Genomic DNA, 47,023 nt, shown 5'->3' on the forward strand with positions numbered 1-47,023 from the left:
ACGGCGCGCTGCCTGGCATCCGCAACACGCAGCCTTCCAGCGCTGAGCTTCGTAAGCAAAGGCTATCCGGCCCGGGCGAAACGGCCCCGCCTGTTCCCGCGCATGAAAAAGCTACTGTCGTTTCTTTCCCTGCTAACGGCCGGCTGCGGCTCGTGCGAGCAAGTCAGCCTCACCCCCGATGAGCGGGCCTGGTTTCCGACGCAGCCGGAAGGCGCCACCATCACCTTTCGCAGCAACCGGGGCAATGCCAATACCATGACCTTGCAAAAGCAGCGCGAGTGGTACGAAAATACCGATTGCAATAAGCTGGAATCGGGCTCGTACCAGCCCATCAACGTGCAGCGGGGCTTGAAGTCGGCCACACAATACGACCCAAAGCTGCCTTATTTCAGCGTTAGCATCAACAAAACCCGGCCCGACCGGCCCGGCCGGCTCGTGTTCAGCATTTCCGGTCTGGAATATCCGCTGCCGTCCGGGCAGAAAATCGGTCCCACCGACGTGCTGGTACAGGAGCCCTGCAAGCTGACTACTGGCAAATCGTACCCGGCCGCCTATGTTTTTCGCGACGGCCAAAATGCCAGGAATTACGGCACCGGCCGCTTGCGGGCCTTTCACTGGGACAAGCAGGACGGCCTGATTCGCTACGAGCTGGCCGACGGCGAAGTGTTTGAGCGGGTGGGGAATTAGGGCGGTTCCGGTCCGACGGCGCTGCCGTCCGCCCGGTTGTTGTAAGAACGTGCTGCCCTGGCTGTCCAAACAGCGCGCGGCTACTTCTCGAATCGGGCCCATAACGGCTGGTCGGATGGTTGCGACTTCGGACGGTGCAAAATCCCTCTATCGGCGGTACTTTTAATCTTGTTCTACCGCTGAAACTTATGCCTGCCCGCTATTTCCCACGCCTCGCGGCCCTCGCCACCGATGCCACGGCCACACCCGCCGACCAGCTCCCGCGTCTGCGCAAGCTGCTCGAAGCCGTGCTGCGCGACGAATACAAGCGCCGGGGCGTGAGCTTCGGCAACCTCAGCCAAGCCATCGGCTTCGTAGCCTACGAGCACGAGCTCACGGGCCGCCTGCGCCACCAGTTGCAAGCCCTGCGCCTGAGCGCCAACCTGGTACTGCACGAAAGCTACCCCGGTACCGTGGCCGAAGTCGCGTCCGGTTTCAGCGCCGTGGTCGAGTTGATTGAGCAGCTGACCGGCGTGCTCTACGACGGCCCCGCACTGCAATTACCGCCCGATGCGGGCCTGGAAGAAAACGAGCAACAGGCTTTCGAAGCGGCGCTGGCTGCTGCGGCTCCGCTGCCGCCCGCTACCCCGCTGGAAGCCTGGCGCGTGCACGTACTGGCCACCAACCTGGCCACCGGCGAGCTGACCGTGGAAATGGACAAGCCTGCCGATGGCCGCCCCGCTGGCCCGTTTGAACTGCTGCTGCCCGAAGCCTACGCCAGTCTGCTGCCCACGGCGGCCGTGCTGCACCCCACACTGCACCTCATCGGCCCGGTATTGCTGTCCGACGGCCGCGTAAAACCGCGCCGCGTGGTGCTGGAGCCCGATTACCTTATCAACGTCACCACCGTGGCCGAGTGTGCCCAGAAGGACGGCACCATCCCCGAATGGGCCCTCATCAGCGCCTTCCTCCCCGATGAAGCCTCGCGCCCCCTGGTGCTCGGAAACCTGGTAAACATGCTGCTGGATGAGGAAGTGAGTCACGCGGCCCGAAATGAAGAACTACGAGCTAGGAGCGATGACTCGAAAATGAAGGAGCGCATGGCCTCCCTGGCAAACCTCCTGGAAGGCAGCCGTCCCAGCCAGGGCTTTGCCAAAAGTGCAGTAGATGCCGCAAGCAATTCGTTTGACTCTCCCTCGCCTTGGGAAAGGGGGGGCGGGGGCGAGGTTTCGTTGAACAGTACTGCCGGCACCACGGACTTCGACCTTGAGCACTTCCTGCACAAGCGCCTGTTCCGCCTCGCGCCGCTTTCCCTCAGTACCCTGCCCGAGTTCCAGACGCGCACCGGGGTGCCCGAGCTGTTCAACGACTTGCGCCGCCACCACCGTACCCTGCGCGACACGCAGCTGCGCGGTTTCGTGGCCGATAGCCGCACGGGCTACCAGCAGCAGCGCCTGCGCGTGGCCGACTGCTTCCTCGAACCCACCTTCCTCTCGGCCACCTACGGCCTGCAGGGCCGCCTCGACCTGCTGCACGAAAGTAATACCGGTTACGACCTTATCGAGCTGAAAAGCTCCAAGTCGGTGCCCGGCGGCCCGCCCTGGACCAACCACACCGCGCAGGCTCAGCTCTATCGTTTGCTGCTCGAATCTGTATTCGGGGCCGACGGGGAAACCGCCGGCCGGGGCCGCACCAGCATCCTATACTCCAACGCCACCGACGGCCAGAGCGCCGTGCGCCGCGTCGACCAAGACCAGGCCCTGATTGACCGCCTGCTCAATGCGCGCAACCAGCTGGTTGGCGTGGAGCTGCAGCTGGCCCGCGCCACTGGCCCCCGCCAGACGCGGCAGCTGCTCGCGCCCGTCATCAAGCCGGATTTAGCGGGCCTGCCCAGCTTCGGCCGCGACAAAGCCCAGCACGTTGCTAACGCCTGGGCCGCCGCCGACCTTGTGGAGCGGGCTTACTGCCTGGAGTTGATTCGCTTTTCGGCCCGCGAAATGCGCCTCACCCTGCTCGGCGACGAAGCCCGGCCCGGCGATGCCGGCGGCCAGGCAGGCCTCTGGCTGCTGCCTCAGGCCCGCAAGCACCAGAATTTCAGTCTGCTCGATGAATTGGAGTTGATTGAAGACCAGAGCAATGCCGACGATGACGCCCGCGATGGCCTCGGTCCGCACCTGGTGTTTCAGCGCCCGGCCGGTGGGCGCGAAGTAAACTTCCGGGCTGGCGATACGCTGATTTTATATCCGCGCCGCAAGATTGGGACACCAGTACTTGCTGCAGCCTCGGAAAGCAGAAACCCAAGCCCCGAAGTATCCAAGACCCTGAGTCCCCTCGATAGCCAAGTGGTGAAGGTGGTGCTGGCCGAAGACCTGAGCACGGATGGCCGCGTGGTGCTGTCTATTCGCAACCGGCGGCTGGCCCCGCGCTACCTGCACGGCCACTCGCACTGGGCCCTAGAGCCCGATACCTACGATACCTTCCGCCGCGAATGGGCCAGCATTTCGGCCTTCCTGAGTCTGGCGCCGGAGCGCCGCCAGCGCCTGCTGGCCCGCACCGGCCCGCGCCAGCCCGAGCCAGAGTTCTGGACGCCGGCCTCGCCGCCCGCTACCACGGCGCCCGATGTGGTGACCCGTGCCCTGGCCGCGCCCGACTGGTTTGTGCTCTGCGGCCCGCCTGGCACCGGCAAGACCCGCGCCGTGCTGCGCGAGCTGGCCGAGCGGCTGTATAAGCAAGACAAGCACACACTGCTGGCCGCCTATACCAACCGGGCCGTGGATGAAATCTGCGAGCAACTGGTGGCGGCCGGACTGCCGTTTATTCGGGTGGGCTCACGCTTGGGCACGGCGCCGCACTACCGGCCGTACCTGCTGGATAACATGCTGCGCGACTGCCCCACACGGCAGGCCGTGCGCGACCGGCTCAAGAACTGCCCGTTCTACGTGGGCACCGTGGCCAGCCTGCTGGGCAAGCCGGAGCTGTTCACCCTCAAGCAGTTCGACCTGGCCGTAGTAGACGAGGCCAGCCAAGTGCTGGAAGCCCCCATGCTGAGCCTGCTTTCCAAAGTCAACAAGTTCATCCTCATCGGCGACCACCGCCAGCTGCCCGCCGTGGTCACGCAGGAACCCGAAGCCAGCGCCATCGCTGAAGAAGTAGCTGAATTGCTGCAGCAGGAACTGGGCCTGAGTAATATGCGCAATTCCTACTTTGAGCGCCTGTTCAAAAAGGCCGAAGCGCACTGGCCCCACGCCCACGGCACCCTCGCCGACCACTACCGCATGCACACCGAGCTGGTGGCGCTGGTCAACGACGACTTTTATAATGGCCTGCTGCGCTGCCCGTTGCCCTGGCAGCACGAGGCGCTGAACCGCGCCGCCTGGCCCGCACCCACCGATGCCCTCACGCAACAGCTGCACGACCGGCGCCTGATTTTCGTGCCCACGCGCCGCCAGCCCGAGGACCTTTCCATGAAAGAATCGGCCCAGGAAGCCGACCTTGCAGCCCGCACGGCCGCCTATGTGCTGCAAGGCTACGGCCCCGCTTTCAACCCCGAAACCACGCTGGGCATCATTGCCAGCTACCGCAACCAAGCGGCGCTTATCCGGGCGCGGCTGGCGGCGCTGGCCGAAGAGCTGGCCCTGCCGGCCCTCACCCAGGTCAGCGTCGATACTGTGGAGCGCTACCAGGGTTCGCAGCGCGATGTCATCGTGGTGAGTTTCTGCTGCCACCACGAGCACCAGCTGGAACTGATGGTGTCGCCCAACGAGGACGGGACCGTAGACCGCAAGCTCAATGTGGCCCTCACGCGGGCTCGGCAGCAGTTGGTGCTATTGGGCAACGAGGAGATTTTGCGCCGGGCTCCGCATCACGCTGCCTTGCTGGCGCGGGTGAGCGCGGCGGAGTAGCAGCGCAAAAAGCTGCGGGTGGGCGCTGCTTGTCAAGCAGCGCCCACCCGCGGCGGTTAGTCGCATGATGTGCCGTGCTACATCCTTACTGTATTTCCGTTACTTCTAATTTGAAGCGGATTACCGAGTTTGCCGGGATGTCCCCCGATGCATTCGGGCCATAACCGAGTGCGGAGGGAATTATCAGCATGCCTTTGTCACCTTTGTGCATGAGCGGCAGACCTTCGTCCCAACCCCGAATTACGTTGCCGCTGCCAACCACGAACGTGAATGGCACATTGCCGTGCTTTGAGGAGGCATCGAAGACCGTGCCGTCCATGAGCTGACCGGTATAAAGCACGGAGGTCCGTTTGCCCTTGGTGGCCCGGACGTTGTTCGGATTCGTGACGATGGGCACGTAGTAGAGGCCCGAGGGCTGCTTTTGCGCAGTGGTGATGGCGCTATCGGCTAGGAATTTCTGGATAATTGCCTCGTCTTCTGCCGAATAATCCTTGAGCACGACTGGGTCTGGGTCTTTTGTGCAGGCCATGGGCAGCACGTTGGCCGAGGTCAGCAGCCCCAGAAGAACAAACCGAAATGCTGCAGCGGAAAAAGGGATTTTCATTCGTCTTTTTTTGATGAAACTAGTGCCAGATTCGTTACTTTTTGCTCCGACATCCTGCAGCGCTGGTTGGTTCCGCTAAGTGAGGACGGTGTTGCAGGCTATCAAGCTGAGCTTTGTCACCCGCCCGCAGCTGCAGCAGGAGCTTATACGACCGAAAAAGGGGAGGTTTTGTGCCTGTCACTGCGCTATCGGCACGAAATGGGGTAGCACAACTCAGCGGCGCAGTTATCTGACATCCACTACTTCTACTTCGAACCGCAATACCGTATTAGGCGCGATTCGGCCAGAAGTTCCCTGCGGCCCGTAGGCCAATGCCGAAGGAAGGAATAGCTCGGCCCGGTCGCCCTTGTGCATTAAGGCGATGCCTTCCTCGAAGCCCGGAATCAGCTGACCACGACCTGCGGTGAAGGTTATCGGGGTGTTGTTGTTCAGGGACGAGGCATCGAACACCGTGCCGGCCGCATCGAGAAAATGGCCGGTGTAGAGCACCGCTACCGTAGCCCCGGGAGTGACCGGAACAGCATTGGGGTTGGTGGCCACGGGCAGAAAATAGAGTCCGGAAGGCTGCTTTTGGGCCGTATTAATGTTTTTGCTGGTCAAATAACTTGTAATCAAGTTGTCATCTACTACTGCAAAGTCCACCACCTCTACCTCAAAGCGCACTACCGAGTTAGCCGGGATAACGCCACCGCCGGTTGATGCCCCATATGCCAGCCCCGAAGGGATTAGCAGCTCGGCTTTGTCGCCAATGTGCATAAGGGCAATGCCTTCCTCGAAGCCCGGAATCAGCTGGCCTGCACCCACGGTAAAGGTTATGGGGACGTTGTTGTGGCGGGACGAGGCATCGAACACTGTGCCGGCTGCGTCCAGCAAATGGGCCGTGTAGAGCACTGATACCATCATACCCGCTGTTACCTGCCGGGCATTCGGATTGGTGGTAACGGGCAGAAAATGGAGCCCGGAAGGCTGTTTCTGAGCTGTGGTAATGTTTTTACTGGTCAGGTACTGCGTAATAATGCCTTGGTCGGCAGCACTGTAGTCCTGCACCTGGGGGTCATCCTTTTTACAGGCCGTGGACAGGAGGCCCGTGGTCCCGAGCAAAATCACAAAAAGTGCCCGAAACAGACTGGTAGGAATAATAGCTTTCATAGGTTTTTTAGTGAAAGTAAACTGTTGCGCCCGTACATGCAGGCACTAGCGCAAAACGGCTCTAGGTGCTTACAAAAGTAACCGCAGCGATGCAGGATGGTCATCCTGTGCTCAGCTTAGCACCACAATCCCTGGTTGCTATCCCATGGCTATTTAGGCTCACTTGTGACGGATACACCACAAGTGAGTCGTCTGGGTTTCGAGGACTTTCGACTTAACCCAATAAAGCGTCAATTGTCTTTTTCAGACTGGCCTGTGCCCGCCACACCCGCAGGCGTTCCTGCACGGAAGCGGGCACGGCTTGCCGGGTGCGCGCCATGAGGTCGGCGTAGGGTTCGAGCAGCTTGCGAAGGTTGCGTAGTGGTTCAAAGGGTAACTGGGGCAGTAGCGCCGCCAATAGCTGGCGCAAGGCATCGTCGGTGGCCGCATCGATGGCGCGGGTTTGGGCGAGGGCATCGGCCAGGCGCTGCACGGGCGCAAAGCCGGAGGCCAACAACCGGCCCATGGCCTCGCCCAGTGCCGCCGGTACCAAGCGGCCCGCCGCAATGGCGTTGAGCAACACTTCCAGGGCCAATGCCCTGCAAGTAGGAGCGCTGTGCGTGAGGCTCACGGCTAGTAATAGAGAAGTACTTTCTTCAAAGCGTGGACCGGGTACCAGCAGGGAGCGCAGGAAAATCAGCAACAGGTCGCGCGCTTCAGAGCCCATGTTATCGGTGCGGCAGGCGGTACGGACCAGGTGCCAGTGCAGCGGGGCGGGGTTATTAGGCAGGACTGTGAGTAAGAACGGTAAATCGGCAACCAGCGACCAGAGGTAATAATTGGTGCTTTGCGACAACCGGGCGTGCAGCGAGTAGAGCAGCAGCGGCGACGGCGGCACCTGGCCCTGATGGGTGGTGGCCACGCTCAGTTCCTGCCACACATTCGTGACCTCGGGCTTTTCCTTGTTCCAGCTTTGCTTGTAGGTATGCGACTTTTCCTCAAAATGCCAGCTCGGCTGCCAGGGTTCAGCCACGCCCGGGTAGTCGGAGAGCGGCCGCAGATTCTCCAAAACTGCTTCCGGATAGCGGGTGCGCGCCACCACGGCCCGCAGCCAGGGCAAGGACTCCTCCAATGGAATAGTGGCGTTTGCCGGCTGTTGGTGCTTGTAGGAAATAATTCGCCCGAAGCTTGTGACGATGGATTTCATCATCGACTTACTGGGTGCATTTACCGCCGCAACGGGAGCAGCGCCCTCCGTCGCTTCCGGCGCCAGCAGCTGCCGGAGCAGCTCCCGAACGCCGTCGTGCTGAAGCTGGGGTAGCATTGCCAGCGCCTGAGCCATGTCCTCCTCAGCCCCAATGGCGGTGCGGGCCAGCGCCAGGGTTAGGTCGGCAGTGTCGGGGAATTGGCCGGCGGCCTGGTAGGTCAGCAGCTTCTGCACCAGCGTCGTAGGGGCTACCCAATGCGGGGCGTGGCTGGGCGTGCTCAGCAACGGCAGCGGAGCTGCGGGCGCAAGCAGCGCCTGTTCGGCGGCCACAAGGCGACGCTGCTCCACGCGCAGCAAGGGGTCGGGATTGCTGTACTGCTGGTCGGTGAGGACGATTTCCGGTACTTTGGGCTGCGCAAAACGGGTGTACCAGCTTATCAATAGGGCGAGAATTAGCTGGCGGTGGCCATTGCGGCTGTTTCCAAACTGATAGTTTGCCAGAATGAGCGCAATTTGATTTGCGGGCTTGTCTTGCAGCTCCCACTGAAACGCCTGTTTCAGGTAAGGCATCAGCAGTTCCGGGTAGTCGGCCGGAAACTGGCTGCGCAGGCGCAGCAGGCCATCGAGCCAGCGCTCGAAGGCGGCCGGATTATCGTTTTGCAATACCTGTCCGGTCAGAAACAGCAGTTCGTGCCAGTCCTGCACCGGCGCAATGGCCGTGGCAGGCGACACTTCCGGTCTGAACTCGGCTAGGGGCGCGTAGCCTGCCGGGGCGTTTTCCAACTGGTCCGCTATAGCAGTGCTGGCAGCCAGAAAGGGCGTTAGCACCGTGCGCGCCGCTGAGGCCAGCAGGTCGGCATAGAGGCCAATGGTATCAGTGGTTTCGGCGGCTTCTTCGGCCGTGAGCAGAGGTTTCTTGGCGTTCAACAAGCTGGCCAGCAGCTTGGCGGCGCGCTCCTGCACGGCGGCATCGGCATTAGCTAGGGCAGAGCCTGCCAGGCGGGCTACGGTGGGTGCTAGCTCGGGTGCCCGCTTCAGCAGCTTCTCGAAAGCGCTGAGCAGGTTGCGCAGCCCCGTCTTAAGGTCCTGGCGCGTGGTCAGGCTTTCGGCATAAAGCAGCAGCGGTGCGGGTGCAAAATCGGCTTCGGCCCACAAATCCTTGAACTGGTCGAGGGCGAAATTAATCACCAGCGGCAGGGGATGAGCCAGCAGCTCGACCAGCTCGGCCTGCCGGGCTAGGCGCTCGGCCACGGTGGGCTTCAGCTCCAGAAACAGGTTCTTAAACCACGTCAGCAGCGGGCGGCGAAAGTCGCGGCGCAGGGCCAGCAGGCAGCGGGTGAGGATGTCGGCGCGGTCGAGGTGGCCGGACGCCACAAGCTCCCGCAGCAGCGCAATCCAGGCAATGGTATTGTTCGTCTTGCTCTGGTAGATGGCCGCCGAATCGGCCGCCGTATCGAAGTCGAACAACAGCGGAACATCCCGTTCCAGCATCACCGTATCGGCCCGCAGCTGCCGCAGAATATGCGCTTCGAAGTCCTTGCTGTGGCCTTCGTGGTTGCGGTTGTAGCGGTTCAGGCGGTGCGCCAGCGACTGGGCAAACAGCCAGGGGTCGTACTCGACCAGGTCGGCGGCGGCCAGCTCCCGCAACTGGGCGTAGTCAATCACCTCCCACGAGTTGCCGCGCGTCACGCGTTGCAGCCAGCTCGTGAACCACGCAGGCCGGCTGTGCAGCAGCACCTGCGTGAATAATTCCTTATGCCCCCGCTGGTCTTTGCCGTTGTCGTAGTTGAAATTCCAGGGAAAATTGAAGTTGCGCCCCAGTGCTTCCTGCTTGGAAAACGTGGCCAGACCCGCCAGAAACAGCTGCGGCTCCCTTTCGCGGGGGAATTGCTGCGCCCTGTCCATGCGCCAGTCGTTCATTTCCCGGTACAGCTGCTTGGTTCTGAGGCGCACGGGCACCACATCGGCCTTCGGCAACTGTAACAGGAAATTTACTAGCTCCAGCAGCCCTTGCTGGCGGACAATCTGCTCAAACGTTTCGACGGAAGTAAGCATAGGATTTGGAAAGGATTCAAAAGAAAAAGGAAACAGCTATGCCAGTAGCCTATTTGCCGTTTTAAGGCTGCTGACTGATTTCCAGATACTGAAGCGGGCGTTCACTTCGGCCGGTATGGCGCGCCGGGTGCGGTCCCGCAGGCTGGCGTATAGCTCCAGCAGCTTGCGCGTGTTGCGCGGCGGGGTGGCGGGCAGCTCGGGGAGCAGGGCTTCGAGCAGTTGGCAAAGGGCATCGTCCGCCAGCGCATCCACGGCAACCAGCGTGGTGAGCACGGTAGATAGGCGCGGCACCGGGGCGTAGCCAACGGCCAGCTGCTGGCCGATGATGCCGCCCAGCCCGCCCGGTTGCAGGCGGCCATTGGCCACGGCGCGCAGCAACACTTCCTGCGCCAGGCTCCGACACAAGGCGGTGTTGTGAATGAGGCCGCTGGCCAGCAGTGCCGTTTCATTTTCGCCGAAAGCCGGCCCGGGGCTCAGCAAGGCCCGCAGTGCCAGGGCAATGAGGTCACGCTCGGATGATTCCAGGTTGTCGGCCCAGGCTGCGCTGCGCAAAATCTGCTCATACAGCGGAGCCGTGTAGTTGGGCGTTAAAGCCAGCAGAAAGGGAAAATCGTGGGTCAGCATCCAATTCCCCTCCCACGACCCGTACTTGCTTTTGCCAAAAGTCGGCGCGTAAAGCAGCAGCGCCGACGGAGCCGCCCGCTTAGTCCCGTTGCTCCACGAAAGCTCCACAAAGCGGTAGGTTTTAGTTTGACCTGGCTGGTCTGGGTCCGGGTAGTTGTTTTCTCGGTGCACTACTTCAAACGTAGTGTGCACCGGCTGCGACACACCCGCGTAGTCATAGCCCAGTACGGCCGGCAGGGTAGGAAATACGCCGGCCGGGGCTTTCGTCCGGGTGGCCACGGCCCACAGCTCCGGCAGCGCCTCGGCCAGGTTCGAGTGGACAGTAGCCGCGAGCCGGGCAGCCGGGGCCACCGGCAGCTCCGGCAGCGCCAGGTGGGCTGGCCCCAGAAACCACGCCAGCAGCTGGCGTAGCCCCGCGTCGGCCAGGGTTGGCAGTTGGCGCAGGGCCTCGGCCGCCTCGGTGGGGTGCGTGTGGGCGGTGCGGGCCAGCGCCAGCGCCAGGTCGGCCGGCTCGGGCGGGGTACCAGCGGCCTGGTAAGCCAGCAGCCGGGTGATTAAGGTGCCCGGTGCTACCCAACTAGGCTGGTGGGTGGGCGTGCTGAGCAGGGGCAGGGCCTGCCGGCCCGCCAGCAGTGCTTCGGCCAGCAGGTAGCGTTGTTTCTCCAGGCCCAGCAGCGGGTTAAGGACCGAGTGCGGTTTCTTTACGTCCACGCTTTCTACCCGGCGCGTCGCAAAATCGGTGGCCCAGGTCAGCAACATAGCCTGCACCAGGCCTTCGTGGCTGTATAAGTCCACCGGCTCACGCAGGATGGCCGCTTCGGCCGCTGATGCTTTCTTAATCTGAGGAAATAGCTGGGCCAGATACGGCCGCAGTTGCCCGGCATACCCAGTGGGCAGCTGCCCATTTAGGCGCAACAAGCCATCGAGCCAGCGCTCCGTAGCCGCCGGGTCGTTGTGCTGCAATACCTGACCAGTCAGAAACAGCAGCTCGTGCCAATCGGCTACCGGTGTAATGGCCGTGGCCGCCGAAAGCTCCGGGACAAACGCCTCCGCAGGAGCATAGGCCGCGATTTCAATAGCCGTTTCGGCCGCTGCAACCGGAGCCAGCCAGTTGGCCAGGGCCGTCCGGGCCGCAGGTCCCAACAACTCGGCGTGGTAGCTGATGGCCGCTTCGGCTGCCGCCGTTTCCGCGGGGCTGAGCAATGGCTGGGGAGCGGCCAAGATGCCGGCCAGGCCTTTGGCGGCGCGCTCCTGCACCAGGCCATCGGGGTGGGGCAGGGCGGTCGTCAGCAGGCGCGTCACGGCCGGGGCATGCGTTGCGTTCTGCCTGGGGAGCTTTAGCAGGCTTGCTAGCAGGGCGCGGATGCCGGTTTTTAGGTCGGGGCGGGTCAGCAGGTTGTCGGCGTAGAGGAGCAGCGGCTTCAGGGAGAATCCGGCTTCCGGCAGCAGGCCCTGCAGCTGGTCGATAGCGAAATTGGCCACCAGCGGCAGCGGATGCACCAGCAACTCCCCAAGCGCCGCCTGATTGGCCAGCCGCTCGTCCAACGTGGGCTTCAGGGCCTGGAATAATTCCTTGAACCACACCAGCAGCAGGCGGCGGAAGTCGCGGCGCAGCGCCAGCAGGCAGCGCGTAATAACATCGGCGCGGTCGAGGTGACCTGAATCAACCAACCGCAGGAACACGTCCTGCCACGTCACAAACTGCGCCGGATGCTGCTGATTCCAGACCTGCCAGGGGTACATATATTCGCCATTCTCCGCTCGCAGCCCATCCATCCCCGGTGGCATTGGAGGCTGAATGCGCACCCCGGACCCAGCAAGGATGGAAGTGTCAAATTCAAACACCAGCGGTAGGTCCCGATGCAGCAGCACGGAGTCGTTACGGAACTTATCCGCAATGATTTCTGCCGAATTAAGGGGCACAGGGTCAATGTCACTCAACTCACTGCCCCAGATATGGATGGCCATCGCCACTACTCTGGCCGTCACCTCAGGCTGATGGGGCACCAGCTGCTCTTCTTCCAGCCGCCGGAGCAGCGCATAATCCATGCCCCAGCCGCCCGCGATGTTGTTGCGGGCCTGGAGCCAGTCGCTCAGCCAGTCGGGTCGAAATGCCTTGAGGATAACCAGCAGATTCGTCTGCACTGCCTGGTAGTTTTTGCGGTTGGTGCCCCCCAATCCCCACCCTCTATGCAGGTTGCTCAAAGCCTCTCGCCGGGAGAAAACCGCAAATCCGCTCAGGGCCATGCCGGCAAACTGCTCGCTGGTGCCTCTGCTGCCCCAGGTATTGGGTGCAATCTGGGCAATACTTTCCAACTCTTTTTTGAGGCTCTTCAGCTTCTCGCGCACTGCTACAACGTCCTTCTTTTCCAGCGCCAGTAAAAATGGCACCTGTTCGTGGGCGCTCTGGTGGCGGATGATTTGTTCAAACTCTTCAGCAGCAGGCGACAAACTCATACAGTGGAATCAATTGTTGGGAATGCATTAAGCGGTGGATAAGCAGCCTACAAAAACCGCATCTGCGCCGCCAGAATGTGCTTGCAAGGCCCGCGCTGGCCCTGATTGCCCGTAAACCACGGGCAAGTGCAGCGCGGCGGCTCCGTGCCGCCTACCACCACAGTGTGCCATACGCCAGTGCCGCGCACGCGCGCCTCGGTCCGCCCACCGGTCCCGATGCCCACCAGCTGCACATCATCAACGGCCTCGAGCAGGGCGCGGGCATTTTTCAGCCGCGGGTTCAGCTTCAGGATGCGCTCCATCTTGAAGGGCAGCCGGCGGTAGAAATAGTGGTTTTCGGCCAGGTCGAACCCCAGCAGGCCCATGGCCGAGAGGCTGGCACACAGGCGGTCCACGGTTGCGGGCGCAAGGTCATTTTCCATCGCAAACAGCATTGGGTTGAATGTCTCATTGCCCCGAAACAGGTTGTTGGCGCCCACAATCCACTCGGCTGGCAGTTCGTCCATCAGCGTATCCAACTGGTTGCCCTCGCCCGAAAAGCCCCGGTTCACCTCTGCCGAGAGGGCCAGCATAAACTCCTGCCCGCCGCCCATCGCCAGCACAAACGCCGACGCCTGCCCATCGGCGGTGCCAAATACGCGCAACCCCTCGCACAGCGGCAGCAGCCCTTCCAGCAGCCGCAGCCGGTGTACGCCGCCCACCCGCACCGCGCCCGGGCTGCTCACCGGCGCAAAGCTCGGCCGGGGCCCCCGCAGCACCAGAAAAAAGTCCGATTTGGCCGTGCCCGCCGGGATGCTCTGCACCAGCTGAACCGCCTGCACGCGGCTAAGGGCCATCTTTTCCTCCATAATGGCCAGGTAGCCCTGCACGGCAGTCAGGCCCTTAATCCAACGCTCGGGCAGGGCCACTTTGCGCTCCGTCACCTTGCCGGCGGCGCGTTCCAGCACCACTTCCTTGTCGCCCACGCTCAGCAGCACCGGCTCGGTGCGCGAGATGCGCGCCAGGGCATTCACCATGGGCTCGTTGAAATCAACATTGGTTGTGCCGCTGCTCAGAAACTCGCCATCCAACGCATCAGGGCCCAAATCGAGCCGGGCATACACGCCGTTGCACGATGAAAAAGCCTCGAAGCGCAGCATGCCCGCGCCGGCCGTCACTATCGGGTCGCGCAGCACGGCGCTCTGGGGCACGAAGCGTGAGGCCACCACCTTGGCTAAAGTAGTTAGCCCCCGGGCCGCCAGCCAGGAGTCGCGAAGCCGCCCCCAGAAAAAGCAGGATGCACCCGTCGGAGCATCCTCGGCATAAGCAGCCAGTGATAGTTTGTTGCCTTCCGGGCTGTGTTCCAGAGTGGAAGGATGGGCGTACGCATAAGCAAAATCAGACATGGCCTTAGCAGTTAGCTTGAATTAAAGCAGCATCGATTCCCGACGCTATTGTAATATCTACCGCAAAGCTAGGAACAAAGGTTCTGAAAAATTGCTAATATTTTTGGTATAGTATTAAGCTACTGATTTTCACGACTATTTATTTTAGCAAATTTGATTGCTAAGCGAACTGCTGGCTACGTTTAGCGGCTATTAGCCAATTTCAAAGGCTCGGGTTTTGCTCATTTATTTAGTGAGGGTTGAGCCGGCTCCACGCTTTCGACAAGCGGCGTTCATTTAGGTTCGCCACGCCCAAGCTCACCGCTAGTGCAAGGCCGCCGCCCAGGGTGTAGGCCAGCATGTCGCCCCATTCAAAGTGACTGCCGAATACGATGCGTGCCACCCGTGAATGCCAGCCCAGTCGTGCCAATAAGTTGATATACTGCAACCCTTCAATCAGATAGGAGAGAGTCAATGCTATTCCCGCTATCCACCAAGCCGATGTGTTGCAAAAGCTTCCAAGCAGGCAATACAGGAAAATAGTGGCCAAAAAATCACCTGCGTACGGCCGGATAAACCGGTCGTGCATGAACAGCGCGATAAGGATTTCGACCAATAACAAGGTGACGGCCGCCAGAAAATAGCCTTTATGAAAACGAAGCATATATTTTGTTGATTAGGCGCTGGGAACAGCCTTATGGAAGGGGCAGCCCCGCGGCGCGGCCACCGCGGCTGCATCGCGGGGTGGCGCCAGTTCCACAGGGGCCGCATCGAGTGCGTGGATGCGGGCTTGGTATTCACTTGGCAACATGGCATTTTTGGCCCATTGACTGGCTGGCCAGCGTTTGGTAAGGCGGTAAAATTTCACGGCCGGATTTATCCAGCTTCCATCGGGTAGGTGTAGCTGGATGCGCACACTGGCCGGCACCACCAAGCCCTGCACGGCCCGCAGCAGCTGGTAGCGGGGCCTGCCCAAGTGCTTGCGGTACTGCCGGTAAAGGTCGGTGGAGTGCGGGCTGAGGGCCAGGTCTTGCGCCAGGTGTTGCTCGCGGGCGGCCCGCCACTCGGCGTAGGAGCCGGGGAGGCCAGGGACGCCCATCCGCTGGCCCACGCGGCAGAATACCGCCACAATTTCCTCGTGCTCCGGCCCGGTGAGGGGCCGTTCCAGCACCTCAAATGCCTTAATGGAGTAAGCTACGAGCAAAAACAGCACGTCGCGGTAAGCCCAATCGGGAATGGCGTAGCCTCGCTTTTTCTCCACTGCGCCGTGAATGGCGGCAATGGTGTCAATTGCTTTTTCGGCCCCAACGCGGTCGGCAAATACGATGCGCCGGGCATAGTCCACCGTTGAGAATAGGCGGCCCAGCGGGTCGGCCGGCAGCCGGCCGGTGAAGTAGAGCCAGTCAACCGCCTTATTGAGAGCAAACTCGGCAGCGGCTCCAGCAAAGATGAACAGCACTGTGTCGGCCGTGCCCCAGATGCGGCGCACGATGGAATCAGGAGCTACGAAATAAGCCATATTTATAAAGAACTTTGATATGCAAAGTTAATGCTATTGTCTGGAATTTAATTATAATCTGGATGAAATTCAATTTTCCTGTTTAGTAAAATCAAATGCTATAAGCGACTTAAGCCGTCTGAGAATTCTGAGGAACTGGTATTGCCTGAAAGCAGAGCTGCTGATTAACCGTTCAAAATCCGCTATTGACCGAGTAAATGATGCATTCTGCCTGGTGAGTAGTGAGGTGGTAGAAATTCCAATTACATTTTCAGTCTCGTTCTACTGAAAAAAGAGAGTAGAACTTTATTCTTTACATAGTTCAATTTTACACCATGACAACTGCCCAACTTGAACTGACTAATACCATCGAAAAAGAGGTGTTGCCCGCCCTGAGTTTCTCCACCTGTGACGTACTCGATTCTTCAGCCGAGCGTCTTGTTCGGCAGCGCGACGCGGACCGGGCAACGGCCCTAGGCAATAACTACCACGGCAAGCTCGACATCTATTTCAAAACGGCCGATGGGAGCACTCATCGCGTTTATACGACCGTATGGGCAAACTCATCTGAGCACCTTACCCTGAAATCGGGTAACAGCATTCCCCTCCGGGCCGTGCTGGGGTTCGATTTTTACTAGCAGTGCACAGGCAGCGCGAATAGCGCCTTGGGTACCAGGGGAATGGCATTGCCCACCCTGGTATACGGCCGGATTTTGTGGTAACGGTGGCTTAGTGCCTGTGGGAAAACCCAGCCCGGAGTAAAAACGGGCCACCTTTTCCCGCAGGCATTGTCAATCATTACCTTGCGGCATGAAATTTACCCAGATAACGGATTCTATTTTCACGGTTGAGGATTTTCTGACCCGGCAGGAATGCTTGGAAAACCTCGTGCTCAGCGAAAAAATCGGGTATGAGCTGGCCAAGGTGAATACGGCCAGTGGGGCCAAGGTGCGCACCGATATTCGCAACAACAACCGGGCGTTTCACAAAAGCGAAGAACTGGCCCAAACGCTGTGGGAGAAGCTCCAGCCCTTCGTGCCCGCGCAGTTAGGCAACAGCCACCCCATCGGCCTCAACGAATTGTTCCGGTTCTACCGCTACCAGCGCGGGCACCAGTTCAAGGGCCATTTCGACGAAAGTTACATTCGCAACGAGCGTGAGGCCAGCTACTTCACCTTCATGGTGTACCTGAACGACAACTTCCAGGGCGGTGACACCACGTTTCGCGGGCTGCGCATCCAGCCGCGGCAGGGCATGGCGCTCATCTTCCTGCACAGCCTCTACCACGAAGGCAGCGAGGTGACGCAGGGCGTGAAATACGTGCTGCGCTCGGATGTAATGTATCGAATGGAGGAAGCAGCCTGAGTTAAGTCTATGCTTATCTATTTAAAATCAGGGCTGAAGAAATGAATTTTGACACTTTAATCCAAAAGGCTCTGGGGCGGCAAACTTTACTAGGTATACAATTAAATCCCCCGGCTACCACAGACGTAATTGCAGCGTTTGAAAAGACCTTTGAAATAACTCTGCCAGATGAGCTTCAAAGCTTCTATAGACAGTGCAATGGCTTTGAAACAGATGATGTACTTTTTAGAGTAATTCCACTTGAAGAGGCCATTCGGGAATTGGAGGAGTATAATAATGGAGTAAAAGGCTCCGCGTTTACTTTCGCTGAATACATGATTTACAGTGATGTATGGATGGTTCGGCTAAAGCCTGAAATTGCTGATGCTTATGAAATTATTAATCAAAATCATGGCACCGAACCAATCATTGTTCTAACAGATTCAATACTTGAATTCATCATTCGCTATGCAGAGAGCGGCGGAGATTTCGGTGATGAAGGGCTATATAAATGGTTTGAAGAGCGAAAAGCGTTAGGGTACTGATTCTGTTTGTGGCTCCAGAATAGCCTTCGGCTTGTGCTTGTAGAAAAACAGTATCAGCAGCGGCAGCAGCGTTAGCTCGGCTACCACGCCGAAGAGCAGCGTGAGTCCGATGAGCAGGCCCACGTAGAACGTCCCGTCGAAGGAGGAAAAGAGCAGCGTGGAGAAGCCGCCCACCAGGATAAGCGAGGTGACGATGACGGCTTTGCCGGCCAGGAGATAGGTGTGGCGCACGGCTTTGAAGAGGTTGGGCTCATGGGCCAATGTCAGGCGCAGCTTGCTGATGAAGTGAATGGTGTCGTCGACGGCGATGCCGAAGGCGATGGTGAAAATGATGCTGGTGCTCACCTTCATGCTCACGCCGGCCAAGCCCATCACGCCGGCCACGATGAGGATGGGCACGAGGTTGGGAATGAGCACCACCACCGTCATGCGCAAGGACCGGAAAAGGGCCAGCACGATGATGGTCACCATCACAATGTCGATGCTCATGCCGGTTATCATGTTCAGCGTGAGGTTCTCGTTGTTCTTGTCAATCAGGTTGCTGGAGCCGGTGAGGCGGGTGCGCAGCACCGTAGAGTCGATGCTGGTGCGCAGGTAGCGGCGCAGGTCGTCGTTGAGGGCATCGGCGCGGATGCTGCCCACGTCGGCCATGCGGCCGGTGAGGCGGCCGGCCGTGCCGTCGGGCAAAGCCAGGGCGCTGAATTCGGGCTTTTTCCGGAACAGCTTGAGCTTGCTGCGCAGGCGGGCCAGCTCTGTAGAATCAGCGGGAAGGCGATACTCGGCCAGGCCGCCGCCGTTGAGGGCCTTGCGCACCGACTTCACCAGCGTAACCGGTGAGGCAGCGAAGCGCAGGCCGTAGGTGCGCTGCAGGTAGCCTTCAATCTGCTCAGTTTGGCGCAGCACGGCCAGGTCGTAGATGTCGCGGCCCCCGGCCGGTTTCAGCTCTAGCTCGAAAGGCCGAACGCCGGCAAACTTCTGCTCGAAAAAGGCGAAATCAAGCCGCACAGGGTCGTTTTTGGAAAGGTCATCGAGCAAGGCGGAGTTGATGCGGACCCGCGTAGCCAGCCCGATGGACGCCGCAATTACCAGTCCGCTCACCAGAAAAATCAGGCGCCGCCGGGCCAGCACCTGCCGAAACAGGCGGCCTAGCACGCCGTCCCAGCTGTGACCCTGCTGGCGCGGCACCCGCAGCTGCGGTTTCTTGAGGAGCAACAGCAGCGCCGGCAGCAGCGTGAAGCTGAGCACGAAGGCCAGCAGCACCGCAATACCGGTGAAAAGCCCGAAGTTGTAAATGGGCCGGATGGTGCTCGTCATCAGCGTGAAAAAGCCCAGGCTAGTGGTCAGCGCTGAGAGCCCAGACCCAAACCCCGACTCCTTAAGCGTGACCCGTAGCGCGTCGCGCTTGCTGGCCCCATAGCCCAGCTCGGCCACGTAGCGCGTGATGATGTGCACGGTATCCGAAGTGCCCACCACGAACATCATCACCGGTAGCAGGGCCGTCATCAGGTCGATGCTCACGCCGCAGGCCCCCATCACGCCCAGCCCCCACAAAATGGCCCCCAGCACTACCACCAACGGCAGTACCACGCCCCACCAGGTCCGAAACGTGAACCACAACAGCCCCGTCACGAGCAGCACCGACAGGCTCATGAACACGGCCAACTCCCACTGCAACCGGTCCACAAATACGGACTGCGCCACGGCGCGACCCGCAAAGTGGTAGTCCTTCTCCGGAAAATGTAGTTGGGCCAGCCCGCTGCGCAAAGTGGTCAGCAGCGAGTCGCCGGGCGGTTTTTTGAGGTCGGGCGTGGTTTGAATCACTAATGTGACGGCCCGTGCATCGGGGCTGAACACGTTGCCCACGAGGCCTGGCGTGCGGTAAATTAGCGTAGAGTCCTGGGCGCGCCGGGCGGGCTCGTCGGGGTGCAGGTAGGGCAGGTTGAAGAAGCCCAGGCCCTCCACCACGGGGTTGCTGACGGTGGTGGGGGAAGTGACGGCCACTACGTGCCGCTCGCGCCGGACCAGACGGGTGAGGGAATCGACGCGGGCCAGGAAGCCGGGCGCAAACACCGTTTGGCCGGCGGGCGCTTCCAGACCCAGTAGTAGGTAGTCGTTGTCGTTGCCGAAGCGGCGGGTGTAGCCCTGGTAGTAGTCCAGGTCGGGGTCGCCGGCGGGGTAGAAGTCGTTGAAATTGTAGTTGAAGCGCAGCTGAGCCACATAGTAGGCACTGAGCGCAGACAGCAGGCCGAGCACGAGCAGGGCCAGATAGGAAATTCGGCGAAGGGGCATAGGCAAAGAAGAGCGGCGCGGTTCGGAGGCATTCAGGCTTTCTCCAACACCGAAGGGGAGCCGTGCCTACCTGCAACGCCCCGTTTTTCGCAATTGTTTCGGCGATGTAGCGCGGACTGATTGGTTCGCGTCCCCGCGCCATTAAGGTCGTTCGGTTTCCCGTCGGGGCCGCGTACTACCCAGGCCGCGCTACATCGTGCCCTCACAATATTACTTTTCATACACACGCTTTGACTTATTGTAGCAAGTGTTTTAACCATGCAAAAGCTTCCCTCAGTTGGCCCATCTTTGTGGTTTATTCCCCCTTAAAGCCAGTGCGTTTATTTCTATGAAGAGAATTCTATTCCTTGCGGCGGCTCTCTATTGCCTCGTGCTGAATACCCACGCGCAAACCCCGGCGCAGACCCAGGGCATGAAGAAGGCCATCCTGAAAAACGACGCTCCGGCAGCGGAAACCCTGCTGGCGGCCGGCGCCAACCCCAACGCCGTGGTTGAAATCGTGCCCGGATTCGCCACCACCTACCTCATCACGGCCGCTTCCAACAACAGCCTCGACCTGGTAAAGCTGCTGCTTAAACACAAGGCCCAGGTCAACCAGCCCGATGCCTTCAAAGCCACGGCGCTGATGGCCGCCGCCGGCAAAGGCAACAAGGAAATGGTGGCGCTGCTACTGGCCAGCGGCGCCGATGCCCGCGCCAAAGACGACGACGGCAAAGACGCCCTGGCCCTGGCCAAGGAGGGCGGCAACGCAGAAATCATCAAGCTGCTGGAGCAAAAGCTGCAATAAGCTACGGTGCCTGGTAAAAAAGTGGCCCGCCGATGTATCTTAGGGGGCTGCTACGGCAACAGTTTAACCCCTCACCGCCTTTTATAGCTCATCCCATGAAAAAGACCCTGCTCGCCATCGCCCTGTTTGCCTTCGCCGGTACCACCGCTTTCGCCCACGACGGCCACGACAAAGACGGTAAAAAAGGCAAGAAAGAAACCTGCACCAAAGCCACCGCCGGCGGCTCGTCGTGCTGCATGAAAGGTGGCAAAACCGCCAGCGTGAAGCCCGCCGCCAAGCCCGCCGTTGCGGTAAAACTGTAGTTCCGGCCGGCTTCGGCCACCGTTGAGAAATAAAAAAGCCGTTTCATTTCTGAAGCGGCTTTTTTATTTACTATAAATTCATATGTTTACTTATTAATATAACTAAAAAATAAAGGCTTATGGAGCTCATTGACCAACTTTCCAATCTGGCGTCGCGAGCGCAGAAACAGATTGCGCACATTCAAACGGAAGAAGCAACCAAAACAGCTTTGGTGATGCCGTTTATCAATGCCTTAGGCTATAATGTATTTGACCCAACGGAGGTAGTGCCTGAGTTTATTTGCGACATTGGTACGAAGAAGGGTGAGAAGATTGACTATGCCATCATGCGCGATGGTAAGCCAATTATTCTGATAGAGTGCAAGCACGTTGGCAGCGACTTGAATATCAACCATGCCAGCCAGCTGTTTCGATACTTCCACGTTACCGAAGCTCGAATTGCAGTGCTGACAAATGGCTTGGTATATCGGTTGTTCACCGATTTGGAACAGCCGAATAAGATGGATGAGCGCCCTTTTCTAGAGTTTGACCTCGCCAGTTTTAACGAAAACGATGTAGCCGAGATTAAGAAACTGAGCAAGGCAGCATTCAATATTGAGGACATGCTTTTTGCAGCATATAACCTCAAATACATGCGCGCTTTCAAGAAATATTTTGACGAGCAATTCACTCAGCCTTCGGCTGACTTTATCAATTTCATTTCGAAACAAGTTTATGAGGGCGTCCTGACCCCAAAGCTGAAAGAGCAGTTCAGCATCCTGGTGCACCGCTCGTTTCACCAGTTTCTGAATGATAAAATTGCCATGCGCCTGCGGTCGGCTATGATTGATACCAGTGGCCAAAGCCTGTTGGTCAGCGATGTGCCACCCGCGCCAATAGCCGAAACAGCAGCTGCATCAGACACGGAAAGCAGGGATAAAGACATTGAAACGACTGTAGAGGAAACCGAGGGCTTCATGATTGTGCGGGCTATTTTGCGCAAGTCCGTTCCGGTAAATCGGGTCGTGATGCGGGACGTGCACTCGTATTGCGGCATTTTGTTGGACGACAATAATCGCAAGCCCATCTGCCGGCTGCACTTCAATGGCAGCAAGAAATACGTAACACTCTTCGATGTGGAAGGTGGTGAACGAGTAGATATTACTTCTCTTGATGACTTGTACGGCATGGCTTCCCGCATTCGTGCGGCTGTGCAGAAACATGAAGCCAAAGTAGCTGTTTAGCTCACCGGTTGCCCGCCACGTGAATAGCGAAAGCTGCCCAAGCGGGCAGCTTTCGCTATTTTTGATGCTTCCGTTACGCTCCACCCCATGCGCCAATACCAAGCCCTGCTCCGCCAAATCCTCGACACCGGCACCGTCAAAACCGACCGCACCGGCACGGGCACCGTGTCCATTTTCGGCCCACAGATGCGGTTCAATCTGGCGGAGGGATTCCCGCTCGTGACCACCAAAAAGGTGCATTTGAAGAGCATTATCCACGAGCTTCTGTGGTTTTTGCAGGGCGATACCAACATTGCCTACCTCAAGGAGCACGGCGTGAAAATCTGGGACGAGTGGGCTGATGCCAACGGCGACCTGGGCCCCGTCTACGGCCACCAGTGGCGCTCCTGGCCCGACGGCCACGGCGGCCACATCGACCAGATTTCGCAGATTATCCAGCAGCTCAAAACCCAGCCTGATTCCCGGCGCATCCTCGTTTCGGCCTGGAACGTGGCCGAACTGCCCGAGATGAAATTGCAGCCCTGCCACGCCTTGTTTCAGTTCTACGTGGCCGATGGCAAGCTCTCCTGCCAGCTCTACCAGCGTTCGGCCGACGTGTTTCTGGGGGTGCCCTTCAACATTGCCAGCTACGCCCTGCTCACCCTCATGGTGGCCCAGGTAACGGGCCTGCAACCCGGCGAGTTTATCTGGACCGGCGGCGACACCCACCTCTACAGCAACCACCTCGAGCAGGCCGCGCTCCAGCTCACCCGCGAGCCCAAGCCGCTGCCCCAGATGCAAATAAACCCCGCCGTGACGGATATTTTCGGGTTTCGGTACGAGGATTTTGAACTGGTGAACTACGAGCCCTGGCCTGCTATTAAAGCGCCAGTGGCGGTGTAACTTGGCGGCATCATGGGAGATTTTCTGGCCGAGCTGCTGGCGGAATTCATTATTGGGCCCATTCTGAACTTTCTGTTTGGAGCGGTGTGGTGGCTACTCCGCACGGGCACGCTGTTGTTGCTATACCCGCTCATGCTGCTCACGGGCTGGGTGCGGCTCTGGATTCGTGAACGGGGGCGGGTTAGCTTCCTAAACCTTTGGGAACAACATGGCCGCAGCGGCTTGCATCGTTTTGGCTGGGCCGAAGCGGCACTGGATGTCGAGTGCGCCATTGCTACCGGCCTGATTGCGCTAGCGGGTAGCGGAATGGCTGTGATGCTCTATTCGTTGGGGCGATTGTGGCTGACCTGAAACGCCGAAGCATTGGCCGCCAATGGATAGGCAGCCTTGACCTTCAAGCGGTTGATTTTGACTGCCAAAAAGCGGCCATAAGACCGAGCTACTTGTCAGCTATTACAGTGCCGGTAGCCGTATAAGGGGCAGCATGAGAATAGGCACCTTCGGGTTGGTTTGGTTGGGTTGCGTATTGCTGGTCAGTGGGCCGGCCCGTGCGCAATACGCCGCGCCGGGCTTCCCGATGCTGCCCCAGGGCCTGCTACCCATAGCCAAAGCGCCCGCGAAACTGCAGTCGCCCATTCTGCCGCGCTTCTGGCACGAAGCCGACCCCACCCGGCTGGCAGCGGGCCGCACGCAGTTTTTCGAGTTTGTATCAAAAAATTCTACATTTCCGGAAGGAGCCCGCCCCACGCCCGGCCACCCGGAAATACCCATGCCCACCGGCCGCCTGTTGGTGCGCGTGCTGGTACGGCCAGATGGCTCCGTGCGCCAGCCGCCCCGCGTCAGCAAGCGCGAGTTGGCCTTGCCCGAAAGCAGCTACCCGCCGGCCGCCATTCGGGCCCTCGATGCGGAGGCGCAGCGGGTGCTGGGCGCGTTGCGCTTTGTGCGGTCCAAATCCGTGCAGGATTCCCTGGTGGTGCCCATACGCTTTATCGCGCAATGAGCGTTTGGTGTGGGCCGTGACCCCACCAGAGTGCTCTTCGCTGATGAAAATACCGTTCCTTATCTGTTTGGCGTGGAGCACCGCCGCGAAGGCGCAAGGCTCGGGGGAAGTGTATGCCGCACCGGGTATGCGGGTGCATTTGCAAACGCGCGCATTGCCAAAGAAAGGAAGGGCAAAACCGGCGGCAATTCCTGCTATCGTGCCCCGTTTCTGGCATAGCGCCGATTCAGTGGCCTGGCAAACGGGCTATATCCAGTATCTGCAAGCCCTTCAGCATTTCATGAAATTCCCGGTCGAGGCGTTGCGCGAGCAGGTGGAAGGGCGTCTATTTGTAAGGGCCATACTTTCGGCTGAAGGCTTGCCGATTAAAGTCGAAGTGGTAAAGCGTAACCTCACGACGACGGCTTCTCACGCAATACTCAACGCTTTCGATGCAGAGGCAGCTCGGGTTGTCGGGGCGCTGCGATTTGAACCCAAAGCCGGGCTGCCCGACACCATAATCATCCAAATGAGCTACTTCATGCAATAGCTGCTAGCCAGTTTGGCAATTGCGGCCGGAAGGAAACGGACTGAACCCGATGAACGACTTTGATAGCCGCTACATTCGCCGTGAACACCGCATCGGCTGCCAGTAAATCCTGCTGCGAAAATAGCCCCTCCCGGCACTCCGTACCGGCCGTCTGCGCCGCCCGTAGCACCTGCGCCCGGCGTACCCCCGCCACGCAGCCACTTGCCAATGACGGCGTAAATAACACGTCATCTTTTATCCAGAAAATGGCGGCGGCACCCGCCTCTGCCACGTGTCCCGCCACATCGCAGAGAATAATCTCAGCGAGGCCGCGCTGCTGCCGCTCATGCGCTGCCCGCACATAGAGCCACGCCTGTGGGCCCTTACAAAAGCTGAGCGGGGAGTGTATAGAGTGCGTTTCCAGGGCAAAATCAGCCTTGCTGACGGGCGTTTCATCGGATACAAAGGCTTCGGCGGTGGCCAGCCATTCGGCGGCGTCGGTGGTGGGCGTGTAGCGGCCGCCGCCGGCGCGCCAGAGCTGCAGGCGCAACCGGGAGGGAGTTAGATGGTTGGCTTGGGCCAGACGGGCTAGGGTAGTTTCTAATGCTTCGGCAGTGGCTAGGGCGGCGGGCAGCGTGAGGTAGAGCGCGGCGGCCGCCTGCTGCATACGGGCGTAGTGGTCGGCCACAAGGCGCAGGCGGCCGCTGGCGAAAATCAGAGTTTCAAAGAAGCCATCTCCGAAAGCCAGGCCGCGGTTGGGCAGGACCAGGGCGACGGCGGGCAGTAATTCGTTATTTAGCAAAAGCATGAGCCAAAGCTAGCGCTGGGCCACGCGATAGGGGACATGCACCTGAAAAGTGGTATCGCGGCCGCTGGCATTAAAGCGGATTGTGCCCGTCCAGGCAGCCGGCCCGGATTTTAAAGGTGCCCGAAAACGCACTTGCCCAACATTGCTGGAATCAACGGCTACGGGCTGGCCATTGCAGCGCATTTGCATGGGGACGTAGCGTAGGTCTAGAATACTTCCCAAAAATAGGTGAGCCCGGTAGATTTCGCCAGGAGCCACAACGCCTGATTCAGCGGAGTACAGCGCTACCAGATGCGAGCGGAGTTGTTTGGCGCCCACTCTAGAAAGAAGATACTGCAACGTATTCAATTCAGCAGTTCGCACCTCACTTTCCAACTGGGAAAGGTTTGCTAGTGCTGCCACTGTCGACAGTCCAGTGAATTGTGGCTCGGATAGTTTGGCCTTGCCAGTTGGGTTGAGGGCCTGAAGGACCGAGCGATAATTAGTAATCTGTTGGTGCATGCCCTGTTGAGCAGCCCTCGTCGACCCTAATAGCTTTTCGGATGCACCAATTTCACCCAAATGAGCCAGCGTAGGGTTTGCTTCAGCCTTGGTGCCAGTCGGATGCCGCAATTCGTTGGTCAGGTCGCGTAGCGTTAGAGCCATCGAATCGGCATTGTCATGCAGTTTTCGGGCTGCTGCTAAAATCGAGACTTCCTTCGGCTGATTCTGATTTTTTACTACCGCTTCCTCAATTCCTTTCACATTGCCTTCTGTTCGCCGGTGGGCATCTTCATTGTCCGTAGCCAAGAGTTGGTTGAGGTAGTATAGCTGCCCGTTAAGCTGCGTTTGCGCTTGGTGCTGACGATAGAAAGCATACGCCATAGCGCTGGCAGCAACCAGTACCACCAGCACTAAAGTGGGAAGACGTTTCATCGGGCCGGCTGCTTAACAATAGAGTAAGGGACATTTACTTGAAATGTAGTATCCGATGTGCTTGTCCTGACCTGGATAAGGCCTCGCCAGTGGGCGCGTACGGTATCGGGCTGGTTGGGCTGTAGCGGCGGCACCTGAATTTCGACCAGTCCCCAGCCATTGGGCTGTACCGCAATGGCTTTTCCCTCAGCACTCATTATGGGACGGAGACTTGAAGCGGCCTGAGTTAAAAATAGCTGCGCTTTATAGTTGCCCCCCGGTGCCACGGTATTTGAAGCGGCTACTGCTATAGCACCTATTTTATCGAAGCACATGCAGCAGCCGCTGCCTACTTTTTGCGCCTGACGATTTAGAGCCTCTGCCGTTTGGTGGCGCACTTGCGCTTCGAGGCGCGTGAGGCTGGCCAGGGCTGACGCTATGGGCGCGTGTTCAGCATAAAACCATGTCGTTTCTTCGGGACCAGCTTGCGTAAGAGCAGGCACTTCGGGTATAAAAATCCGAATGAAAGCAGTGTACTGGTCTAGCTGTCGGGTGAGCTGCTCCTCCGTGATTTGGCCGGGTTGAGTGGCGACGTCGGGGCGATGCAACGCGCCAGCGGAGGTTTCATGTGCCGCCGCCCGTAGCGCTTGTTGAAACAGGTGCAGCGTGTCTACAATATACTTGGCACGGCTCAAAATCTGTTGGCTTTCTTTCAGCACCACCACATCCCGGACCTGATTTTGGTTCTTAGATACTGCCACGCTAATTCCATATACAGTATTGGCCATTTCTCGAGCTCCCTGCTGGTTGTTGGCTGCTAGGCGAGCTTCCAACGCCACTATCTTTTCCAAAATGACAGCATTCTGCGCTTGCCCCCGATGCAGAAACACGCCTGCCCCACTAAGAATAGCTACGAAGCAGACCGTCAGAAATCGGTTATTTATTTTCATGTTAGTCAAAAAATAGCCCATCTGACTTCCTTACATCAACGCAAACTTCTTGCTCGGCATTGCCCGCACCACACTTCGGAGCTCCAACCGGCCACGCTTACGCTTCCAGCCGTCCTACGCGTTATAGCCCCTTGTTCAGGCTACAAAAAACACGATTACCGGTGAGCTTAGATTAGGTTAATGTATTGAGTTGGCTCGGTATTGCCTGTATTAAGTTAATCACCTGGGTAAAGCCAAAAATTAGGAAGCCATGTTGAAGATAAAAAGAGGCCCTTCGTGCTGATGAAGGGCCTCTTTATTAATCTTTATTAATAAGAAAAGAGCAGGCTATGCGTGAATAGGTTACCTATTTGTCTCTTTCGTCTGCGCCAACCGCTTATTGCACCTGTACGCGGCGCAGCACGGTGCCCTCGGCGTAGTTCACGCGCAGGAGGTAGATGCCAACGGGTAAAGCATCTACTGACAAGGTAGCAGGCTGGCTGCCACTCAGCACCTGGTGGCGGAGGGTGCGGCCCAACCCGTCGAGCAGGTCGAGGGATTGTGGGTGGGCGCTGGCGTCGGGAGCCACGGTGAGGATGGTATGCGTGGGGATGGGCCAGGCCTCGGTGCGGTCGGCAACGGCTTGTGGCGCGGCTACATGCAGCACATTGCTCGCCGTGATGCGGGCTACGCCGAAAATAGGCTGACCAGCAATAGCAGTGAAGCTGCCGCCCGCCATGATGTTGCCATCGGGCTGAATAAGCAAGGCTCGCACCGCCCCATTGGGCGTAGCAGAGGCGCCATATGAGGCATCCGCTTGTCCGTCTGATTGCAGCCGTGCGAGGTTTGAGGGGATGCTTGGGCTTGTAAAAAGGCCGCCCATCAACACCCGGTTATTGGGCTGAAGCGCCAGTGTGTTCACGGTGCCAGTAATGGTAGGGGGCACAAAGCTGGCATCAACTGCGCCAGTAGCAGTCAGCCGTGCCACGTTGGTACGGGCTGTCCCTCCAATGGCTAAAAAGGCCCCGCCTACCAGGAGTTTGCCATCGGGCTGGAGCGCGAGTGCCTGCAGGCGGGTGGTGCCGGAGTTCGTGAAGGCACCGCTTAGAAAAGACGCGTCCGTGGCGCCGTTACTTTCCAGCCGTAGTACCCCGCGGCTGGAATTGGTGCTACCTACTGGAATGCCCGTGCCAGCCACCAGAATCTTGCCATCGGGTTGCAGGGCCATCGTCTGGAAAGCCGTGAGGCGGGGACCAGTGGTAGCAGGCGTGAATGACGCATCCCGCGTGCCATCGGCAAGGAGGCGCACCAGCGCATTCGTCACGTTGCCGGCCAGCGCCACGTTGAGGCTGCCTACCAGGATGCGTCCGTCGGGCTGGAGGAGCAGGCGCGCTACGTTGCTGGCGAGAAAGCTGGGGGCATTCAGGCTATTATCGGGGCTGCCGTTCGATAGGAAACGATTCACAGCTGCCGGGGTAGCGGTAAGGATGCGACCATCTGGCTGCAAGGCTACATCGACCACCCCCAAATCGAGGCCTACGTTTGGCGAAAAGGAGGCGTCAACAGTGCCATCGGTGTTGAAGCGGGCAAGGCGCCGCACCGGCTGGGCATTAATCTCCGAAAAATTTCCACCCACCAACAATTTCCCATCAGGCTGGCGTACCATGGCTGTCGCCGTGCCATCGGTTTGGATGGTGGGTTGAAACGCCGGGTTGATAACACCGGAACTCGTTAGTTCGATTAACCCCCGGTCAAGGGTGCCCGTGAAACTACCGAAGGTGCCTGCAACCAGAACTTGGCCGCTGGCCAGCAGCGTCAGCGCGTTGGGGCGGATATTAGGCCCGGTACCTACCTGAAACGAGGTGTCCAGCGTCCCATCTGCATTCAAGCGGTTCACACCCGGCAAGCTGGTGCCGTTATAGAGCGGGTCGTTGATGAACAGCACTTTCCCATCGGGTTGCAGCTGCATGGCGTCGCCCGAGTAAGAATACACGCTGTAGGACGTGAGCGCAGCCGGGGGCGTGAAGTTGGGGTCGAGGGCGCCATTGGACAGCAGGCGGGCAATGCCCTGCCCCTGCGGCCCCGTTGAATTAAAAAACAGGCCTCCGCTTATCAGGATTTTGCCGTCGGGCTGCACCACAATATTGTCGGCATCGCTGCCAGCTGTTAGGGCAGGTGTGAACGTCTGGTCGAGCGAACCGTCGGAGTTTATGCGGGCCAAGCCGTTGCAGGGCACACCGTTGTAAGAAGTAATATAACCCCCAATAAGGTACTGCCCGTTGGGCAAGGCCACAATGCTTAGTATATCATCGTAAAGGTTAACACCCAGCCCGCCACTGTTAAAAGTTGGGTCTACAGCGCCAGTCGCTGTGAGCCGAACAATGCCGCCGGGTACGGCCGCGCCATTAAATTGGTCGAATCCGCCTACTGCGATAAGCTGCCCGTTGGATAGGGGTAGGTAATCATCGATGTAGCTGGTTACGCCATTATAGCTCGGTCCGGTGCCAATGTTGAACGATGCATCGCCGGTACCATTGGCATTGAGCCGCAACAGCGATTGACGGGTAATTCCGCCTACGGTGAAAGGGGCACTGGGAGAATAGCCCAGCATAAATTGCCCGTTGCTCAATAAGCGGACGCGGTAGGTCACCGGGGCGGCACCGACGTTCTGCTGAAAAGCCGCATCCAGCGTGCCGTTGGTATTGAAACGACTAATGCCCGAGGCGCTGGTTCCATTAACACGGGTGTATATGCCGGTTGTGACAATTTTGCCATCGGGCTGTTCCAGCGCTGAGTAGACCGTGCCGGGCGCATACATTCTCGGCGCAGCAAAAGTGGCCGATAGGCTCTGAGCAGCAAGCGGCAGCCTGTCGGCAAAACCCAGGCAAAGCGCCGTAAAAAGGAGTAATCTTTTCTTCATGAATTTGGAAAAGAGAATAACATAAAAGCAACTGATAAGTAGATTCTTACACCAACGCAAACTTCTTGCCCGGCATTGTCCGCACCACGCCCCGGAACTCCAGCCCCAGCAGCAGCGAAGCCACCGCATAGATGGCAATTTGCGCTTTCCAGGCAATGTCATCCATTTGCAGTTCCCGGCCGGTTGCGGCGGCCAGCACGGTGATGATGGCAAATTCCTCAGCCGTAAAATCATCAGCCGAGTAGGAGGGAACTGGTTTGAACTTCCCCGATTGATGCAGGGCCGCGTCCCAGTTCAGCAGCTGCTCCAGGTCCAGCGGCTCGGTGTACATGGCGGCCTTGTTGCTTTTGATGAGCGCATTGCAGCCTTCTGAGGCCAGCGAGCCCACATTGCCGGGCACAGCCAGCACGTCGCGGTCGTAGCTCAGGGCCAGTTCGGCGGTTATCAGGGCCCCGCCCTTTATGGCCGCTTCCACTACCACTGTACCGTCCGAAAGGCCGGCAATGATGCGGTTGCGGGCGGGGAAGTTATAGCGGTCGGGCGGCGTGCCGAAGGGGAATTCGGTGAGCAGGCCGCCTTGCTCGCGCATCTTTTCAGCCGTCTTCTGGTGGGTATGCGGATAAATTCTATCCAGCCCGGTGGCCATCACGCCCACGGTTTCCAGGCCCTCCTGCAGGGCGGCGCGATGGGCCATAATGTCGATGCCGTAGGCCAGGCCGCTCACCACCAGCGGCCGGTGCGGCACCAGGCCTTGCACGATGCGCTCGGTTTGCTCGCGGCCGTACTCCGTGGCTTTGCGGGTGCCCACGAGGGCCACCGTTTTGAGGGTATTTAAGTCGGCCGTGCCTTGGTAATATAGAATGGCGGGCGCATCGGGAATCAGCTTAAGACGGCTTGGGAAGCGTTTGCTGGTGTAGAAAATGATTTCCACACCGTCCTTTTCGGCCTTTTTTAAGTCAGCTTCTGCTTTGCGAAAGGCTTTTTCACGCTCCGTGCCAGTTAGGATTTTAACCGTGGCGTCGCCCACGCCGGGAATGCGGCGCAGCTTGCCGGACGGCATCATCAGTACGTTTTTGGCCGAGCCGCCGTAGCTCATCAACTGCCGTGTGAGCTGTGGGCCAATGCCGGGTAGAAGAGTGAGCGCAAGCTCGTGGAAGAGGGTGTCGCTGGACATGTACCGTAAGCTTTGGCTTGCGCCGGAGTAAAAGGTAGCGTAAGCTTTCGCTTGCGACAAGCGCAACGAGTTCTGCTTCCGGAAGATAAATGGAGTTGATTTTGAAGTAGTGGCGCAACAGCACATCGTTGCACTCATCACAAGCCAACGCTTATGCTGCTGTTCAGGCGCTACTCGGCTATATCCGGGTCCGCCTTCCCTGCTGCCTCCACTTCCTTCTTGAGGCTCACCAGAAACGCCCGAACCTTCTCCAGGCTCTGCACCACGTCAATCTTCTCCTTGAGCTGCGGACCCTTTTGCTTGAGCATGTCGCGGGCGCCGGGGATGGTGTAGCCACGCTCCTTCACCAGGTGGTAGATGGTGCGGAACACTTCGATGTCTTGAGGGGTGTAGAGGCGGTTGCCCTTCTTGCTGCGGCGCGGGCGCAGCTCCTCAAACTCCGTTTCCCAGAAGCGCACCAGCGACTCGGCCACCTTGAACTGGGCGGCCACTTCGCCAATGGTGAAGTATTGTTTTTCGATGCTGCGCTCTTTGTAGGGCATGGTGCTAAGGGCCGGCGGCGGGTTAGTCAACCCGGTATTTCCGGCTGATTTCGTCGTAAATTAACAACAAGTCGTTTGCCTGGCCTTGTTTGTCGAAAATGGATTCCCAGGTGTTGAGCGGCTCCCAGATAAAGCTGCCCTTGCCTTTGCCGCCCGGCAGGTTGAAGGCAATGTCGTTGACCTCGCGCTTGCGCTCCGAATATTCGACCAGCACAATATCCTGCGGATACTTTTTGGCCAGCGCCGTCAGATTGTTCTTCAGGTCTGGAATGGTGCCGTGCCACTTTGGGTAGTACGACTCGCCAATCACATCAAATTCAACTTTGCGCGCAATCATGCGGTCGAGCCAGAGCGTGGAATGTACGTTCTGGCCGCCCAGGGCAATGTGCATCATGACCAGCGCAGTAGGCGTGGTTTCGCGCACGGCGCGGGCTCCGGCCTTAGCCAGGTCGGCCAGGACATCGAAGCGGGCAAGGCTGTCGGATTTTTGCACGTCGCCGTCCGGCCAAATCATGCCATGGTTGATTTCGTTGCCCACCTGCACCATATCGGGCGGGGTGCCCTGGGCATTCAGGGCCTGCAATACTTCTTTGGTGTAGTCGTGCACGGCCTGGGTCAGGGCGGTGCCGTGCAGGTCTTGCCACGCAAGCGGCTTGAACTGCTTCTGCGGGTCGGCCCAGGTGTCGGAGTAGTGAAAGTCGAGGAGCAGCTTCAGGCCCGCCTGCTTCACGCGCTTGGCCATGGCCAGGGTATGCGGTAAGTCGCAAAAGCCCTTGCCAGGCGAGTAGCCGCTGTCGGCCGCCGGGTTATTGAAAATCCGCAGGCGGATGTAGTTGAAGTGATGGTCCTTGAGAATCTGGATGGCGTCTTTTTGCACGCCTTTGTCCGAGAATTTAACGCCGCGCGCTTCGAGCTGGGGCAGAAAGGAAATGTCGGCGCCGAGGACTTTGCCCAGCTTGGCCTTGCGCGGCGCGGGTGGCGTGGCCGCAATGCTATTCAGGCCAGCCAGCACCAGCAGGCCGATGCCACCCAAGCGGTGCAGCGAATTCAAACGAAACGACATAAAAGGGACAGCAAAATGCGCGGCATGCACCACACCTTGGAAGGGGGCGCAAGATACGGGCAGCCAGACAACCGGGGCAGGAGGGCCCGTTGTTACCTTTGCGGCACTGAGCCCGTGGCAAAACCGATTTCTTGCCGGATTTGGACCAGCTTTCCCTTGCATTCCCATGTCACTCCCCACCGCTTCCGCTGTTCGCCAGCAGTTTCTTGATTTCTTCGCCAGCAAAGGCCACCACATCGTGCCCTCGGCCCCGATTGTGGTGAAGGACGACCCCACGCTGCTGTTTATCAACAGCGGCATGGCCCCGTTCAAAGACTATTTCCTGGGCAATAAGCCTGCGCCCTACAAGCGCATCGCCGATACCCAGAAGTGCCTGCGTGTGAGCGGCAAGCACAACGACCTGGAAGAAGTAGGCTACGACACCTACCACCACACCATGTTCGAGATGCTCGGCAACTGGTCGTTTGGCGACTACTTCAAGAAGGACGCCATTGCCTGGGCCTGGGAGCTGTTGACCGACGTGTTCAAGCTGGAAAAAGACCGGCTCTACGTCACTTATTTCGAGGGCGACGAGAAGGATGGCACCGCCGCCGACACCGAAACCCAGGACCTGTGGCGCCAATACACCACCGACGACCGCATTCTGCCCGGCAACAAGAAGGATAACTTCTGGGAGATGGGCGATACCGGCCCCTGCGGGCCCTGCACCGAAATCCACATCGACCTGCGCTCCGAGGAGGAGCGCGCCGCCAAGCCCGGCCGCGAGCTGGTGAACGCCGACCACCCGCAGGTGGTGGAAATCTGGAACAACGTGTTCATGGAGTTCCAGCGCCTGGCCGACAAGTCCCTCATCAAGCTGCCTGAGCAGAGCGTGGACACCGGCATGGGCTTCGAGCGCCTGATGATGGCCGTGTCGGGCGTGAAGTCGAACTACGACACCGATGTGTTTCAGCCCCTCATCCAGTTCATTGCCAAGGAAGTGGGCTTGGAATACCACGGCACCGCGCCCGCCACGGTGAACGACCAGCCGGCCACCGAAAACGAGAAAACGGACATCGCCATCCGGGTCATTGCCGACCACATCCGCACCATCGCCTTCACCATTGCCGACGGCCAGCTGCCCAGCAACGTGAAGGCCGGCTACGTCATCCGCCGCATTCTGCGCCGGGCCGTACGCTACGCGTTTTCGAGCCTGAACCAGAAGCAGCCCTTCCTTTATAAGCTGGTGCCCGTGCTGGCCGACCAGATGGCTGGCATCTTCCCCGAGCTGAAAGCCCAAACGGCTTTCGTGCAGCGCGTGGTAGAAGAGGAGGAAATTTCCTTCCTGAAAACGCTGGAAACTGGTCTAAATATCCTTGACTCGTGGATAGCGACAGCTTCGGGCGAGCGGGCTGTGCTTGACGGTGAAAAGGTGTTTATTCTAAGCGACCGATACGGTTTTCCGAAAGACCTGACGCAGCTGATTATGCGAGAGAATGCGGACCGCGCCCAACTTACTGAGAAGTGGGAGGATGAATTCAACTTCTGGCTGAAGAAGCAGAAAGATGGGTCGCGCGGCGATGCCGAAACCGAGAAAAGCGACTGGGTGACGGTGACCGAGACAGATGCCCCGAACGTATTTGTGGGCTACGACCAGGACGAGGCCACGGCCCGTCTGCTGCGCTACCGTAAAGTCGACAAAAAGGGCAAAACTGAGTACCAGTTGGTGTTCGACCAAACCCCGTTCTACGCCGAAAGCGGCGGCCAGATTGGCGACACCGGCTACCTGGAATCGCCGCTAAGCAAGGTGCGTGTGATTGACACGAAGAAGGAAAACGACCTCATCATCCACACCACCCTAGATTTGCCCCAAGACTTGGAAGCCGAGTTCCTGGCCCGGCCCGATGTTGCCCGCCGCGGCCTCATCAAGAACAACCACACGGCCACGCACTTGCTGCAAGCCGCGCTACGCCAGGTGCTGGGCGGCCACGTGCAGCAAAAAGGCTCGCTGGTAAATGAGAAGGTATTGCGCTTCGATTTTTCGCACTTCACCAAGGTGACCGATGAGCAACTGCGCGAAATCGAAACCATCGTGAACGAGCGCATCCGCCAGCAAATCCCGCTCGACGAGCGCCGCAACGTGCCCATTGCCGAGGCCAAAAACCTGGGCGCAATGGCCCTGTTCGGCGAGAAATACGGCGACTTCGTGCGCGTCATCACCTTCGATAAGGACTACTCGGTGGAGCTATGCGGTGGCCTGCACGTCGCCAACACCGGCAGCATCGGCTACTTCAAAATCACGACTGAGAGTGCCGTGGGAGCTGGCGTGCGCCGCATCGAAGCCGTAACGGCCGGCGCCGCCGAAGCTTACGTTGACCAGCAGCTCGACTTGCTGGCTCAGGTGCGCGAAACCCTCGGCAACCCGCAACACCTCCTCATTGTGCTCGAAAAGCAAGGTGATGAAATGGCCAGCCTGCGCAAGCAGTTGGACCAGCTCACGCAGCAGCAGCTGGCCGCTCAGCGCCGGTCGCTGCTCACCCAAATTAAGCAACTGCCCAACGGCCTGCATTTCCTGGCCGCCGCCGTGCACGCTGGTTCCGCCGATTCGCTGAAAACGCTGGCTTTTGAAGTGCGGCAGGCCGCGCCCGCGCCGCTGGTGCTGGTGCTGGGTGCCCAGGTTGATGGCAAGCCCCAGCTGGCCGTCATTTTGGACGATGAAACTGCCAAAGCCGGCAAGCTCAACGCCACCACGCTGGTACGCGAGCTGGCCAAGGAAATTCAGGGCGGCGGCGGTGGGCAGCCGTTCTTCGCTACGGCCGGGGGCAAGAACGTGGACGGACTCAAAGCGGCCATTGCCAAGGCGGAGAGCCTGATAAAACCGGAGTAGATTGCGGATGACGAAGACCTGCCTACTGCTCATAATTGGCCTGCTTGCTGTGTTGTGGCCGGAATATGCAGCGGGGCAGGTTCTTCCTGTCAATCCAGCGTTGGAAATCGGCGGGATGCTGCCTTTCCTGCTGAAGAAAGAACCGGCCGAGAGTGCACCTCATAAGCTGGTGTTTTACCTGAATGAAGGAGGTACGCCTGTCGCTGAGGGCCAAGCGTTTCGGCGCGTCGAGGTTTCGTATCGGGATAGTGTAGTTGGCGTTGTGCGGCTGTACTATCCTTCTGGCAAGCTTTACAAGTCCACTCCTTACGCCAACCTGGCCAATGAAATTAAGCATGGAGTGGAAACCATGTGGAGCGAAAAAGGGCAATTGATGGCGCGTACCGAGTTTTTTGCCAATCTGGCTGTTGCTATTACGTCGTACTACCCCAATGGGAAGGTACAAAGCCATGTGCAGAAACTGCCGGACGGTCTGAAAACTGAGTTTTTCGATAGCCTGGGCCGGCGGGGGCATTACGAGCTGCCGTCGCAACAAGCTTGGCTACCTGGGCAAAGCGACAGGCAAGTGCCGCAATGGGTAGGCGAGGAGGACGAACCTGTTCGGCGAAAAGAAAAGCAGAAAAATAAATTGTGATAAACACAAGAAGACCGTGCTGCAGGCAACGGTTGCCGAAGTGGAGTAATTGCTTTGAAAAACAGTGCGACTAAGGTTGTAAAACATGCTGGCTTGGCTAAAGAATCTGCGGAAAATGCCGTTGGCGCAACCGGATGAATCAGCCAGTCCGGCATTGTTCACCAGCTGCTTTCTTGCCCTAGATGGTACGGTGCTGCCCACCGCTGAAGGAGCGTTGCACCGCCGGGAAACGGAGGAACTGGGCAGCATCACCGAGACTCGCCTTTTCCGCCTGGGACACGAACGGCTGGCGCAGCGCACCCGCAAAGGGCTAGATGCCGCTGGTCAGCCGTTCGAAAGTCGGGAAACGTTTCTACCCTGGGGCCAACCCAAAGTACGGGTGACGACCTCCGTAGTAAACGGAGTGCGGTGCGTAGACTATCAAACCTTTTTCGACAACGGCGAGCTAAAAATGCACAAGCGCCGGGAGGGTAACCTGCTCACCGAGCGGTTCGTGTCCGTGCCAAATCCCAACTATTCCTACAAGGAGGAAATGCCGCAGTACGAAGGCGGAGCCAATCAGTCAATTGTGGCGGCCATCCAGCAGAGTACGAAATACCCGCCCATGTCCCTCCGCAACCAGGAGTCAGGCCGGGTATATGTCAGCTTTGAAGTGCGGCACGACGGACTGGTCGATGCTATTTGCGTGGTAAAAGGAGTGACTCCCGCTTTGGATGCAGCGGCACTTGAAGCGGTAAGAAGCGTCAGCCTGAAGCGCTGGCGGCCTGGCTTTCAGGACCGCCGGGCGGTGAAGGTGGTATTGACGGTGCCCATTACATTTTCTATCCGCTAGCGCTCAGCTGCGGGCCGCATTGCGTCGTGAAGCATTCGCACGCACTCCAATGCTGGCGCGCAAGGACCATTACGCCGGCCGAGGCATCGTAAGGTTTAATGTAAGCACCCAAGGGGAAGTAACTGATATCCGGCTCGTTCAGGGCCTATGCTCGCTGGCCGATGAGGCCGTGAGGGACTCAGCACGACGGCTGAAACGCTTCAAGCCCGGCATGCAGGCTGGTAATTCGGTGGGAGTCGCCTTCAGGTTGCCCGTCAGCTTTGTCACTCAAAAATTGGCTATATAATCGGCTATTGAAGCTGTTTGGTCGGTCAGTGCTGGTAGCCAGCACGATGGCGAGACTTTCCTCGCCTCGCAATATCGAATAATTTGTTTAAACGGCGCGGAGCAGGAGACAGCAGGATGCGTCTCGTCAGCGTGCTCACCACCTTTCTGAACAATTCCATTATAGCTCGTTTCCCTTTGCTATTAGCCCCTCTTTTTTCTCTTTAATGAAATCAATTTTACCAACTACCGTTTCACTAACTATCGTTGCGGGTTTACTAAGCACGCTGCCCTTGGCAGCACAATCCCAAAAAACAGCCTCCCCAATCGACACCGTCTACTACAATGCCGCCGCCGAGCGCTTGCCCTCGCGGGTGGGCGCCGCACGCGGCATCGTGACCGAGCCCACGGCAACAGGTATGGTGCAGCATATTTATAACACCACAGGGCATCAGTTGGAGCAAATTCCATACAGCGATAAGGAGGGCAAAGTGCGCGAAGGCGTCGCCCTGAGCTGGTACCCTTCGGGCCAGCTACGGGGCAGCCGCATGTACCGGGAGGGCCAGCTCGAAGGCCAAATGCAGGCCTACTACCCCAATGGTACGCTACGGCAGCTGGATACTTTCGAAAAAGGCGACAGCAAAAGCCGTCTCTGCTACGATGCCAATGGCAAGGCGATGAAATGCCCGACACAGCTCGACGCCTCGCGGGTGTATGCCCGCTACCGCCGCGGCACCCTGCTGCTGGAAGAAGAAGTGCGCCACGCCGTACGCCGCCTACCGCTGCCCGCCGGCAGCAAGGGTGAGCGGGTGATAGTGGCTTGTATGGTGGGCGTGGATGGGCAAATTCACCAAACCCACATTTACAAAAGCGTGGGGGGAGAATATGACCTCGAAGCCCTGCGGGTGGTGAGCACCCTGCGCGATAACTGGACGCCGGAGCTAGAAGGGCCTGAGCCGGTAGAATCCTACTATATGGTGAACGTCGATTTCCCGCCCCTACACTAATTCAAGATTTCAGTAGTACTGGTTGGTGTACCCTTTCCGTTTTTGCGTGCAATGATTCGATTCACTACCACTGCCAAAGTCGGGTTGCTGGTCGGCGTGCCGGGAGCTACGCTGGCCCTTGCGGGGCCAGCGCGGGCGCAGGAACAAGCCGCACAACCCGCTCGGCCAGTGAAGATTGAATACTTCGACGAAACCCGGTTCAGGCTGCCGTCTGAAGCTGGGGCCGACTACCGCACCGAAACCGCGTTCCGTGACAGCGTAAGCGGCATGATTCGCGAGTACTACCTGCCTTCGGGCAAGCTGAAGGACTACACGCCCTACGCCAACCTGCGTCGCAAACAACGCCACGGCACCAGCAGCCAGTACTACGAAAGCGGCCAGCTGCGCGAACAAGTGACCTACCAGGCTGGCAAGATGGTGGGCGACCTCGTGACCTATTACCCTGACGGGAACTTGAAGCGGCGCGACCACCACACGCCCGGCCAGCCCACCACCGGCGAGTGCTTCGGGGCCGATGGCAAGCCGCGTCCGTACTTCAACTATCATAAAATGCCGGTGTATACCGAAGGCGACGGCGACCAGGCTGCTGTGGTAAATGCCGTGATGCGCAACACGCAGTACCCGAGGGAAGCCCTGCGCCAGCGGGTATACGGCATCGTCAAAATCCTGTTTGTGGTGGATAAGCACGGGCTGGTGCAGCACATTCGGCCCGACGAAAAAACCAACATGGAGCTGGTGCCCGAAAACCTGGTGGGCACCTACCGCCTCTTGCAGGAAGCCGCCATGGAGGCCGTACGCAAGCTTAAGCCTTTTCAGCCCGGCCAGCAAGACGGCGAGCCGGTGCCCGTGAGCTACTCCGTGCCCGTCACGTTTCGCATCAGGTAGCCAAGGTTTGTGCATCAAAGCCAGGTCCTTATTTCCGCCGGCATTTGTCGTTGGAAATAAGGACCTGGCTTTGATGCGGGCCACTGATTTCTCTCTGCGCGCATGACGGGAAACTCCATATGCTGGTTCGATGCGCAAACCCGACAAGTCAGTACCCGGTAGTAGTAATCCTGATATTTGGACTACTATTGCAGCCGTGTTGCTTCACCGCATGCGGCCAGCCAGTTTTTGAAGCGAAACCGTCTACTGTGTATTGTCCAGCTTATTCCCCTTTCTTCCATGTCCAACTTTGCGCTTATTCTGCTGGCCCTCATCGGTATCACGCTGTTTCTGAGCTACGTTATCGTGCCGCAGGGTACGGTGGCGGTCATCACCATTTTTGGAAAATACCGGCGCATCATGCTGCCGGGGCTGAACTTCAAGCTGCCATTTATTGAGACGGTGTACAAGCGGATTTCCATCCAGAACCGCTCACTGGAGCTTAATTTTCAGGCTATCACAGTCGACCAGGCCAATGTCAACTTTAAGGCTATGCTGGTATATGCGGCCTTCGATCAGAGCGAGGAAGCCATCAAGAACGTGGCCTTCAAGTTCGTTGATGAGATGAGTTTGATGCAGGCGCTGGTACGGACCGTGGAAGGCAGCATCCGGGCATTTGTAGCTACGCAGCGGCAGGCCGCCGTGCTGAGCTTGCGGGGCGAAATTGTGCTGCACGTGAAAGACCAGCTCGATGCCACGCTCGAAAGCTGGGGCTACCACCTCATCGATTTGCAGCTGAACGACATTGCCTTCGACGAGGAAATCATGCGCTCGATGGCCAAAGTGGTAGCTTCCAATAACCTGAAAGCCGCCGCCGAAAATGAGGGTCAGGCCCTGCTCATCACCAAAACCAAAGCCGCCGAAGCCGAAGGCAACGCCATCAAAATCGCGGCCGAAGCAGAGAAAATTGCCGCCCAGCTGCGCGGGCAGGGCGTGGCCCTGTTCCGCGAGGAAGTGACCAAGGGCTTGGCCCACGCTGTGGAGGAAGTCACCAAAAGCAACCTCGACCCCTCGCTGGTTTACTTCTCGATGTGGACCGAAGCCATCAAGCACTTTGCCGAGCAAGGCAAAGGCAACGTCATCTTCCTCGACGGCTCGAACGAAGGCATGAGCAAAAACCTGGAGCAGATGATGGCCATGCAGCAGCTGCAGCGCCCGGTGAAATAAGCACAGCACTTGCTCCGTCTGCCAGCTTCTGCGTGCTCTTTCCTGTCTGTTCTTTCTACTACTGACTCCCTCACCTTCATGTCGTTTTCCTACCCGTCAGGCCTTGCCCTGGCTGCGTGCCTTGCAGGCATTTCGGTTGGCGCATCGGCCCAAACAGTTCCTGTAGCTGCTCCTCGTCGGGTTACCATTTACCTGAACGCGGCCGGGCAACAGCTGGCCACGCCCGATGGGGCCGACCACCGGGCCGATATCACCATGCGGGACAGCGTGAGTGGCATCATGCGCGAGTATTTCCCCTCGGGTAAGCTCTGGCGGGTGATTCCCTTTGCCCATGTGCAGCTGGGTATTCGCCACGGTGTGGTGATGAGCTATGATGAAACGGGCAAGCTGCGCAAGCGAGAAGATTTTTTGGCTGGCCGTCGGCAGGGCGAGGTGCAGCTTTTTGACGCCAGTGGTACGCTGACCCGGCAGATGACTTATGACCAAGGCAAACGGGTGGCCCAACAATGCTTTGCCCCAACCGGCCAAGCCAAAGCATGCCAGGAAGAAAAGCTGCCGCCGGTATACCCAGGAGGAAAAGCTGGGCTCGTCAAGGCGCTCGAAGCGGCTGTTGTGCTGCCTACCGAAGAGATAGCCAAGCAAGGTTCGGGAATAGTACTTGTTTCACTTGTGGTGGATGCCCAGGCCAATATTATTGGCGCAAAAGTGGTGAACGCGCCCACCGCCAATATGGGGCAGGCGGTGGTAGCTGCCGCAAAGCAAATACTGCCATTTCAGGCTCCTGGTATGGTCAACCAAGAACCTGTGTCGGTACTGTATACCCTGTCAGTCAAGGTCGGCCGTCCAGCCAATGGATGGAACCTGTCGAACGCTTACACCGAAGTCACCCCTAAGGTCACCTATCTGGACGCCGAGTAGGGCCCAATAGTCGTAGTGTTGCGACTATTTCGACCAGACCCAACGATTGAGTTCGTTATGCGTAATTTAGATAATAGAAAGCACGGAGCAGTTCCGGCGTTTGCTTTCTAATAGTCTGCCTTTCAGGTGAAAACACAGCTACTATATCTGGGGTTTTTGTTGGTGGCGCCGCTGGCCGGCCGTGCCCAGACACACCGTGCGGCCACGCCGGAGTCCATTGTCAGCTACTTTACCCGGGATTATCAAACCAGCACCGCCGCTGATTCGACGGCCATGTGTTCTGAGACTACGTTTCGCGACAGCCTCGGCGGCATCACCCGGGTCTACTATCCATCAGGCCACCTCAGGCAGTACATCCCGTACGCTAACGTGTACCGGGGCATTCGCTACGGCTGCCTCACCACTTGGTACGAGGACGGCCAGCTATGCACCAAGGAAGACTACGTGCGCGGCGTGCGCCACGGCGACTTGCTGACCTACTACCCCGATGGCACCCTGAAGCGCCGTGAACACTACGAAAACGGCCGTTGCGGCGTAGGCAACTGCTACGATGCCAACGGCAACCCGGTGCCCTATTTCACCTACGAGCAACTGCCCCTGTATCCCGGCGGCGATGTGCAGTTGGTAAAGGAGCTGAGCCGGGCCGTGCGCCTCAATTCGCAGGAAACAGATGCCATGCGTCGCGAAAGCCGCCGCATGCTGAACATGGCCCGCTACGGCTCGCAGCGCCAGGTAGATGTAGAGCTGGCCGTGGCCCCCGATGGCCGCGTCACCAATGCCCGGGTGGTAAATTCCACGGCTGGCTTCCTCAATAATGCCGCGCTGCGGGCCGTGACCAAGCTCAAGCGGCAGTTCATTCCTGGCCGCCGCGACGGGCAGGTGCAGATGAGCTACCTCACCGTGCCGCTGTACTACACCTTGGAATACAGCCAGCCGTATAACAACAGCAGCTATAACGGTGGCTACAGCAGGGGCTACCGACCATCGCTCCGCTAGTTGCGCGGCTTAAAAAGCATCCTAGCCCGCTGCTGGTTACCTTTAAGGCCGAAATAGCCCGTAGTACCCCGCTTTAATAGTGAAGATGGACGAAGCCACCCTTGCCAAATACCAGCCCGTAATCGGCCTGGAAGTACACGCTCAGCTGCTCACGCACAGCAAAATGTACTCATCCGATGAAAACGAGTACGGCGTTGCCCCCAATACCAACCTGTCGGTAATCACCCTCGGCCACCCCGGCACTTTGCCCAAGGTAAACGGCACGGCCGTGGAGTTTGCCATGAAAATGGGCCTGGCCACTAACTGCCAGATTCGACGCGACAACCTGTTTGCCCGCAAAAATTACTTTTACCCCGACCTGCCCAAGGGTTACCAGATTACCCAGGACAAAACCCCGATTTGCTACGATGGCCACCTTGAGGTGCGCGTAGGCGAAGAGGTGAAGCGCATCGGCATCACCCGCATCCACATGGAAGAGGACGCAGGCAAATCGATGCACCTGGTCGGTGAAACCGAAACCCTCGTGGACCTGAACCGCGCCGGTGTCCCGCTGATTGAGATTGTATCGGAGCCCGATATCCGGACCGGCGACGAGGCCTACGCCTACCTTACCGAAATCAAGAAGCTGGTGGAGTACCTCGGCATCTGCGACGGCAATATGGAGGAAGGCTCGCTGCGCTGCGACGCCAACATTTCGGTGATGTTGAAAGGTGCCAAGCAGTTCGGCATGAAGGTGGAAGTGAAAAACATGAACTCCTTCCGCAACGTGCAGCGCGCCATTGCCTACGAAATCGAGCGGCAGATTACCATTCTCGAAGCCGGTGGCGAAGTGGACAGCGAAACCCGCGGCTTCGACGCCGCTAGCGGCACCACCAACGGCCAGCGCAGCAAGGAAACCCTCAACGACTACCGCTACTTCCCCGAGCCGGACCTGCCGCCCTTGGTGATTTCCGACGAGTGGCTGCACCGCGTGGCCGCCGAGCTGCCGGCGCTGCCGCAGCAGCTCTACGCCCGCTTCACCGGCGAGCTAGGCCTGAGCGACTACGACGCCTCCGTGCTGATTGACCAGAAGGAGGTCGCCCTGTTCTTTGATGAGTTGGCCCGCCTGTCGCCTAACGCCAAAGCCGCCGCCAACTGGGTGATGGGGCCCGTGAAGTCCTACCTCAACGAGCGCGCGCTCACCATGCAGGACTTTCCGCTCGACGCTGCCCAATTGGCCGGCGTCATCGAGCTGATTGATGCAGGCAAGCTGAACTATTCGGTGGCCAGCAAGCAACTGTTTCCGTATTTGCTCGACCATCCGACGGCGAATGCAACCGGCGCTGCCGAAAGCCTGGGCCTGCTCACGCAAGCCGACAATGGCGAGTTGGCCACGCTGGTACAGCAGGTGATGGATGCCAACCCCGCGAAAGTAGCCGAGTACCGCGCCGGCAAAAAGTCGCTCACGGGCATGTTCATGGGTGAGCTCATGAAGCTGACCGGCGGCAAAGCCGACCCCAAGCTGGCCAACCAGCTGCTGCGCGCCGCGCTGGAAGGCTAGTTGAACGACGGCTAATGCTGAATAGAGCGTCAGGCGGAGCAAAGTCGAAGCATCTACTGCATAACTAATCTATCTTGATTGGTTTACCACTAAGGGGCAGAGATGCTTTGACTTTGCTCCGCCTCACGTTCGGGTTTAACCCCACTGTTTCGTGCTTGCGGAACAATAACTTTTCTGCCTTGCGTTGGCTATTTTTACGCATAAGCTTATGCCTCATCCTATGATAAAATCTGTTTTCCTGGCGGCCACCGTTTTGGGCCTGACCAACGCCTGTCAGAATGCCGTAGCTGCGGACGGCTACGAGGTATCGGGCCAGCTCAAAAACGCGCCGGCAGGCACCGTGCTGCATCTTTCGGAGCTGAATTCCAATCAGTTTGTGGAGAAAGCCCAGGTGAAAACCGATGCTTCCGGCAACTTCACGCTGAAAGGCGCGGCCCTCACGCCGGGTATTTTCCAGTTGAAAGTAGACGAGGCCAACCAGGTGCTGCTGCTGCTCGACAATAAAACTCGCGTACAAATCAACGGCGATGCCAAAAGCCTTCCCGCCACTTACAGCGTGAAAGGCAGCAAGGATACGGAGATGCTGCGTCAGCTCACCAAGGTGATGGAGGGCAGCAAAACCCAGCTCGAAAGCCTCGGACAGCGATACAACGCCGCCGGTCAAGCGGGTAAGTCCGACGAGATGAAGACCATCGAGAAGGAGTATTTTGCCATCCAGAAGGGCAACACCACCAAGGTGAAAACCCTCATTCGGCAGAATGCCACGGCCGTAGCCAGCGGTTTTGCCGTGGGCGCATTTATCAACCCCGAAGAAGAGTTTGCCTTTGCCGATTCGGTGGCCGCCATTCAGCGCAAAGCCAACCCGGGTTCGCCCTTCACCAAGGAACTGACAGCTCGTCTGGAGCCCATGCGTGCCACGGCTCCCGGCACCCAGGCCCCCGAGATTAACCTGCCCACCCCCGATGGAAAAACGCTGGCCCTGAGCAGCCTGCGTGGTAAGTATGTGCTGATTGACTTCTGGGCCAGCTGGTGCGGTCCCTGCCGCCAGGAAAACCCCAATGTGGTGAAGGCATACAACCAGTTCAAGGACAAAGGCAAGGGCTTCACCATCTACTCCGTGTCGCTGGACCAGGACAAGGGGAAATGGGAAAAAGCTATTGCTGCCGACGGCCTTACCTGGCATCACGTGTCGGACCTGGCCGGCTGGAACAGCGTAGCCGGTGCCGCCTACGGCGTGAAAGCCATCCCGCAATCCTTCCTGCTCGACCCCCAGGGCAAGATTATCGCCAAGAACCTGCGCGGCGAAGCTCTGGCCGCCAAGTTGGCCGAAGTACTCAAATAATGGTTAACGGTTAGTTATTAATGATTAACCATAAGTCTATGAACAAAAAAGCCCGGCTCATTTCCGGGCTTTTTTAGTGCAACAAAGCGGCTATTAATTAATCGTTAGTCACTAACTTCTAGCCAAGGAACATGCGCTGCAAGCCGGGCCAGAGGCGCTTTTTCAAGCTTACGTCGTACTCTACCAGGTCCACGGTGGCAGAAGCCAGGTAGGAAAAGCCCAGGGTGGGGAACTGCACGGGCTCATAAATCTGGGTGTTGCGAATGGTGGCGTCGAGCAAGTTTTTGCCGAATGCGATGATGTGCGTGGCGGCTAGCTGGCGGCGCAGGTTGACCAGCGCGACAGGCAGCTCAGATTCCACGTTTACCAGCACCACATCGGCCATTACGTAGCCCAGGGCTTGCAGCATCTTGTTGAGAAATACGTTACGGTGCATTTTCTGAAACTGGTCCGGTGGTAGCCGGAACAGCAGCACAATGCCCTGCGCATTGTCGCCCATGGTCGAAAACGGCGTGAGCATCACGGGCGGAACGTTGCCCGGATTGGCCATGGCGGGCGCCGGCGGACCAACCGGCGCAACAGGGGCCGCCGCACCCGCCAGGCGGTCGGTGAGCTTAGCCTGCGTAGCCGTGGGAATGGATTTGGGGAGACCAGAGCGGATTGGTGCATCATCCGGCCGTGCCAGACGGTCGGCGAGGCTGTCGGGCTTCGTGGTGTTTTGTGGTGGGGGGCTGGCCGTAGCAGCAGTGACTGGAAATGCCTGGGGTGCTCCGATGGCAGCTCCTGCATCGCCGGCTGCTGCTGGCTGATTCGTTGAGACTGAGGGTTCGGTGGGTACGTAAAGGGTAACGTCGGTGTAGAAATTTTGCAGGAAGGCGAGCTTTTCGGCGGACATGATGGGTGGGATTTAGCCGGTAAAAACACTAAAATAAGCGACAAGCCATACCGCTGCTATAGGGCAAACAGGGCTTTAAGCTCTTGGGCTTCGGCGGGCTGCATGCGGCCGGCGAGCACCAGCCGGAGCTGGCGGCGGCGCAGAGCGCCTTCGTAGAGACTGATTTCTTCTTCGGTGTGGGGCACTGCCTCGGGCACATCGATGGGCCGGCCGGACTGGTCCACGGCCACGAAAGTGAAGAAGGCTTCGTTGGTTTTGAGCTTGGTGCCGCTGGGGATGTCCTCGGCCCATACATCGATGTGCACTTCCATGCTGGAGCTGAAGGCCCGCGTCACCTGGGCTTGCAGTGTCACCACGTTACCCAGCCGAATGCTGTCGCGAAACGACACGTTATCGACTGATGCTGTAACCACAATGCGGTTGGAGTGCTTCTGCGCAGAGATGGCGGCGGCAATGTCCATCAGGTGCATCATGCGGCCACCCATCAGGTTGTTCAGGGTGTTGGTGTCATTGGGCAGCACCAGCTCGGTCATGATGACGAAGGAGTCGGCGACAGGTTTTTGCTTGCGCATGAGAAGAGGTTGCTGGTTGTGTCTTCGGATTTGAAAGCGAGGGGCTCGAGGAACGAAAACCTCAGCAGTCCGAAGTCTGATTTGGAACAAAGGTACGCCACCTGTGCGGGCCCTGAGCCAAGAAAAAGCCCCATCCGGTATCGGATGGGGCTTTGGGGAGCTACTGCCTTTGGTGGATTTACTCGACGGTTAGCTTGGCGGTGAAGGCCTGGGCGTCGAGCTGGATGCGGACCAGGTAGAGGCCGGCGGGCAGGGGGCGGGCGGCGTCCAGGGACAGGGCGATGGCCTGGGGGCCGGCCGGGTAGGTTTTGGCCGGCAGGGCCAGCACGGTCCGGCCCAGCGCGTCGCAGA

The 47,023-nt window shown here is 58.8% G+C and carries 40 protein-coding genes; 23 read left to right on the forward strand and 17 right to left on the reverse strand.

What is annotated here, in order from left to right:
• Positions 1-102: 102 nt before the first annotated feature.
• Positions 103-687: a hypothetical protein gene (locus J4E00_RS18855; protein WP_208176811.1), complete on the forward strand. Its 585-nt coding sequence runs from the start codon at positions 103-105 to the stop codon at positions 685-687.
• Positions 688-875: 188 nt separating this feature from the next.
• On the forward strand, positions 876-4,568 hold the full coding sequence (locus J4E00_RS18860; protein ID WP_208176812.1) for an AAA domain-containing protein: 3,693 nt from the start codon (positions 876-878) through the stop codon (positions 4,566-4,568).
• A gap of 85 nt (positions 4,569-4,653) precedes the next feature.
• Here the strand turns inward: J4E00_RS18860 and J4E00_RS18865 are convergent, their stop codons facing one another.
• The 7 genes from J4E00_RS18865 to J4E00_RS18895 form a co-directional block, all read right to left on the reverse strand.
• The gene (locus J4E00_RS18865) at positions 4,654-5,172 is read right to left on the reverse strand and encodes an FKBP-type peptidyl-prolyl cis-trans isomerase (RefSeq protein ID WP_208176813.1); all 519 of its coding nucleotides are present in this window, start codon (positions 5,170-5,172) and stop codon (positions 4,654-4,656) included.
• Between the two features lie 225 nt (positions 5,173-5,397).
• Positions 5,398-6,321 (reverse strand): FKBP-type peptidyl-prolyl cis-trans isomerase, encoded by a 924-nt coding sequence (locus tag J4E00_RS18870; RefSeq protein ID WP_208176814.1) that lies wholly within the window; start codon positions 6,319-6,321, stop codon positions 5,398-5,400.
• Between the two features lie 214 nt (positions 6,322-6,535).
• Positions 6,536-9,562: a DUF6493 family protein gene (locus J4E00_RS18875; protein ID WP_208176815.1), complete on the reverse strand. Its 3,027-nt coding sequence runs from the start codon at positions 9,560-9,562 to the stop codon at positions 6,536-6,538.
• Between the two features lie 36 nt (positions 9,563-9,598).
• On the reverse strand, positions 9,599-12,643 hold the full coding sequence (locus J4E00_RS18880; RefSeq protein WP_208176816.1) for a DUF6493 family protein: 3,045 nt from the start codon (positions 12,641-12,643) through the stop codon (positions 9,599-9,601).
• Between the two features lie 47 nt (positions 12,644-12,690).
• Complete coding sequence (locus tag J4E00_RS18885; protein ID WP_208176817.1) at positions 12,691-14,028, reverse strand: SWIM zinc finger domain-containing protein; 1,338 nt, start codon at positions 14,026-14,028, stop codon at positions 12,691-12,693.
• A gap of 229 nt (positions 14,029-14,257) precedes the next feature.
• Positions 14,258-14,671, reverse strand: coding sequence for a DUF2809 domain-containing protein (locus J4E00_RS18890; RefSeq protein WP_208176818.1), 414 nt, complete (start codon positions 14,669-14,671; stop codon positions 14,258-14,260).
• A gap of 12 nt (positions 14,672-14,683) precedes the next feature.
• Positions 14,684-15,526, reverse strand: coding sequence for an oxygenase MpaB family protein (locus J4E00_RS18895; protein WP_208176819.1), 843 nt, complete (start codon positions 15,524-15,526; stop codon positions 14,684-14,686).
• A 314-nt stretch (positions 15,527-15,840) separates the two neighbouring features.
• On the opposite strand from J4E00_RS18895, the gene J4E00_RS18900 reads away from it, so the two are divergent.
• From J4E00_RS18900 to J4E00_RS18910, 3 genes are all read left to right on the forward strand, one after another.
• The gene (locus J4E00_RS18900) at positions 15,841-16,143 is read left to right on the forward strand and encodes a hypothetical protein (RefSeq protein WP_208176820.1); all 303 of its coding nucleotides are present in this window, start codon (positions 15,841-15,843) and stop codon (positions 16,141-16,143) included.
• Between the two features lie 172 nt (positions 16,144-16,315).
• The gene (locus J4E00_RS18905) at positions 16,316-16,870 is read left to right on the forward strand and encodes a prolyl hydroxylase family protein (RefSeq protein ID WP_208176821.1); all 555 of its coding nucleotides are present in this window, start codon (positions 16,316-16,318) and stop codon (positions 16,868-16,870) included.
• A 41-nt stretch (positions 16,871-16,911) separates the two neighbouring features.
• Complete coding sequence (locus J4E00_RS18910; protein ID WP_208176822.1) at positions 16,912-17,394, forward strand: SMI1/KNR4 family protein; 483 nt, start codon at positions 16,912-16,914, stop codon at positions 17,392-17,394.
• On the opposite strand, the gene J4E00_RS18915 is transcribed toward J4E00_RS18910, so the two are convergent.
• The gene (locus J4E00_RS18915) at positions 17,383-19,683 is read right to left on the reverse strand and encodes an efflux RND transporter permease subunit (protein ID WP_208176823.1); all 2,301 of its coding nucleotides are present in this window, start codon (positions 19,681-19,683) and stop codon (positions 17,383-17,385) included. The two genes, J4E00_RS18910 and J4E00_RS18915, sit on opposite strands and share 12 nt — an antisense overlap.
• A 328-nt stretch (positions 19,684-20,011) precedes the next feature.
• Between J4E00_RS18915 and J4E00_RS18920 the strand changes: the two genes are divergently transcribed.
• The 7 genes from J4E00_RS18920 to J4E00_RS18950 all read left to right on the forward strand — a co-directional run bounded on the left by J4E00_RS18920 (position 20,012) and on the right by J4E00_RS18950 (position 24,406).
• Positions 20,012-20,470 (forward strand): ankyrin repeat domain-containing protein, encoded by a 459-nt coding sequence (locus tag J4E00_RS18920; RefSeq protein ID WP_208176824.1) that lies wholly within the window; start codon positions 20,012-20,014, stop codon positions 20,468-20,470.
• A 95-nt stretch (positions 20,471-20,565) separates the two neighbouring features.
• Positions 20,566-20,772: a hypothetical protein gene (locus J4E00_RS18925; RefSeq protein WP_208176825.1), complete on the forward strand. Its 207-nt coding sequence runs from the start codon at positions 20,566-20,568 to the stop codon at positions 20,770-20,772.
• A gap of 119 nt (positions 20,773-20,891) precedes the next feature.
• Complete coding sequence (locus J4E00_RS18930) at positions 20,892-21,995, forward strand: type I restriction endonuclease (protein WP_208176826.1); 1,104 nt, start codon at positions 20,892-20,894, stop codon at positions 21,993-21,995.
• A gap of 87 nt (positions 21,996-22,082) precedes the next feature.
• Positions 22,083-22,877, forward strand: coding sequence for a thymidylate synthase (locus J4E00_RS18935; RefSeq protein ID WP_208176827.1), 795 nt, complete (start codon positions 22,083-22,085; stop codon positions 22,875-22,877).
• A gap of 12 nt (positions 22,878-22,889) precedes the next feature.
• Positions 22,890-23,228 (forward strand): hypothetical protein, encoded by a 339-nt coding sequence (locus tag J4E00_RS18940; RefSeq protein ID WP_208176828.1) that lies wholly within the window; start codon positions 22,890-22,892, stop codon positions 23,226-23,228.
• Positions 23,229-23,361: 133 nt separating this feature from the next.
• Positions 23,362-23,877: a hypothetical protein gene (locus tag J4E00_RS18945; RefSeq protein WP_208176829.1), complete on the forward strand. Its 516-nt coding sequence runs from the start codon at positions 23,362-23,364 to the stop codon at positions 23,875-23,877.
• A gap of 43 nt (positions 23,878-23,920) precedes the next feature.
• Positions 23,921-24,406, forward strand: coding sequence for a hypothetical protein (locus J4E00_RS18950; protein WP_208176830.1), 486 nt, complete (start codon positions 23,921-23,923; stop codon positions 24,404-24,406).
• Here J4E00_RS18950 and J4E00_RS18955 read toward each other — a convergent pair.
• The 7 genes from J4E00_RS18955 to J4E00_RS18985 form a co-directional block, all read right to left on the reverse strand.
• A complete protein-coding gene (locus J4E00_RS18955; protein ID WP_208176831.1) occupies positions 24,396-25,193 on the reverse strand; it encodes an aminotransferase class IV in 798 nt (265 codons plus the stop codon). The two genes, J4E00_RS18950 and J4E00_RS18955, sit on opposite strands and share 11 nt — an antisense overlap.
• A 9-nt stretch (positions 25,194-25,202) precedes the next feature.
• Positions 25,203-26,108 carry a hypothetical protein gene (locus J4E00_RS18960; protein WP_208176832.1) on the reverse strand — a complete coding sequence of 302 codons (906 nt, stop codon included), beginning with the start codon at positions 26,106-26,108 and terminating at the stop codon, positions 25,203-25,205.
• Positions 26,105-27,058, reverse strand: coding sequence for a hypothetical protein (locus J4E00_RS18965; protein WP_208176833.1), 954 nt, complete (start codon positions 27,056-27,058; stop codon positions 26,105-26,107). Before J4E00_RS18965 ends, J4E00_RS18960 begins: the two co-directional genes overlap by 4 nt.
• Positions 27,059-27,413: 355 nt before the next feature.
• A complete protein-coding gene (locus J4E00_RS18970) occupies positions 27,414-29,936 on the reverse strand; it encodes a hypothetical protein (protein WP_208176834.1) in 2,523 nt (840 codons plus the stop codon).
• A gap of 46 nt (positions 29,937-29,982) precedes the next feature.
• Positions 29,983-31,110, reverse strand: a complete 1,128-nt coding sequence (gene dprA / locus J4E00_RS18975) for a DNA-processing protein DprA (protein WP_208176835.1) — start codon at positions 31,108-31,110, stop codon at positions 29,983-29,985.
• Between the two features lie 170 nt (positions 31,111-31,280).
• A complete protein-coding gene (locus J4E00_RS18980) occupies positions 31,281-31,652 on the reverse strand; it encodes a MerR family transcriptional regulator (protein ID WP_208176836.1) in 372 nt (123 codons plus the stop codon).
• Between the two features lie 22 nt (positions 31,653-31,674).
• Positions 31,675-32,715 (reverse strand): arabinogalactan endo-beta-1,4-galactanase, encoded by a 1,041-nt coding sequence (locus J4E00_RS18985; protein WP_208176837.1) that lies wholly within the window; start codon positions 32,713-32,715, stop codon positions 31,675-31,677.
• 166 nt (positions 32,716-32,881) lie between these two features.
• Here J4E00_RS18985 and alaS point away from each other — a divergent pair, with 166 nt between their 5' ends.
• The 11 genes from alaS (at position 32,882) to J4E00_RS19040 (ending at position 45,205) form a co-directional block, all read left to right on the forward strand.
• On the forward strand, positions 32,882-35,581 hold the full coding sequence (gene alaS, locus J4E00_RS18990; RefSeq protein WP_208176838.1) for an alanine--tRNA ligase: 2,700 nt from the start codon (positions 32,882-32,884) through the stop codon (positions 35,579-35,581).
• A gap of 7 nt (positions 35,582-35,588) precedes the next feature.
• Positions 35,589-36,215, forward strand: a complete 627-nt coding sequence (locus tag J4E00_RS18995) for a toxin-antitoxin system YwqK family antitoxin (protein WP_208176839.1) — start codon at positions 35,589-35,591, stop codon at positions 36,213-36,215.
• An 85-nt stretch (positions 36,216-36,300) separates the two neighbouring features.
• Complete coding sequence (locus J4E00_RS19000) at positions 36,301-37,047, forward strand: energy transducer TonB (RefSeq protein ID WP_208176840.1); 747 nt, start codon at positions 36,301-36,303, stop codon at positions 37,045-37,047.
• Between the two features lie 49 nt (positions 37,048-37,096).
• The gene (locus J4E00_RS30305) at positions 37,097-37,333 is read left to right on the forward strand and encodes an energy transducer TonB (protein WP_208176841.1); all 237 of its coding nucleotides are present in this window, start codon (positions 37,097-37,099) and stop codon (positions 37,331-37,333) included.
• Between the two features lie 271 nt (positions 37,334-37,604).
• A complete protein-coding gene (locus tag J4E00_RS19010) occupies positions 37,605-38,318 on the forward strand; it encodes an energy transducer TonB (protein WP_208176842.1) in 714 nt (237 codons plus the stop codon).
• Positions 38,319-38,369: 51 nt separating this feature from the next.
• Positions 38,370-39,203, forward strand: a complete 834-nt coding sequence (locus tag J4E00_RS19015; protein ID WP_208176843.1) for an energy transducer TonB — start codon at positions 38,370-38,372, stop codon at positions 39,201-39,203.
• Positions 39,204-39,482: 279 nt separating this feature from the next.
• Positions 39,483-40,409 carry an SPFH domain-containing protein gene (locus J4E00_RS19020; RefSeq protein ID WP_208176844.1) on the forward strand — a complete coding sequence of 309 codons (927 nt, stop codon included), beginning with the start codon at positions 39,483-39,485 and terminating at the stop codon, positions 40,407-40,409.
• Between the two features lie 78 nt (positions 40,410-40,487).
• The gene (locus tag J4E00_RS19025) at positions 40,488-41,327 is read left to right on the forward strand and encodes a hypothetical protein (RefSeq protein WP_208176845.1); all 840 of its coding nucleotides are present in this window, start codon (positions 40,488-40,490) and stop codon (positions 41,325-41,327) included.
• A 126-nt stretch (positions 41,328-41,453) separates the two neighbouring features.
• Positions 41,454-42,323 carry a TonB family protein gene (locus J4E00_RS19030; RefSeq protein WP_208176846.1) on the forward strand — a complete coding sequence of 290 codons (870 nt, stop codon included), beginning with the start codon at positions 41,454-41,456 and terminating at the stop codon, positions 42,321-42,323.
• 85 nt (positions 42,324-42,408) lie between these two features.
• Positions 42,409-43,863: an Asp-tRNA(Asn)/Glu-tRNA(Gln) amidotransferase subunit GatB gene (gene gatB, locus J4E00_RS19035; RefSeq protein ID WP_208176847.1), complete on the forward strand. Its 1,455-nt coding sequence runs from the start codon at positions 42,409-42,411 to the stop codon at positions 43,861-43,863.
• 220 nt (positions 43,864-44,083) lie between these two features.
• Positions 44,084-45,205 carry a TlpA disulfide reductase family protein gene (locus tag J4E00_RS19040; RefSeq protein WP_208176848.1) on the forward strand — a complete coding sequence of 374 codons (1,122 nt, stop codon included), beginning with the start codon at positions 44,084-44,086 and terminating at the stop codon, positions 45,203-45,205.
• Positions 45,206-45,323: 118 nt separating this feature from the next.
• Here the strand turns inward: J4E00_RS19040 and J4E00_RS19045 are convergent, their stop codons facing one another.
• Entirely contained in the window at positions 45,324-46,100 is a 777-nt protein-coding gene (locus tag J4E00_RS19045; RefSeq protein WP_208176849.1) for a hypothetical protein, read from the reverse strand.
• A 56-nt stretch (positions 46,101-46,156) separates the two neighbouring features.
• Positions 46,157-46,672: an acyl-CoA thioesterase gene (locus tag J4E00_RS19050; protein ID WP_208176850.1), complete on the reverse strand. Its 516-nt coding sequence runs from the start codon at positions 46,670-46,672 to the stop codon at positions 46,157-46,159.
• Positions 46,673-47,023: the final 351 nt, after the last annotated feature.

Origin of the sequence: Hymenobacter negativus (genome assembly GCF_017571495.1) — a bacterium.
Taxonomy (GTDB): Bacteria; Bacteroidota; Bacteroidia; order Cytophagales; family Hymenobacteraceae; genus Hymenobacter; species Hymenobacter negativus.

Excerpts from the sequence above, each read along its gene's own strand:
- J4E00_RS18855 (WP_208176811.1), top strand. The coding sequence starts at position 103 with ATGAAAAAGCTACTGTCGTTTCTTTCCCTGCTAACGGCCGGCTGCGGC.
- J4E00_RS18860 (WP_208176812.1), top strand. The coding sequence starts at position 876 with ATGCCTGCCCGCTATTTCCCACGCCTCGCGGCCCTCGCCACCGATGCC.
- J4E00_RS18865 (WP_208176813.1), bottom strand. The coding sequence starts at position 5,172 with ATGAAAATCCCTTTTTCCGCTGCAGCATTTCGGTTTGTTCTTCTGGGG.
- J4E00_RS18870 (WP_208176814.1), bottom strand. The coding sequence starts at position 6,321 with ATGAAAGCTATTATTCCTACCAGTCTGTTTCGGGCACTTTTTGTGATT.
- J4E00_RS18875 (WP_208176815.1), bottom strand. The coding sequence starts at position 9,562 with ATGCTTACTTCCGTCGAAACGTTTGAGCAGATTGTCCGCCAGCAAGGG.
- J4E00_RS18880 (WP_208176816.1), bottom strand. The coding sequence starts at position 12,643 with ATGAGTTTGTCGCCTGCTGCTGAAGAGTTTGAACAAATCATCCGCCAC.
- J4E00_RS18885 (WP_208176817.1), bottom strand. The coding sequence starts at position 14,028 with ATGTCTGATTTTGCTTATGCGTACGCCCATCCTTCCACTCTGGAACAC.
- J4E00_RS18890 (WP_208176818.1), bottom strand. The coding sequence starts at position 14,671 with ATGCTTCGTTTTCATAAAGGCTATTTTCTGGCGGCCGTCACCTTGTTA.
- J4E00_RS18895 (WP_208176819.1), bottom strand. The coding sequence starts at position 15,526 with ATGGCTTATTTCGTAGCTCCTGATTCCATCGTGCGCCGCATCTGGGGC.
- J4E00_RS18900 (WP_208176820.1), top strand. The coding sequence starts at position 15,841 with ATGACAACTGCCCAACTTGAACTGACTAATACCATCGAAAAAGAGGTG.
- J4E00_RS18905 (WP_208176821.1), top strand. The coding sequence starts at position 16,316 with ATGAAATTTACCCAGATAACGGATTCTATTTTCACGGTTGAGGATTTT.
- J4E00_RS18910 (WP_208176822.1), top strand. The coding sequence starts at position 16,912 with ATGAATTTTGACACTTTAATCCAAAAGGCTCTGGGGCGGCAAACTTTA.
- J4E00_RS18915 (WP_208176823.1), bottom strand. The coding sequence starts at position 19,683 with ATGCCCCTTCGCCGAATTTCCTATCTGGCCCTGCTCGTGCTCGGCCTG.
- J4E00_RS18920 (WP_208176824.1), top strand. The coding sequence starts at position 20,012 with ATGAAGAGAATTCTATTCCTTGCGGCGGCTCTCTATTGCCTCGTGCTG.
- J4E00_RS18925 (WP_208176825.1), top strand. The coding sequence starts at position 20,566 with ATGAAAAAGACCCTGCTCGCCATCGCCCTGTTTGCCTTCGCCGGTACC.
- J4E00_RS18930 (WP_208176826.1), top strand. The coding sequence starts at position 20,892 with ATGGAGCTCATTGACCAACTTTCCAATCTGGCGTCGCGAGCGCAGAAA.
- J4E00_RS18935 (WP_208176827.1), top strand. The coding sequence starts at position 22,083 with ATGCGCCAATACCAAGCCCTGCTCCGCCAAATCCTCGACACCGGCACC.
- J4E00_RS18940 (WP_208176828.1), top strand. The coding sequence starts at position 22,890 with ATGGGAGATTTTCTGGCCGAGCTGCTGGCGGAATTCATTATTGGGCCC.
- J4E00_RS18945 (WP_208176829.1), top strand. The coding sequence starts at position 23,362 with ATGAGAATAGGCACCTTCGGGTTGGTTTGGTTGGGTTGCGTATTGCTG.
- J4E00_RS18950 (WP_208176830.1), top strand. The coding sequence starts at position 23,921 with ATGAAAATACCGTTCCTTATCTGTTTGGCGTGGAGCACCGCCGCGAAG.
- J4E00_RS18955 (WP_208176831.1), bottom strand. The coding sequence starts at position 25,193 with ATGCTTTTGCTAAATAACGAATTACTGCCCGCCGTCGCCCTGGTCCTG.
- J4E00_RS18960 (WP_208176832.1), bottom strand. The coding sequence starts at position 26,108 with ATGAAACGTCTTCCCACTTTAGTGCTGGTGGTACTGGTTGCTGCCAGC.
- J4E00_RS18965 (WP_208176833.1), bottom strand. The coding sequence starts at position 27,058 with ATGGGCTATTTTTTGACTAACATGAAAATAAATAACCGATTTCTGACG.
- J4E00_RS18970 (WP_208176834.1), bottom strand. The coding sequence starts at position 29,936 with ATGAAGAAAAGATTACTCCTTTTTACGGCGCTTTGCCTGGGTTTTGCC.
- dprA (WP_208176835.1), bottom strand. The coding sequence starts at position 31,110 with ATGTCCAGCGACACCCTCTTCCACGAGCTTGCGCTCACTCTTCTACCC.
- J4E00_RS18980 (WP_208176836.1), bottom strand. The coding sequence starts at position 31,652 with ATGCCCTACAAAGAGCGCAGCATCGAAAAACAATACTTCACCATTGGC.
- J4E00_RS18985 (WP_208176837.1), bottom strand. The coding sequence starts at position 32,715 with ATGTCGTTTCGTTTGAATTCGCTGCACCGCTTGGGTGGCATCGGCCTG.
- alaS (WP_208176838.1), top strand. The coding sequence starts at position 32,882 with ATGTCACTCCCCACCGCTTCCGCTGTTCGCCAGCAGTTTCTTGATTTC.
- J4E00_RS18995 (WP_208176839.1), top strand. The coding sequence starts at position 35,589 with ATGACGAAGACCTGCCTACTGCTCATAATTGGCCTGCTTGCTGTGTTG.
- J4E00_RS19000 (WP_208176840.1), top strand. The coding sequence starts at position 36,301 with ATGCTGGCTTGGCTAAAGAATCTGCGGAAAATGCCGTTGGCGCAACCG.
- J4E00_RS30305 (WP_208176841.1), top strand. The coding sequence starts at position 37,097 with ATGCTGGCGCGCAAGGACCATTACGCCGGCCGAGGCATCGTAAGGTTT.
- J4E00_RS19015 (WP_208176843.1), top strand. The coding sequence starts at position 38,370 with ATGATTCGATTCACTACCACTGCCAAAGTCGGGTTGCTGGTCGGCGTG.
- J4E00_RS19020 (WP_208176844.1), top strand. The coding sequence starts at position 39,483 with ATGTCCAACTTTGCGCTTATTCTGCTGGCCCTCATCGGTATCACGCTG.
- J4E00_RS19025 (WP_208176845.1), top strand. The coding sequence starts at position 40,488 with ATGTCGTTTTCCTACCCGTCAGGCCTTGCCCTGGCTGCGTGCCTTGCA.
- gatB (WP_208176847.1), top strand. The coding sequence starts at position 42,409 with ATGGACGAAGCCACCCTTGCCAAATACCAGCCCGTAATCGGCCTGGAA.
- J4E00_RS19040 (WP_208176848.1), top strand. The coding sequence starts at position 44,084 with ATGATAAAATCTGTTTTCCTGGCGGCCACCGTTTTGGGCCTGACCAAC.
- J4E00_RS19045 (WP_208176849.1), bottom strand. The coding sequence starts at position 46,100 with ATGTCCGCCGAAAAGCTCGCCTTCCTGCAAAATTTCTACACCGACGTT.
- J4E00_RS19050 (WP_208176850.1), bottom strand. The coding sequence starts at position 46,672 with ATGCGCAAGCAAAAACCTGTCGCCGACTCCTTCGTCATCATGACCGAG.